A 45,382-nucleotide genomic window follows, 5' to 3' on the forward strand; every position below is an offset into this window, starting at 1 on the left:
TGATCGGCGTCGGCGCGACCGACAAGCAGGGCAGGAAGGCCACGTTCAGCAGCGACAACCTGTCGGTCCTCGTCGGCGCGCCCGGCGTGCAGGTGCCCGTGGTCAAGCGGCCCAGCGGGTACGAGCTGTCCGACGGCACCAGCTCGGCCGCCGCGCTCGTGGCCGGCGTGGCCGCGCTGGTCAAGTCGCGCTTTCCCGATCTGCCGCCCGAGCAGGTGGCCCAGGCGCTGGCCTCCAGCGCGCGGGGCCGTCCGGCCGCGGGCTACGACGACAACACCGGGTTCGGCGTGGTGGACGCCGGGGCCGCGCTCAACGCCGCCGAGCGCCTGACCGGTCAGCGGCGCAGCGTGACCGCGCCCGGAAAGGACCACTTCGGCCGGGGCGAGGACTCCCCGGTGCCGACCCGTCCGGGGGCCGATCCGTGGCGGTTGTGGCTGTACGGAGGGGGTGTGCTGGTCGCGCTGGTGACGTTCTGCGGAGCGATCATCGTTCTCAATCAGCGCAAGGAGTGATGAACCGCCCGTACTTCGCCCGCGTGGACGGTAAAGATCCGCTATGGTCGCGCGTCATGGGATACGAGCTGCGGGTGGTGCGCGAGTCGCCACTCGCCTTCGCGGAGCTCGCGAAGGCCATCGCGCCGGCCGGTTTCGAGCTGCGCGGATCTGAGGAGATCGTGGCCGGCCACGACGGCGGCCGGCACGCGGTGGCGCGCTGGCAGGGCCAGGTCGTGGGCGAGCCCGGCTCCGACTGGCAGGTGGCCCAGCTCCTGCGGCTGTCGGCCGCACTCGGCGCCCGCCTGGTGGGCGAGGACGGCGAGATCTACGCGCTGCGCGACGGCGTGATCGAGGTCCTGTCCGGCGGGACGGTGATGGAGATCGGCAAGTTCGACGAGATCATCGACGCGGGCCCGGCCGCATGGACCCCCTGAACCCCTTCGCCGAGCGGGTGCTCGACCTGGTCGAACGCATCCCGCCCGGCAAGGTCATGGCCTACGGCGACATCGCCGAATACCTGGGCGAGGGCGGCCCCCGTCAGGTGGGCAAGGTGATGTCCACCCTGGGCGGCGGCGTCCCGTGGTGGCGGGTCGTGCACGCCGACGGCAGCGGCGCCGCCCCCGACCACCTGCGACGATGCCTGGCCCACTGGCACGAGGAGGGCACCCCGCTGCGCGGCGAACGGGTCGACATGAGGCGGGCGCGCTGGGACGGGCGTTCAGCCGATTTTCAGTAAGGGGCCTGACCTGCGGTTTCGCTGTTGAGGCGATTCTGTGACATGTGACTCCCATTACCATGGGCTGAACACTGACAGGCCCGAAAGGCGGTGCCTCCACGATGGCCACCGGCGTCACAGCCCAGCGCCACAGCGGCGACACGCTCGCCGACCGCCTCAAGGCTGTCCAGGATCTCTGCGATCGTGGCGAGCCTCTTGAGGCGGTCATGCGTGCCGTCGGGCCCGGCGGCCGCGACGCGGCGTTCGACACCGAGGTGCTCAGCGGGCCTCTGGGGTCGCGCATCGACCTCGCGGTCAAGCGCGGCCCGGCCCGGCGCCGCGAGCTGCTCACCCTGATCCGCCCCTACCTGGCCGGCGTGTCCGCGGAGGTCAAGCGCGACCTGCCCGTCGCCCGCCGGGTGATCTGCCACCTGATCGAGCACCGTCCCGACGACGAGCTGGTCGACGGCGAGACGCTGGTCAAGGTCGTCACCGCAGCGGCCGAGCCGTCCAAGCGCATCCGCAAGGGCCTGAGCTGGTACGCCGACCTGCCCTTCCGCGACGAGCTGCCGCCCGACCTCTACCGGCTGCGCCGCGCCGACATGGTGCCGGTGACCCACATCGACGACATCGTGTGGGTCGACGGCAGGCTGCGCGTCACCGGCTTCGCGTACCTGGCCGGGTTGTCGGTCCGCAGCCGCAGGTTCAACTGGGCGACCGTGGTGCTGCGCGGGCCGCGCTGGCTGCCGCCGATCCGCATGCGCACCAAGCGGGTGCTCGCCCCCGAGGCCACCCACGGCGCGCGCGAGCCCGGCTGCAACTACGACTGGTCCGGCTTCACCGCCGAGCTGAGCCCGTGGCCGCTGCGCTGGCGCGGGGCCGTGCGCGGCATGGTGCACGCCGTGCGGCGGCGGTTGCGCCACCGTCCGGGGGTGCCCGACGCGACGACCTGGCGGGCCGAGATCGTCTTCTGGAGCCGTGGCGCGCGGGCGACCGGCCTGCTGCGCGGCTCGGCCATCGGCAGGCCCGAGCGCCCGGCCGGCCTCAAGCTGAAGCCCGGCTGGTGGGTGCGTCCGGTCTGGACGTCCGACCGCGCGCTGCAGGTCGTGCTCCAGCCCAACAGGGCCGAGCTGACCGGTGTGTCCGTCCAGGACGAACGCCTCGAACTCAAGATCTTCCTGCCCGGCCGCAGCGTGACCAAGGGCCACGCCAGGCTGGGCGGCCACCGCATCGCCGCCGACTTCACGCCGTCCGGCGGCGGCACCGAGGTGCTGATCGGGCTCGCCGTGCCCGCGCTGCTCCAGGAGAAGGACGGTCGGCGGCTGTGGGTCGAGCCCAAGGGCGACCCGGCGGCCTCCGTCATGCTCGCCGACCTGGTCGAGACGCGCACTCCGGTGGGCGACCGGGAGATCACCGTGCTCGGCGACCGGCGCGACCGCGTCGTGGTCTCCGCCCACCGCATCCGCCCGGTGATCACCTCCGCCGTCTGGGAGGGCTCCACGCTGGTCCTGCGCGGCGACTACCCCGACGCGCCCGGCCCCCGGGTGCTGACGTTGCGCCACCGGTCGGGGCTGTCGTACTCGCTGCCCATGGAGCGGTCGGGCGACGACTTCTCCGTCCGGGTGACGCCCTCGTCCATGGACCGCTTCGGCGAGTCCGTGCCGCTGGCCTCGGGCACCTGGAACATGTCCTTCCGGCACCCGTCGGGCGAGATCGTGCCGTTCCGGATGGACCACGCCGCCCTGCCGGGGCTCGACGAGGAGCCGCGTACGGTCGACAGCCGGGCGTACCGGATGATCTCCACCCGGTTCGACGTGCCGGTGATCACGGTCGAGGAGGGGCGTCCCAACGACGAGCGGGGCGTGGCGGGCACCCACGTGCTGCGCCGCGTCTTCTATCCGGCCCAGCGCACCGAGCCGCTGCACGACGCGACCGTCTACGTCGTCAACGACGGCCGGCTCTACGCCGACAGCGTGCGCGCCATCTACGAGGAGCGGCTGCGCAGGGGCGACGACCGCGAGCACATCTGGATCGTCAAGGACGCCGCGTTCGTGCCGCCGGGCGGCGCGCGGGCGGTGCGGGCGGGCAGCCGCGAGCACCACGCCGCGCTGGCCCGCGCCGGCCACATCGTCACCAACTCGTTCCTGCCCGCCTGGTTCCGCGCCCGCGAGGACCAGGTTGTGCTGCAGACCTGGCACGGCACCCCGGCCAAGCGCATCGGCAACGACCAGCCGCACATGGCCCGCGACCCCCGTCCGCCGATCTGGTACCGGCAGGCGGCCGAGGTGCGCGGCTGGGACCTGCTGCTGTCGCAGTCGCCGTGGGCCACCACGGTGCTGCGCCGGGCCTTCGGTTACAAGGGCGAGATCCTGGAGAGCGGCCTGCCCAGGAACGACGTGCTCAACTCGCCCGAGCGCGAGGTCAGGGCCGCCGCGGTCCGCGAGCGGCTCGGGCTGGCCGAGGGCAAGCGGGTGGTGCTCTACGCGCCGACCTGGCGCGACTACGACCGCAAGAACGCCATGGTCAAGCTCGACCTGGCCAAGGCCCGCGAGGCCCTGGGCGCCGACCACGAGATCCTGGTACGCGCCCATCCGATGCAGGCCATGCCCGCCGTCCCCGACATCGCCCACGACGTCACGACTTATCCGGACATGGCGGATCTGCTGCTGGTCGCCGACGTCCTCGTGACCGACTACTCCTCGGTCATGTTCGACTTCGCCGCCACCGGCCGGCCCATCGTCTTCTACGGCTACGACCTGGCGAAGTACTCCGCCAAGCGGGGGCTCTACCTCGACCTGGCCGAGCAGGCGCCCGGCCCGGTGCTGCCGACGTCGGCCGAGGTGATCGACGCGCTGCGCTCCATCGACGAGGTGGCCGCCGCGCACGCCGACCGCTACGAGGCCTTCCGGGCCACGTACGCGCCCAAGGACGACGGCAAGGCGACGGCCCGCGTGGTCGACCACCTGTTCTCCTGAGGGCGCGGCCTCAGAGGTCGATCGGCAGGTCCGAGAGCATGAAGGGCTTGCCGGGCTCGTACCCGAGGGGACGCGGCGCGGCCGGAAGGCGCTCGACGAGCAGGTAGAGCAGCGCCGACAGGGTCGTGGCGCACACGATCTCGCCGGCCTCGACCAGCCGCCGGACGCTCGACAGGTGCACCCACTCGATGCGCTCGGCCTCCCAGGGGTCGCTGGGCGGCCCGATGTGGGTGGCCGTGTCGGCCCGGTAGATGTGGTTGAGGCTGTCGGTGAAGCCGTTGGTGGGCTGGACCGACATCAACGGACGCAGCGGCCCCGGACGCCACCCGGTCTCCTCCTCGACCTCACGGGCGGCCGCGGCCATCGGCATCTCGCCCTCGTCGACCTGGCCGAGCGGGACCTCCCAGCCCCAGCTGTCGGTGATGAAGCGGTGGCGCCAGATCAGCAACACCCGGTCCTTGTCGTCGGTGACGACCGCGCCCGCGGCCGGCGCGGTGCGGACCAGCCGGTGATCGAGGTGCCGCCCGTCGGGCAGCTCCACATCCGCGATCCGGATGTCCAGCCACTGGTCGGCGTAGAGCGACGTTTCGGAGTGGACCTGCCAGCGCATGTGACCAACCCCCTAGCAGAGGCGCGGGTATCAACCCAACGTTACAAGAGACAACGCTGCGTGTGTGGGGCAATCGTGCGGATCGTCGCATCGCCCCAGGCAGCGCCACGCCCACGGCGAAACCGTGGCCTCGGCGTGTCGCACGATATTCGGATATTTGCCTCGATACGGTAGGCGGATCGAGGCGGGAGACCGGGTAAGTCGGCACGATCTGTCCGTGTGGTCTGGTGGAATCTAGTGCTGTGAGTGGTCAGACCTGGCGGTTGGTGCGGCGTGGCAGCGGAGGCCCTGTTGAGCCTCCTGCGCTGGATGAACATCAGCGTGCCGTGGTCGAGCACCGGAGCGGCCCGCTCCTCGTCCTCGCTGGGCCCGGCACGGGCAAGACGACGACGATCGTCGAGAGCGTGGTCGAGCGTATCGAACGGCGCGGGGCCGACCCCGAACGGGTGCTCATCCTCACCTTCAGCCGCAAGGCCGCCGAGGAGCTGCGCCGGCGCGTCACCGGGCGGCTGCGGCGCACCACCCGCTCACCCCTGGCACTGACCTTCCACTCCTACGCCTACGCGCTCCTGCGCCGCGAGTCCGTGCTGGAGGGCAAGGCGCCGCCGCGCCTGCTGACCGGCCCCGAGCAGCTTCTGGAGATCCGCCGGCTGCTCCACGGCGAGCTGGAGAACGGCGCGCTCGACTGGCCGCCGTCGCTGCGCGAGGCGCTCAAGACCCGCGGCTTCGCCGAGGAGGTGCGCGACTTCCTGTCCAGGGCCGCCGAGCGCGGCCTCGACGGCGAGCGGCTGGTCGCGCTCGGCCGGCTGCACGGCAGGAGCGACTGGATCGCCACCGGCCGGTTCTACGAGCGCTACCAGGACCGGTTCGACCTCGACCCCGAGGAGACCTACGACTACGCCGAGCTGATCGGGGCCGCCTCGGCGCTGCTGACCAGGCCCGAGGTGCGCGAGCGCGAGCGGGCCGCCCACGACGTCGTGTTCGTCGACGAGTACCAGGACACCGACCCGGCCCAGGAGTACCTGCTCGACCAGCTCGCCGGCGACGGGCGCGACCTCGTCGCGGTGGGCGACCCCGACCAGTCGATCTACGGGTTCCGGGGCGCCGACGTCCAGGGGATCATGAAGTTCCCCGAGCGGTTCAGGACGCTCGACGGGCGCGAGGCGCCGGTCGTGGCGCTGCGCGTGTGCCGCAGGAGCGGGGCCGACCTGCTGGAGGCCTCGCGCCGGGTCGCCGCCCGCCTGCCCATCGCCCCGGCCCCCGACCACGACCAGCGGCACGGCCACCGCGACCTGGTCCCGGCGGCCGGCGTCGAGCCCGGCGACGCGCGCGTCCTGCTGGCCGACAGCACCAGCCAGGAGGCCGCGATCGTCGCCGACACGCTGCGGCGGGCGCACCTGATCGAGGGAGTGCCCTGGCGCCGCATGGCGGTGCTGGTGCGCTCGGCCAAGCGCCAGGTGCCGCTGCTGCGGCGGGCGCTGGTCAACGCCGGGGTGCCGACGATGATCGCCGGCGACGAGGTGCCGATCGCTCAGGAGCCGGGCGTGCGGCCGCTGCTCACGATGCTGCGGGTGGCGCTCGACCCGGCGCAGCTCGACGAGGGGGTGGCCGAGGAGCTGCTGACGGGCCCGCTCGGCGGCACGGACATGATCGGCGTACGCCGCCTGCGCCGGGCGCTCAAGATAGCCGAGAACGAGGCCCTGGCCGCGGAGGAGGAGCCGGCCGCGGAGGAACTGGCCGCGGAGGAGGAGCCGGCCGCCGAGAAGGAGCCGGTCGCGGAGAGGCTGGTCGCGGAGGAGGACCCGGCCCCCGAGGAGGAGCCGGTCGCCGGGAAGGCCGGGGCGCGGTCGTCCGGCGAGCTGCTGGTGGCGGCGATCCTGGACGCCCGCGAGCTCACCCGCGTCGAGCCGCACGTCGCCCTCCCCGCCGAACGCGTCGCCAAGCTGCTCGCCGCCGCCCGCGAGGCCGCCGCGCAGGAGGGCACCGCAGAAGACCTCCTGTGGGCCGTGTGGCACGCCAGCGGCCTGGGCGGGCGCTGGACCGAGCAGAGCCTGTCCGGCGGCTCCCGCGGCGCGCAGGCCGACCGCGACCTCGACGCGGTGGTGGCGCTGTTCGACCACGCCGCCAAGTTCGTCGACCGCATGCCCAAGGCGGGCCCCGAGGTGTTCCTCGACAACCTGGCCGCCCAGGAGATCCCGGGCGACACGCTGGCCGACCGCGCCCCCGACGGCGACGCCGTGCGGGTGCTGACGGCCCACCGCTCCAAGGGCCTGGAATGGGACATCGTGGTCGTGGCGGGCGTCCAGGAGGGGGTCTGGCCGGACCTGCGGCTGCGCGGGTCGTTGCTGGGCGCCGACGACCTGGTGGAGGTGGTCGAGGGCGCCGAGCCGAGCGCCGCGTCGCTGGCCTCCAAGCTGCTGGCCGAGGAGCGGCGGCTGTTCTACGTCGCGGCCACGCGGGCCAGGCGGCGGCTGGTGGTCACGGCGGTCGGCGGCGAGGACACCGACGAGCGGCCCTCCCGGTTCCTGTCGGAACTGATGCCGGGCGCGGTCGAGTCGGCCACGGTCGACGACCGGGCGCGCTGGCTGACCATGTCGGCGCTGGTGGCCGACCTCCGCAGCGCGGTGACCGACCCCACCAAACCGGCCAAGGTCCGGCAGCGCGCCGCGCGGCAGCTCGCCCGCCTGGCCGCCGCCGGGGTCCAGGGCGCCCACCCCAACGACTGGTACGCCCTCACCCCCATCACCGACGACCGCCCGCTGAGCTGGCCGGACGACATCGTCAACATCTCCCCGTCCGCGGTCGAGAGCTTCACCAAGTGCGGCCTGCGCTGGCTCCTGGAGACGGCGGTCGGCGCCGCGGGCACCAGCACCGCCCAGGGCCTCGGCAACGTCATCCACGCGCTGGCCATGCTGGCCGCCACCGACCTGCCCGGCGAGGACGCCCTGGGCGACCGGCTCGACCAGGTCTGGAACGAGCTCGACTTCGGCGGCGTCTGGTACAACCGCAAGCAGCGCCAGGTCGCCGAGCAGATGATCGGCAAGTTCCTGCGCTGGCAGAAGGACAACCCGCGCGAGCTGGTCGCCATCGAGGAGTCGTTCGTCGCCATGGTCTCCGAGGGCGTGCAGATCAAGGGCCGGGTCGACCGGGTCGAGCGCGACGACGACGGCCGCGCGGTGATCATCGACCTGAAGACCGGCGGCTCCAAGCCCAAGGCGGGCGAGCTCGACCGGCATCCGCAGCTCGGCGTCTACCAGCTCGCCGCGCTGCTCGGCGCGTTCGCCCGGCACGGCATGACCGAGCCCGGCGGCGCCGCGCTGGTCCAGCTCGGCAAGGCGGCCGGCAAGAACGCCGCCACCGAGCAGCGGCAGGGCGCGCTGGCCGACGACAAGAACCCCGGCTGGGCCGGCGACCTGGTCGACACCGTCGCCACGGGCATGTCGGGCCCGTTCTTCCAGGCCAAGGTGAACGACGGCTGCCGCACGTGCGCGGCGCGGGCGAGCTGCCCGGTCAACGACAACGGGGGCCAGGTGTGCTGAACCCGGTCGAACTGGCCGACAAGCTCGGCATCCTGCCGCCGACGAGCGAGCAGGCGGCGGTCATCGAGGCGCCGCTCGAACCGATGGTCGTCATGGCGGGCGCGGGCTCGGGCAAGAGCGAGACGATGGCCGGGCGGGTGGTCTGGCTGGTGGCCAACGGCCTGGTCAAACCGGAGAACGTGCTGGGGCTGACGTTCACCCGCAAGGCCGCGGCCGAGCTGGCCGTCCGGGTCAGGGAGCGCCTGACCGGGCTCGCCGAGGCGGGCCTGGTCGCGCCCGGCGCGCTCGACAACGAGCCGACCGTCTCCACCTACCACGCCTACGCCGCCCGCCTGGTCACCGACCACGCCCTGCGCGAGGCGCTCGAACCCACCATGCGCCTGGTCACCCCGGCGGTGTCGTGGCAGCTCGCCTCGCGCGTGGTGGCCTTGTACGACGGGCCGATGGACAAGATCGAGCTGGGCCCGCCCTCGGTCACCGCCGCCCTCCTGGAACTCGCCGGCGAGCTGTCGGAGCACCTGCGCGGGCCCGCCGACGTGCGGCGGGTGGGGGAGTGGCTGGAGGCCCGGCTGGCCGCGCTGCCCGGCCGCACGACCGTGGCGCAGCGCAAGCCGGTCGGCGTGCACGCGGCCAGGGAGCAGCTGCTGCCGCTGGTGGAGGCGTACGAACGGCTCAAGCGCCGCCGCGAGGTCATCGACTACGGCGACCAGATGTCGCTGGCCGCCCGGATCGCCGCCAACCACAAGGAAGTGGGCGAGATCGAACGGTCCCGCTACTCCGTGGTCCTGCTCGACGAATACCAGGACACCAGCCACGCCCAGCTCGTCCTGCTGCGCTCGCTCTACGGCGGCGGCCATCCGGTCACCGCCGTCGGCGACCCCTGCCAGTCCATCTACGGCTGGCGCGGCGCCTCGGCGGGCAACCTGCGCCGCTTCCCCCGCGACTTCCGCACCGGCGCGGGCGAGGTGGCGCCGGTCCGCCAGCTCAGCGTCAGCTTCCGCAACGGCGACCGGGTGCTCGACGTCGCCGCCCGCGTCCAGCTCCCGCTGCGCATGGAGGCCCGCGAGGTGCCCGTGCTGGTGCCGGGGCCCAACCGGGTCGACCGGGGCCGCGTCACCTGCGCCTTCCACGAGACCGCCGAGGACGAGGCGAAGTGGATCGCCGACGGCGTGGCCCGGATCCTCGGCCAGGAGACCGCCCCCGACGGCCTGCCCTGGGGCGAGAGGGAACGCAAGAAGACCCTCGCCCTCCAGCCCCAGGACGTCGCGATCCTGGCCCGCAAGCGCTCGCAGTTCCCCGCGCTGCGCAAGGCGCTGGAGGACCGCGACATCCCGGTCGAGGTGGTCGGGCTGGGCGGCCTGCTGACCGTGCCCGAGGTCAGCGACATCGTGGCGACCCTGCGCGTGCTCTACGACGCCACCGCCGGCGACGCGCTGGCCAGGCTGCTGGCCGGGCCGCGCTGGCGGGTCGGGCCGGCCGACCTGCGGGTGCTGGGGGAGCACGCCAGGGAGCTGGCCCGCGAGCTGAGCGAGAGCCACCGCGCCGACGACCCGCTCGACCAGGTGGTCGCCGACCTGGCCGAGGAGCGCGGCAGCCTGGTCGACGCGCTCGACGAGCTGCCCGACCGGCCCGAGTGGCTGGAGTCGTTCTCGCCGCTGGCCCGCACCCGGCTGGTCGCGCTCGCCCAGGAGCTGCGCAGCCTGCGCGGCCACACCGCCCAGCCGCTGCCCGACCTGGTCACCGAGATCGAACGCCGGCTCGGCCTGGACATCGAGGTGGCCGCCCGCAGCGGCACGGCCGGGGCGTTCGCCGCGCGGGCCGACCTCGACGCCTTCATCGACGCGGCCGCCAGGTTCGCCGGCGACGCCGAGGACCCGACGCTGGGCGCGTTCCTGGCCTACCTCCAGGCGGCCGAGAGCGAGGAGTTCGGGCTGGAGGCGGGCCGGGTCGGCGAGAGCAACAGCGTCAAGCTGATGACCGTCCACGCGTCCAAGGGGCTGGAGTGGCCGGTCGTGGTCGTGCCCGGCCTGTCGCAGCTCCTCAGCTCGAAGGGCACGATCGCGACGGGCAGCGTGTTCCCGGCCACGCCGGTGATGAACAGCCGCTGGACCGACAACCCGCGCAAGCTGCCCTACCCGCTGCGCGGCGACGCCGCCGACCTGCCCCGGCTGGGCGGGCTGAGCAAGGAGGAGCTGGCCGCGTTCGACGAGCAGTGCCGGGAGCGCGATCTGATGGAGGAGCGGCGGCTGGCGTACGTCGCCGTCACCCGGGCCCACTACCACCTCATCGCCTCCGGCTACCGCTGGGGCAGCGCCACCAAGCCGCTGGAGCCGTCGGAGTTCCTGCTGGAGATCCGCGACACGGCCGACCGGGTGTCCTACTGGGCCGGCGACCTCGCCGAGGGCGCGACGAACCCGCTGCTCGCCGAGCCGGCCGAGGCCGTCTGGCCGGTCACCCCCGAGGGCCTGCGCTACGAGTCGGTGCTCGACGGCGCCCGGCTGGTCGAGGACGCCCTGGCCGGCAACCTGGCCGACGAGGACGACGAGCCGCTGCGCCCGTTCGAGGAGGAACGCCTGCGCGCCTGGGAGCGCGACACCGACCTGCTGCTGCGCGAGCGCGAGCTGAACCGGCGCAGGCCGGCGACCGTCGTCGAGCTGCCGGCCAAGCTGACCGTGTCGTCGCTGGTCACGCTGGCCACCGACCCGGCCGAACTGGCTCGCAGGATCCGCCGTCCGGTGCCGCGCAAGCCCGCGCCGCTGGCCCGCCGGGGCACGTCGTTCCACAAGTGGCTGGAGAGCCGGTGGGACCAGCAGCGGCTGATCGACGACTTCGACCTCGACCCGCTGGAGGAGCTGGAAGAGGCCGACGTGCGGCTGGCCGAGCTGCAGGAGCGGTTCGAGCAGAGCGAGTGGGCCGACCGGCGGCCGGTCGACCTGGAGGTGCCGTTCGAGACCATGATCGCCGACCGGCTGGTGCGCGGGCGGATGGACGCCGTCTTCGAGCTGCCCGACGGCGGCTACGAGGTGGTCGACTGGAAGACCGGCGTCCCGCCCAGGGGGAAGGCGGCCCGTACGGCCTCGGTGCAGCTCGCCGCGTACCGGCTGGCGTGGTCGCACCTGGCCGGGGTGCCGCTGGAGAAGGTGAGCGCGGCCTTCCACTACGTCCGGGCCAACAAGACCGTGCGGCCGGTCAACCTGCTCGACGCCGACGGGCTGGTCGCGCTCGTCGAGGCGGTCCCGGCGTCAGAGTCCTAGGTAATGGAAGGCGGGGCGGGGGTGCATGAGGAAGTCGTGGTGGGAGATGTTCCAGGCATAGGCCCCGGCCATGCCGAACACCACCCGGTCCCCTGCCCGCACCGAGGTCACCACGTTCCGGGCGAAGACGTCCTTGGGGGTGCACAGCTGGCCCGTGAACGTCACGGGCTCCCCGGCGACCCCGGGCCCGCCGCCTGTGGGCAGGACCGTGAACGGCTGGTCGTGGCCCTTGGTCACCGGCGTGCGCAGGTGGTGCGTCCCGCCCAGGACGATCGCGTACGCCTGGCCGCGCACCCGCTTCACGTCCACGACCTCGGTGACGTAGTGGCCGCAGTAGGCGGTGAGCGACCTGCCCGGCTCGACCCGCAGCCGCCGCCCGGCCCGCAGCGCGGCCAGGCCCGCGCCGTAGGCCGCCCAGTCGAAGCGTTCGCCCGACGTGTACGACACCGCCATGCCCCCGCCCAGGTTGACCTCCCGATGCCCGGTCTCCAGCAGGGCCCCCGCCAGCCGGAGGAGCTGGGCGGCGTTCAGGCCGCTGGCCAGGTGGGCGTGCAGGCCGCGCAGCCGTACGCGGCCGGTGAACAGCGGCAGGCACTCGGCCAGCCCCGCCTCGTCCATGCCGAAGGGGCCGTCCATCGTGAGCGCGGCCCCCTCGACCGGCAGGTCCGGGTTGGCCCGCAGCAGCACGTCGGCCTCCAGCCCGGTCGCGAGCAGGCGGCGCAGCTCGTACGGCGACTCGACGTGCAGGCGGTGGTGCGGCAGCCGCAGCTCGGCGTCGGTCTTGCCGGGCCCGCCGAGCGCCAGCCGCGCGCCCGGGAGCAGCGCGGAGACGTGCGCGTGCTCGCCCGCCGACGACACCTCGAACCCGTCCACGTGCCGGGCCAGCACCCGCAGCAGCTCGGCGTCGGGGTTGGCCTTGACCGCGTAGTACAGCTCCACCTCGCCCAGCGCCGCGCGCACCGACGCGGCGTGCTCGTCGAGCGCGGGCAGGTCGTAGAGGTAGGCGGGCAACGCGGGCAGCCGCGCGGCGGCCTCCAGCACGCCGCTCATGCGAGCGGGTTCGCGATCGGGACGTAGCCGGCGCTGCGGTCGGCCGCTCTGGCCCACCGCACGCGCAGGTTCGCCTTGGCGGGCAGCGGCGCTCCGGCCAGCAGGTCGCGCAGCGGGAGCGGTTGCCCGAGCTCGGCGGCCTGGCGGGCGAGCAGGTCGCGGGCGGCCCGCCACAACGCGCGCAGCAACTCGTCGTCGGGGCCCGCCAGGGTGGCGGCGATCTCGGTGAGATGGTTGACGAACAGGCAGTAGACGACGCGGGCCCAGCCCCGCGCCGGGTCGTGGGTGAGCGCGGCGGCCACGGCCGGGTGCAGCCCGCCCAGGTCGTGGCGGCCCGCGACGAGCTTGACGCCCTCCAGGTCGCGGAAGATTGCCTGGACGGGCCGGCCGGCGGCGTCCAGGCCGACGAGCACGTTCTGCAGGTGGGGTTCCAGGACGACGCCGTGGCTGACGTACAGGTCCAGGACCGGCAGCGCGACCGCCGACACGTACGCCGTCCACCAGGCCAGGGGGTCGGCCGGGGCGGCGTCCAGGGCGAGGGCGGCGGCGAGGACCGGGGTGACGCCGGGGTCGCAGGCCGTCCACGGGCTCGCCCGGACGATCACGCCCAGGCCCTCGCGCTGCCCGAGTGCCGTGCGGTAGCCGGGCTCGGGAAGCCAGCGGACGGCCGGGTGCCGCGCCGCGACCTCGGCGATCAGCGGGGCCAGCCGGGAGGTGAGCTCGACGGCCCCGGCCAGCTCGTACCAGGCGTTCTTGCGCACGCAGTTCGTGATCCGCACGTCCAGGGAGAACTTCAGGCACACCTCGGCGTCCGGCACGTACACGGTCCGCACCGACGAGGTCGGCACCGCGAGCGGCCCCGGCCCGAGATCGACCAGCTCGGAGCCGAGAGCGGGACGCAGCAGGGCGAGCTGCCACGGATGGGCGGGCAGCAGCCGGTGTCCGGCGGGCGCCGGGCCGAGCGCGTCCAGGGCCGTCAGGTCGCCCTCCTCGGCCAGCGCGTCGTCGCGTACCGCGAGCAGCCGCAGCGGGAAGGCGGCGTGGGCCTCGGGGGCGTAGCGCAGCCAGTCCGCGCCGTCGCGGGCCTTGGGGGTGGGGTGGAACGGGTGCCCGTACACGAGCGCCTGCTCCGAGGCCAGCCAGGGATCGGCGGGCGGCTCGGCCCGCGCCCGGGCCGCCAGGATCGCCGCGATGGCGTCCCTGCTGGCGGCCACCTGACCGGCGAACTCGCCGTTGGGTTCGACGTCGAGGTGCGCCGCTCCCCTGCCTGGGCGCGCAGGCTCGTCCGGCCGGTCGGCCAGGTCGGTCTCGGCCAGGTGGACCAGCTCGGCGACCGTCAGCGGCTGCCAGGAGCCGCCCTCCAGGCGTTCCGGAGGCCCGTCGAGGCGCAGCGCGGCCCCGCCGTGCGTACGGGCCCGCAGCAGCGTCCCGGCCACCCGCAGCAGCACGTACGGCGGCGCCGGCCAGACCAGCCCCCTGGGCCCGGCCACCTCGCGCACGCAGCACCGCAGCAGGGCCGCCAGCGTCGCCTCCTCGGCCGGCGCCCCGATGGCCAGGACGTCCATTCACGCTCTCCTCAGGTAGTTGGGCCCGCTGATGCCGTAGAACTTGTTCACGTCCCGCGCCCCGGACCGTTCCTTGGCCACGAGCGTCCCGGCGGTGACCATCGACTTGCCGGTGAGCCTGGCCGCGTCGAGCGTCCTGGCGCGCAGCAGCCGGGCCATGGGGTGGTCGCCGTGCTCGTCGAGCGCCTCGGCGAGCGTGCCGCGCACCAGGGCCGCCGCCCGCGCCGGCGGCAGCACCGCGAACGCCACCGCCGCGGCGGCCAGGTGCAGCGTGATCGTGACGAACACGTCGGCCAGCGCGTGCGGGTCGTCGGTGAGCATGCGCCCGTCGCAAAAGGCCGGCACGTCGATCCCGGCCGCCGCCAGCCTCGACGGCGAGGCCAGCAGGCCGTCGTTGTCCTTGACCAGCAGCCGCAGGTCGCCGTCCCGCAGGACGAGGGCCAGGTTCTGCTGGTGGGCCTCCAGCGCGACGCCGTACCGGACGAACAGCCGCACGTTCCAGCGCAGCAGCAGGCGCAGGTAGCGGGGCAGCACGTCCGGGCCGAGTTCGTCCAGCACGCCGGGCACCGCCAGCGCCGCGACCGGGACGATCCGCCCCTCCGGCAGCCGCCGGACCATCCATGCCAGGTACTCGTGGCCCGCGTGCGCGTAGGTCTGCTCGTCGGCCAGCAGCACGCCGGGATCGGCGAGCCGGCGCAGCAGCAGCTCGGCCCGCGCGCCGTCGTCCAGGGTGCCCGCCCTGATCGAGCGCCGGTTGCGCACGCCGAGCGTGCTCACCGGCAGCGGCAGCTTGAGGTGCGTACGCGGCCCCACCTCGACGGTCCGCATGGACAGGGTGGGCCGTACGGCGACCGCCTCCTCGTCCAGCACCCGGACCCCGTCGATCTTCCGCACCTCGCCGACGGCCATCGGGTGCACCGGGAACAGCACACCGTGGCCCACCGGCCGCGGCACGTCCGCGGGAAGCTCTATGGCCGCGTGGGGGACGATCGCCCACCGCAGCGCGAACGAGGGCGCGAACTCCGGCGCGTACGCCAGCAGGTCGCGGTCCGAGGCGCCGATCCTGGCCCGCGAGGTCGGGTAGACGGGATGGTCGGCGAAGGCCGCCAGCGACTCGTACGACGGCCCGCGCCGCAGCACCTCCTCGGCGTGCGCGTCGTGCAGCTCCAGCGCGGACAGGGCGGTCAGGCACTCGTCGAAGAAGGCCGCCACCCCTTCGGCGTCGGCCGCGTCGGACACCTCCACGAGCGTCTCCAGCACCTGCTCCAGCCCCAGCCGCTCGTCCGGCGCCACCACGAAGTCCTGGAACGGCGACCCGGGGACCATCCGGACCCACCGCCCGTCGGCCAGCAGCAGCCCGGCCCCGGACCTGGTCCGGTCGAGCCGGGCGGCCAGCCCGCCGTAGTCCTCGCGGACCAGCGCGTCCAGCACCCGGGCGGCCAGGTACGCCTCCCGCGACCTCACCCGACCGCCCACGGCCGGGCCGTCCGGTACCGCTCGACGGCGGCGTCCACGCGGGCCCGGTCCGGTCCCACGGCCCGGATGACGCCCAGGTAGTCCCGGTTCGTATGGGTCAGCTCTATGACGTCCCCGACGGCCCGCAGCGGCCGGTGCCACAGCCGTACGCCGCTGTCCTCGACGTCCTCCTCCGGCGGCCCGTCCTTGACGACGCCCGGCCGGTCGGCGACCACGCTGACCGCGCAGCCGTGCCCGGACGCGGGCGGCGGCTCGGGCGCCGGCTCCCCGAGGTGGGTGCGCAGGATCCACTCGAACAGCGGCACGCCCAGCACGTCGGCCAGCAGGAAGTCGCAGTGGTCGCCGATCGCCCGGTAGTTCACCTCGACGATCCGCGGCCCGGCGGGCGTCAGGACGTACTCGGTGTGGCAGGCGCCGAAGCCCACCCCGAGGGCCCGCAGGGCGGCCAGCACGTGGGCGTCGGCGGCGGGCGCCCAGTCGAGCCGCTCCTCCACGAAGTGCGGCAGCGGGCCCAGCGTGGTCGCGAAGCCGCCCAGCACCCGCGTCGTGGAGCCGTCCCCGAGGGTCTCCAGGGTCCGCAGCGGCCCTTCGAGGTACTCCTCCACGACCAGCGTCTCGCCCGGACGCCGCCGCCTGGCCGCGGCCACGGCGCGCGGGAGGTCGTCCTCGACCAGCACGACGTCCTCGCTGGCCACCCCCTCGCGGGGTTTCAGCACCACGGGCCGGGGCAGGCGCTCGGGCACCGGATCGGCGGGCGCGATCCGCAGCGAACACACCGTCTCGATGCCGGCCGCCGCGAGCCCGCGTCGCATCAGGAACTTGTTCTTGGCGGCCAGACAGGCCCGCCAGTCCTTGCCCGGAAGTCCGAAGTACGACGCCGCGAGGGCGGTCTCCGCCTGAAGGTGGTCGGAGTTGGAGAAGATCGCGTCGGGCCTGCCCAGGTGCTCGACCGCGTCGATCAGGGCGCGCGGGTCGCGTACGTCGCACCGCACCGAGCCGGGGTGCCGCTCCGGCCGGTCGGTCAGGACGGTCACCTCGCACCCGAGGGCCCGCGCCGCGGGCAGGAAGCCGTACGTCACCGAGTCCGTCGGCTTGAGCGCGGTCAGGTAGAGCCGCAACGCGAAGGCACCCCCGCAGGAATCAGGTAAGGCTAACCTAACTCGATGATCTTAGCCTGAGAATGATCGCTCCGGGGCCCGCACACCCTAATCGGCGGCTAACTGCGAGGTCATAGGATGACAAGCGACTTGGGGAGGGGCGGCCAGTGGAAAAGACCGCGGAAGAACAACTCATCGGCCCACTGCTCCTGGCACGGGGGACCATCGACAGATCGTCGGCGCTGCGTGCCGACGACAGATGGCTGGAGAAGGCGTGGGCCGACCCCGAGACCAGGGTGCTGGTGATCGACAACGGCCACACTCTCGTGCGGCGGGCCGGTGACGAGGTGCACGCGGTGCTCTACACCTCCGCCCAGGCGCCGCCGGGCGAGCGTTACCTGCTCGGCGTCGAGGGCGGCACCGCCTACTTCGCGGTGGCCGCGCCGCTGCCCGGCACGCCGGTCGGCGACCTCAACGGCCGGGTGACGATGCCGATGAGCCTGAACGACACACCTGAAGGCCATCCCGTTCCGGCGGGTCTGCGCCAGGTGGGCGGGCTGCTCGGCGACCGCGACGCGGGCCTGCTGGTCCACGCGGTGGCGCTGGAGGCCTGGCATGCCACCCACCAGTTCTGCCCCCGCTGCGGCGCCCGTACGTCGGTGCAGGCCGGCGGCCACGTCCGGGTGTGCCCGAAGGACGCCAGCCAGCACTTCCCGCGCGTCGACCCGGCGGTCATCATGCTGATCAGGGACGAGGACGACCGCTGCCTGCTGGCCCGCGGCCCCCAGTGGCCCGAGGGGCGCCTGTCGATCCTGGCGGGCTTCGTGGAGCCGGGCGAGTCCCTGGAGTACGCGGTGGTCCGCGAGGTCGCCGAAGAGGTCGGCGTTCACGTCGTCAACCCGCGCTACCTGGGCAGCCAGCCCTGGCCGTTCCCGCGCAGCCTCATGCTCGGCTTCTTCGCCGACGCCACCACGACCGCGCTGATCCCCGACGCCGACGAGATCGCCGAGGCGCGCTGGTTCACCCGTGACGAGCTGGTGGCCGCCCTCCGGTCGGGCGAGCTGCGCCTGCCGCCCCCGGTGTCGATAGCCCGCCGCCTGATCGAGACGTGGTACGGCGGCGAGCTCGTCGGCGACTGGTGATCAGCCCGCGCCGTGACCTTCCGAGCGGACTGGGGGAGTCCGAAGCAGGGCTCCCCCGTCCGCGTCCTAGGAGTCGAGCAGGCGCTTGACCTCGATGACGCTGGGGTTGGTCCTGACGTGTTCCACCCCTGAACGGGAAACCGCCACGACCGTCGGAACGGTCTGGTTGCCGTTGTTGACGCTCATGACGAATTCGGCGGCGGCCGGGTCGCGCTCGATGTCGACCTCCTTGAACGCGATGCCTTCGCGGGCGAGCTGAGACTTCAGCCGCTTGCAGGGGCCGCACCAGGTAGTGCTGTAGACCGTGAGCGCCATGTCGGGTTGTCCCTCCAAGGTCAGGAAAATCAGGCGCTCGGTGCAACAACGCGGAGGCGCCCGCTTAATCCCTACCCGGGGCCCTCTAGCCGATGCGCTCGGCGATCCAGGCCTGCACCCGCTCGGCCACGCCCGGCTCCCGGTACAGCGGAGCGCTGTGGTTGGTGCCCGGCGCCGTCATGATCGTCATCGGCACGCCCACCTGGCCGAGCATCTGCTTGAGCAGCTGGCTCTGCGTCGGCGGCACGAACTCGTCCTCGGAGTGCACCGTGAGCATGGGGGCGTCCTTGGCGCTGGCGTGCCAGGCCACCTCCATGCTCGCCCAGACGCGCGAGCACTTGCCCTTGGGCTCGCAGCCGCCGGCCAGCCGGATCGCCGCCTCGCGCAGCTTGCGCTTGTCGTGGTCGGCGGTCTTCTCGCCGTCGGCGTACGCGCGCAGCGGCGAGATGATCGGCGACAGCCCGACCACGCCCTTCAGCCCGGCGATGCCGTTGCCGTACGTGCCGACCGAGGCGGCGATGTGCCCGCCCGCCGAGAAGCCGACGACGACGTACTTGCTCGCGTCGAAGGCCCAGCGGTCGGCGTGCTTGCGCGCCAGGGCGATGGCGGCCAGCGCGTCGGTGCGCTGCGCCGGCCAGGCGGCCTCGCCGGAGAGTCGGTAGTTCAGGTTGAAGACCGTGTATCCGAGGTCGGCGTAGCTACGGGTGATCTCCTTCATGTACTTCTTGTCGCCGCCGGACCACCAGCCGCCGTGGATCAGGAAGACGCCGGGACGCTTCTGGCCGTCGGGCGTCCACCACACGTCCATGTCCTGGTTGCGCTGGCGGCCGTAGGAAAGGGTCTCCGTGGCCAGCCCGCCGAGGCCGTCGGGGTCTGTGGGATTGGTCACCACGGGGACGGGCGGCTCGGCCGCGAACGCGACGGCAGGTGTGAGCGCCACGGCAGCGAGCACCAGCGCGCCCGCGAAAACCGCTGTTCGCACGGCCTTCCTTTCCCCCATGCGGCATGGTCGGCCCCATTGTGGGGGAAGCAACCATTCCTTTGCATCTCGGTGACTATGAACATACGTCGGGCCGCATGTTGCCAGAATAAAGTGCTTCGGCGCCACTTGCGGGGAGGAAGATCGGGTGAACAGCGTGGATGACGTCCTCAGCGGCCTCGACCCGGAACAGCGGGAGGTCGCCGAGGCGGTGCGCGGCCCGGTGTGCGTGCTCGCCGGCGCCGGCACGGGCAAGACCAGGGCGATCACCCATCGCATCGCCCACGCCGTGCGCAGCGGGGTGGTCGACGCGCCCAGCGTGCTCGCGGTGACGTTCACCACCCGGGCGGCGGGGGAGTTGCGGCAGCGGCTGCGGGCGCTGGGGGCGCCGGGCGTCCAGGCCCGTACGTTCCACGCGGCCGCCCTGCGCCAGCTCACCTATTTCTGGCCGCGGGTGATCGGCGGCGAGGCCCCTTCGGTCATCGAGTCGAAGTTGCCGGTGCTGGTCGAAGCCTGCCGCCAGATCCGGAAAAATCCCGACCGGTCCGAGCTGCGGGACATCGCGGCCGAGGTCGAATGGGCCAAGGTCTCCCAGATCGGCCCCGAAGACTACGTGGCCGCCGCCGCCAAGCACCACCGCACGCCGCCCGGCTCGCCGGAGGAGGTGGCCCGGCTCTACGAGTCGTACGAGCGCATCCGCCGCGAACGCCACCTGGTCGACTTCGAGACCATCCTCGAACTGACCGCGGCCGTGATGACCGAGCACCAGGAGGTCGCGGCCCAGATCCGCCAGCAGTACCGCTACTTCGTCGTGGACGAGTTCCAGGACGTCAACCCGCTCCAGAAACTCCTGCTCGACACCTGGCTCGGCGGCCGGGACGACATCTGCGTGGTCGGCGACCCCAACCAGACCATCTATTCGTTCACCGGCGCCAGCCCCCGCTACCTCACCAACTTCGCCGTCGAGCACCCGAAGGCCGCCGTCATCAGGCTGGTCCGTGACTACCGTTCCACCCCGCAGGTCGTGAACCTGGCCAACCTGGTCATCGCCAAGTCCAAGACCCCCAACCGCCTCGAACTCATCGCCCAGCGCCCCGACGGCCCCAAACCGGTCTTCTCCGACTACGACGACGAGCCCGCCGAGGCCGCCGGCGTCGCGCGGGCCATCAGGAAGCTGCTGGACAAGGGGGTGCCCTCGCGCGAGATCGCCGTGCTGTTCCGGGTCAACTCCCAGTCGGAGTCCTACGAGGAGGCCCTGTCCAAGGCCGAGATCCCGTACGTGCTGCGCGGTGCCGAGCGCTTCTTCGAGCGTCCCGAGGTGCGGCAGGCGGTCGTGCTGCTGCGCGGCGCCGCGCGGTCGGCCGCGGGCGAGCCGCTGGCCTCGGAGGTGCACCACATCCTGACCGGGGTCGGCCTGACCCCGTCCCCGCCCGGCGGCGGCAAGGCCAGGGAGAAGTGGGAGTCGCTGAAGGCGCTGGCCGACCTGGCCGAGGACATGGCCGCCGAGGGCGCCGACCTGCCCGCGTACGTCGCCGAGCTGGAACGCCGCGCCTCCGAGCAGCACGCGCCGCCGGTGGAGGGCGTCACGCTCGCCTCGCTGCACGCCGCCAAGGGCCTGGAGTGGGACGCGGTCTTCCTGGTCGGCGTCACCGACGGCATGCTGCCGATCATCTACGCCGAGACCCCCGAGCAGATCGAGGAGGAGCGGCGGCTGCTCTACGTCGGCGTCACCCGTGCCCGTGAGCACCTGTCGCTCTCCTGGGCGCTGGCCCGCGCGCCCGGCGGGCGCAAGAGCCGCCGCCCCTCCCGCTTCCTCGACGGGCTCACCGGCCGCGCCTCGACGCCGCCCCGCATGACGACTCCGGCCGGCGAACGCCGCACGGTCGCCGCGCCGGTGAGCTGCCGGGTGTGCGCCAAGACGCTGGTGGCAGCGGCCGAGCAGAAGCTCGGCCGCTGCGCGACCTGTCCCGCCGACTACGACGAGGCCCTGCTCGAACGCCTCAAGGTCTGGCGCACGGCCACCGCCAAGGAGGCCAAGATCCCGCCGTACGTCGTCTTCACCGACGTCACCCTCCAGGCCATCGCCGAACGCGCGCCGGCCACCGAGCAGGAGCTGCTGTCGATCGCCGGCATCGGCCGGGTCAAGGTCGACCGCTACGGCGAGGCCGTCCTCGGCCTGTGCCGCGGGTGAGATCCCTCACGTACGGCCGGCCCCCTCGCGCGTGAGCCCCTTCCCCACCGGGCGAAACGGTGGGACGGGAGCATTCCGGCAAGGCAGGGCGGGTTTGGGGGAACCGGCGTGGCACGTCAGACTTGTCCATGGAAGGTTCGTCTGTGAGGGGGCCCTGTGAACGAGGCGCTGAAGGAGCTGCTCGACCTGCTCGACCTTGAGCAGATCGAGCTGGACATCTTCCGGGGCAGAAGCCCGGAGGAGCGCATCCAGCGCGTCTTCGGCGGCCAGGTGGCCGCGCAGGCCCTCGTGGCGGCCGGCCGTACCGTGCCCAAGGACCGGCACGTCCACTCGCTGCACGCCTACTTCATCAGGCCGGGCGACCCGTCCATCCCCATCGTCTACAACGTCGAGCGCCTGCGCGACGGCCGGTCGTTCACCACCCGCCGGATCGTCGCCGTCCAGCACGGCAAGGCGATCTTCACGATGTCGGCCTCGTTCCACATCTTCGAGGAGGGCGTGGAGCACCAGGCGTCGGTGGCGCCCGTCGTGCCCGCCCCCGAGACGCTGCCGACGTTCCAGGACAGGATGTCGGAGGTGCTGGGCGATCACCCCGAGCTGCGGGAGTGGCTCTCGCGCCCGCGCCCCGTGGACGCCCGCTACGTCTCTCCCCTGACGTGGGAGGCGCACCTGAACCCCGAGCTGCGCAGCGCCCAGACCAACGTGTGGTTCCGCTACGACGCCGACCTGCCCGACGACCCGCTGCTGCACGTCGTGCTGGCCGCGTACGCCTCGGACTTCACGCTCGTGGACACGATCCTGCTGGCCCACGGCATGGCCTGGGGAGCCTCGAATGTGATCGGCGCGTCCCTGGACCACGCGATGTGGTTCCACCGCCCGTTCCGCGCCGACGACTGGCTCCTGTACGCCCAGGAAGCCCCCTGGTCGGCGGGGGCTCGGGGGCTCGCGCGCGGCGAGATGTTCACCGCGTCGGGCGAGCTCGTGGTCTCCGTCGTCCAGGAGGCGATGATCCGCGTGGCGAAGTAGTCGGTTCGCAGCACGTTGTGACACCGTGGTTGTGTCACAAAATCGCAGGTAGAAAATATGTTGCCCCTTCCCGGCTTCCCGGTTTAGGGTCATGGACAAGCAAGTCGGACACTCCTGTTTCCGACGATCTGATGAGTGGAGGTGAGCCCCGGTGATGAGCATCCAGATGTCGGCCACGCAGTGGCTCGCTTCCGCGTGCCGTGACTCGGTGAGGCTCGCCGATGGGCCGGCCAAGCTGCGGCAGGAGAAGTCTGCCCGTAGCCAGGCCCCCGCCGTCCGTGCGAGGGCTCACGCGGGTGTCGCCGCTCCGCAAGGCGTTCCTGTCTATGGCGCAGGTATCGCTGCCCCGACCAACCAGCTCACCAAGGGTGGACTGTGCGGTCCGCAACCCTGGAGGGATGCTCCGGTCATAACCTGACCGGCACATAGCAGCCCCCAGGCCGCGGATCCGCACACAGGATCCGCGGCCTCTTTGTTTTCCGCGATCCCCGACCACCTCCGAGGTGCCCGACCAAGATCAAAAAGCTCGATCAAAAGGAGAAGCAGATGGGGGCCAAGACGATCATGGACCTGATCGACGAAGCCAAGATCCCCTGTCGTACCGACCCTGACCTGTGGTTCGCAGAGTCACCCGAGGACGTCGAGTTCGCCAAGGCTCTCTGCGGCGGCTGCCCGATCCAGCAGGCCTGCCTGGCCCGCGCGCTGGAGCGCGAGGAGCCCTGGGGAGTCTGGGGCGGCGAACTGATCCTCAGGGGAACGGTTGTTCCCCGCAAGCGTCCGCGCGGGCGTCCCCGCAAGCACCCGGTCGCTGCCTGACCATCCACCAGCCCGACGAGCGAGAGAGAACAAGAACACCGATGAGCACTTCTTCCACCAGGAGCCTGGCCGTGCCGTATCTGTTTCATGACTTGGTCAACGACCGAATACAAACTCTCCACCGCGAAGCGGAGGAGCAGCGTCTCATCCTGCGCGTAAGCCGCGTACAGCGGGCGCGACGCGAGGTCAAGCGGGCGAACGACCGCTTGCGGAAGGCGCTGAGCCAGCAGGTGTGATCAAGGAGGTCCTGCCGCCGGCGCAGGATCTCCTGATCCCCACCTGCCTCTGAAGAGCCGGGCGCACCCAGCGCCCGGCTCTTTCCATGCCCAGACGTCTGCGTTCTGCCGGGTGAGCCGCGGGCCTCTGTGCTCCGTCGGTTGAGCTGCGGGACGTCTGCGCCAGGTCGGGAGTGCCGGGAACCGGGACCTCTGCGCTCTGTCGGATGAGCTGTGGTCCGGTCGCCTGGGAGCACGGCGCAGCCTGTAATCGAGGGCCTTGGCCTGTCTGTCTCCTTCCGAGATTCGCGATCCGGCCCTCAGGTGGTCTTCTTGCGCGGCCGGGAACCTGGCCTTCCAGCCTTTGTCTTCGATGCCTTGCTCTTTCCGGCATGTCGGACTCGTGTCGAGGGCGTTCGTAGGGCGGAGAGTGCGCTGTGAACTGGGTGGCCGGCGGCCCCGGCCGACCTCGGGCCGACGTACGATGGCGCATGTGACCAGCAGACCCGCCGAAGCGCAGCACCTGCGTGACCTCGCCCTGCTGCGCCGCGTCCGCGACCGCATCGATCGCGACTACGCCCAGCCGCTCGACGTCGAGGCCCTGGCCCGCGGCGTGAACATGTCAGCCGGCCACCTCAGCCGCGAGTTCCGCCGCGCGTACGGCGAGGCCCCGTACGGCTACCTGATGACCCGCCGCATCGAACGCGCGATGGCGCTCCTGCGCCGCGGCGACATGAGCGTCACCGAGGTCTGCTTCGCGGTCGGCTGTTCCTCGCTGGGCAGCTTCAGCACCCGCTTCACCGAGTTGGTCGGCGTGCCACCCAGCGTCTACCGTCGCCGCGCGGCGAGCGCGACCGCGGGGATGCCGTCGTGCGTGGCGAAACAGGTGACCAGACCCATCAGGAACCGAGAGACCGCGCTTACCTGACCCCAATTAGCGTGACTTCCATGGACATCACCATCCACTCCAGCTTCCTCCCGCACACCGACCCGGAAGCCTCCCTGGCCTTCTACCGTGACGCCCTCGGCTTCGAGGTACGCAACGACGTCGGCTACAAGGGGATGCGCTGGCTCACGGTGGGCCCCGCCGGTCAGCCGGACACCTCCATCGTCCTGCAACCACCGGTCGCGAACGGCTACGGCATCACCGACGACGAACGCCGCACCATCACCGAAATGATGGCCAAGGGCACCTACGCCGGCGTGAACCTGGCCACCACCGACCTCGACGGCACTTTCGAACGCCTTAAGGCCAGCGGCGCCGAAATCGTCCAGGAGCCGATGGACCAGCCGTACGGCGTCCGCGACTGCGCCGTCCGCGACCCTTCCGGCAACCTGATCCGCATCCAGGAACGCCACCCCTGACCGGCCCCCGGCACCATCACCCTGGACGCGTCCTTTGGGGGCGTCCCTGACCCACATTCAGGAACATCATCCGTGGTCCATACTCGGTTCCATCGCCCTGGATGCGTGCTTCTGCGTCGTCCCCCTGCCCCACGCGCAGGAACGTCATCCCTGGTCGGCGCTCGGTTTCGCCCTGGGCGTGTCCTTTGGGGGCGTCCCCCTGTCTCACGTTCAAGAACGTCATCCCCGATCCGCAGTCAGCACCATCACACCTGACACGTCCTTGGGCCGCCCCTCTTGATCGGTGATCAGGAAGGTCACCCTTGCCCCGCCGGCCCGGCGACGACCTTGCTGTGCGCAACCCTCAAGCGCCACCACTGCGACCTCCGACAACACCCCTTCGAGACTCCGCCTGCGACCGATACGACGGGTGTGCTGCGCGGATGCGCGGATGCGGGCATGCTCCCCGACGCCCAAGCGTCCAGGCACGGCGTCTCAAGGGGATCCGCCCCAACGACCTCACCGCTGGGATCTCACAAGGACCAATCCGGGCCGGACGAACGGCCATCCCAGCCTGCGCCCTGCCGCCCATGCCCAATCTCGATCGACACTTGGCTGTGCCCCACGCCGGAGCACTTTCGCGCTGATGAAAGGCCCATGGCACGATGGCGACATGATCGCGATCCGAAGGGACGATGCCGCGTAGGGCGCCAGGCGTCGTACGCGCCCTGCATCGATCAGGGGGTCAGGCCCCAAAGCCCAGCGGCCACCTTGACACCACCCGGTCCGGCACCGGAGACGTCCGGAGGCGATGGTCTCCATCGACCGCCCAGGCGCTTGAGCATTATGAAGAGTTCCTGCGCAAGCCGGGTAGGAGGTTGCTACTTCCTCGGCCAGACTGCCCATGTTGTGATCTGGTCTACTCCCGCGACCTCCTGCAGTCGGAGATCGACCGTTTACCGGCACTCGCGCGTACCGAACTGCGCCGCATCGTGAGCAGGCTTGATCGACAATTACGCCGTCGCACTCTGCCCGATCCGGACCTCGAACCAACAGAGCGGCACCTGGACGCCTGGTGGCGACGAAGGCTGCACGAACGGACCTGAACGTCAGATCACAGACGGCCTACCGCGGAGCCGTACCCTCCTGCCGAAGCCCGAAGCCCGAAGCCCGAAGCCCGAAGCCCGAAGCCCGAAGCCCGAAGCCCGAAGCCCGAAGCCCGATCTCCTGTGCCGCCGTGGGTCTCCTGCGCCGGTCGTGCATGTCCACAAGCAAGGCGTCGCCTCCGCCCACGGAGCGCAGGCGGCGCCTGATCATCCGATCGCCAGTGCCTCGCCGTTCGGGTCGTCGGCGAAGCCCGGAACCCAGCGGATCACCTCGTCACGGAAGCGCGCCGTGGTGCCGAGCTGGCAGAGGACCCCGACACCGGCCGCATGCACCCGATGGATGAGCACGTACGACGGCGGCAGGTTGAGCTGGCGAACCACGTTCGTCGGGCGGAGGTCGGTGACACTGGCCGCCTGGGCCTGCAACCACTCCCGGCTGAAGGTGAACTCCTCCACGGCCGTCGGCTCCACGTACGGCGCCAGGAAAGCGCGCAGGGCGTCGGGGTCGATGTCGATGTCCTGACGGATGAAGCCCTCGTCACGGAGACCCGTCATCACGGTGTCCATGTCGCCCTGGTTGAAGATGCGCGTGAGCTGCCCGAAGACCTTCGGATAGCCGCCGGGCAGACGGTTGACCGCGCCGAAGTCGAGGACGCCGAGCTTGCCGTTGGCCAGCACGCGGAAGTTGCCCGGATGGGGATCGGCATGCAGCATGCCGACCCGGGCAGGCGAGCTGAACAGGAACCGGACGAACAGCAGCCCCGCGTGATCACGCTCCTCCTTGCTGCCCTCGGTGATCACCCGCGACAGGGGAGTGCCGTCCATCCACTCGCTGACCAGCACCATCTCGTTGGCCGCCACCACATCCGGGACGTGGAAGTCGGGATCGCCGTTGAACTCCAGCGCGAAGGCGTGCTGTGCCTCGGCCTCGCGCAGGTAGTCGAGCTCCTCGGCGATCCGTTCGCGCAGCTCGGCCAGCAGCGCCTTCATGTCGAGGCCGGGCAGCAGCGCCCCGAACATCTTTCCCAGCCGGGCCAGCTGTGTGAAGTCGCCGAGCAGCGCCTTGCCGGCCCCCGGGTACTGGATCTTGACGGCCACCTCGCGCCCGTCGTTCCAGACGGCCTTGTGCACCTGGCCGATCGAGGCGGCGGCCGTGGGCCGGTCGTCGAACGAGAGGAAGTGCTTGCGCCAATCGTCCCCCAGCTGCTCGGTGAGCACCTTGTGGACGGTGGCGACCGGTAGCGGAGGAGCGGCGTCCTGGAGTTTCGTCAAGGTGGCCCGGTAAGGGCCGACGATCTCCGGCGGAAGCGCCGCCTCGAAGATCGACAGTGCCTGGCCGAGCTTCATCGCCCCGCCCTTGAGCTCGCCGAGCACCTTGAAGATCTGCTCGGCGGTGCGCTGCTGAACCTCCTGGGCCACGATTTCTGCTGATTTGCCGCCGATGCGCTTGCCGAGGCCGAGGGCGGCCCGCCCGGCGAACCCGAGCGGAAGGGTGGCCAACTTGGCTGAGCGGGTGACTGCCCGGCGCGGAAGATCGCTCACACTCATGCGCGGAACCTCGCCCGAGATGCCGCTTCCCCCCTTCGTGGTCGTCCCCTGAGCACGTCAGTCGCTGGTAGGTGACATGTCCATTGTTAGCGAATAAGGATTGTTTCGCATACAACGACATTGCGGATGACCGCTCCACGACCGTCTTTTCCAGCACCAATCAGGCATTACGTCCATTGTGCCGTTCGTCACAGAGGACGCCCGGCCTTCGAGATGAGCAAGCGCCTGGCCGGTCGCCGCGGCCGCGACGAGCGTGGCGAGGGTCGTGTCGCAGGCGATCTCGCCGGGCGGATAGCCGCCCAGCCTGGCAGTGACGATAGGCCAGGCGGGATCGTGGTCGCGGCGCGTCAGGTCGAGACAGTGCAGGCACGTCGTCTCACCGGGAAGCACCAGCGGGCCGACGGACCCGTGCCCCTCGAAGGCCGACACCAGCAGATGCGGGATGCCGAAGTCGGCCAGCTCGTTGACCAGCACCCCGTCCAGAGGCCCCACGGGCGCGAGGATGGCGAGGTCGGGACGCGCCGTGCCGTCCCCCAGATGCGGAGCTCGGGCCAGGACGTTGGACGACGGAACGGCGTCCTGACTCACCTCCGCACAAGTGGATGGCACAGCAGGAGAGACCCGCGCAGCGGCCGTGCCGGACGGCGTGACACCCGTCCGCCTGGGTCGTGCGGTCGTGCCGTCGGGCGGCGACGGCGCCCCGCGTGCGGGCCGGCCGGTGGCGTCACCGGCGGGTGTCACCTTCCGGCCTGTGGAGCGAGGGGCTGGGGTGCGATCGCGCGGAGGCGGAACGGTCGGCGTGTTCTTCGGCGGGGGAGCAAGCAGCCGCCGGGCGACCGCCGCCGCGCCCTCCTCCCGGGACAGCCCCACCTCGGCCCACGTCAGCCCGCCCGGCGTGATGTCCCCAGGCCGGACCGGCCCGGGATCGATCACCCGGATGTCGCCGACCCCGCCGGCCGCGAGCAAGGCGACGATCTGCGCCCCCACGCGCCCGGCCCCGTAGACCCTGACCTTCGCCTCCCGCCGACGCCGAAGCAGCTCGACGCCGCCCTCAGGGCCGTTGGAGGCCAGGTCGAGCGCGTCGAGGTCGGGTTTCAGCCGATCCCTCTCGGCGAGGGAGAGCTTCCGCAACGGCGCCGGGAACGGGCCGGCGTCGTGCAGGGCGCCCCGCGTGGCGAGGTAGTCGAGCAGAGCCTGGGCGCACGGCTCGTCGAGGCCGGCCGCCGCCGCGTCGCGCATCACCCGGCGCAGGTCGCGGGTGCCGTCGAGCCCCTCGATCCACTGACGCACCGATCTCGTCAGGCCGGTCAGCGTGATGGCCCGGAGGGGATGCACGCCGTACTGCAGGGTGTGCTCGTCGCGGAGGATTCGCCGGAGGGCCGGCTTCACACGTGGCCTCATGGCCGGAAGGTTCGCACGTCCGGCCAAGATCCCGAGCGGGTTCCGCGCCCCCTGTGGACAACCTCCGGCCGCGACGCCCGCCCTGTGGATAACGTCCGACCGCGGAGTACACCCGCGACGGGCCGCCGATCACATCCGCACCTGAGGCAAGCCCAGCGCGGTGGCCAGGAACCACATCCGCACCTGAGGCAAGCCGGGGACCACCGCGGCTGGCTCAGGAACACATCCGCATCCGCGCCCCCCGGAGCGTTACGCTTCGCCGCATGAGCGAGATCTTGGTCGACCGCACAGACGACGGAGTAGTCGTCCTCACCCTCAACCGCCCGGAACTGCGCAACGCCATGACCGACACCATGACGGCCGAATGGCGCGAAACCATGACCACCCTGGCCGCCGACCGCGACCTGCGCTGCGTCGTCGTCACCGGAGCGGGCAGCGCGTTCTCTTCAGGCGGTGACCTGTCATGGATCGGCGAGCGGGGCGCCGAGGCCGTGCCGCCGCTGCGCGACCGCATGCTCGCCTTCTACCGCACCTGGCTGATGATCGCCGACCTGGAGGTGCCCACCGTCGCCGCGGTCAACGGCCCCGCCGTCGGCGCGGGCCTGTGCGTGGCCCTGGCCTGCGACCTCGTCTACGCCGCCGACGATGCCAAACTCCTGGCCCCTTTCACCCGGCTCGGGCTGCACCCAGGCATGGCCGCCACCTACCTGCTGCCCAGAAGAGCCGGTACGGCACTGGCCCGCGAGATGCTCCTGACCGGCCGTCTCCTTACGGGTACGGAAGCGGCAGATAAAGGCTTGGTAAATCAATCTTTCCCGAAGAATGACCTTCTCTCCGAGGTTTCGGTCATCGCCAAGAAGATCGCAGAGATGGCTCCAGTCGCCACCCGCCTCACAAAGGTCGCGCTGAACCAAGACCATCAAGACCTGGAAGCCGCTCTGAGGTGGGAATCCTTGGCCCAGCCCGTGACCATGGCATCATCCGACCTGCTGGAGGGCCTGGCGGCGCATCGGGAAAGGCGCATGCCCAAATTCACCGGCTCTTAATCATCTGACCAGCGAAAACAACGTCCACCCTCTGTGGAATTTCGCCAGTCTCGGCTAACGTGCTTATGTGCCCCCCGAGACAGTCGAGGTCCGTCGCAGTTCTCGTCGCCGGCGTACGGTCTCCGCCTACCGCGACGGCGACAAGACGATCGTGCTCCTGCCCGCCTGGCTGAGCGGCGAAGACGCGGATGAATGGGTGAGCCGGATGCTCGACCGGCTGGCCGCCAAGGAAGAACGACGAAGGCCGACCGACGAGGCCCTGCTCGAACGGGCGAGGGAGCTGTCGGTGAAGTACCTCGACGGCCGGCCCGACCCCGTGAGCGTTCGATGGGTCGACAACCAGCAGCATCGCTGGGGCTCCTGCACCCCGGAGAACGGCACCATAAGGATCTCGACCCGGCTCAAGGGCCTGCCCGAGTGGGTCATCAACTACGTCATCATCCACGAGCTCGCGCACCTGATCGTGCCGAGCCATGGCCCGGGGTTCTGGGCGCTGGTAGAACAGTATCCGAAGGCGGAGCGGGCGCGCGGGTTCCTCGAAGGATTCTCCGCGGCGGCCCACACGGCACCGGAGGAGTGTTGACGCGCATCGTCGCCGTCCTGGTACGCGGCCGCATGGCCGAAGCGGCGCCCCCCGGCGTCGACCCACGGCAGTTCCTGGCGGCCGTGGCCGAGGACACCTACGAGATGGTCGCCGGCCTGGAGTTCGTCACCCCGGTCCTGATCACGGCCGTACCCGGCCTCGACGACATCGTGTGGCCCGGCACGGAGATCATCACCATCGACGAGGACGAGCCGCTGCGCGCGGTCCTCGGCCGTCTGTCCGGCGACCAGGCCGCGGTGATCAACGCCGACGCGCCCGATCTGCCCTCGCTGCTGGTCGGCAAGCTGTTCAGGGAACTGGGCCGGGCCGAGATCACGATCTGCCCCGCGGCGGACGGCGGCGCGGTGGCGCTGGCCTCCTCGCTGCCGCTGCCGACCTGGGCCGACCCCGACCTCGACGACCCTGACGTCGTCGCCGTCCTCCGGGAGCAGGCGCCGGGCCCGCGCAGGGTCGCCACCATCTCCGGATGGCACCGCCTGCGCACGCTCGACGACGTCGCACGCCTCGACCCGGGTCTCGAAGGCTGGGACAACACCCGCGCCCTGATCGCCGGCCGCTGACCCCGCGTCAGGGAACGGTGAGCTCGGCCAGCACGGCCCGGTGGTCGGTGCCCGGCACGTCGCGCACGCTGACCTCCCTGACGCCCACCCGCTCGTCCACCAGCACGTGGTCGATGGTGATGATCGGCGGCACCCGCTTGTTGGCCGGCCACGTGGGGATCAGCCCCGCGCCCACCTGGTCGGCCGCGTCTTTGTACCCCCGGGCCAGCAACCTGCGCAGCGAGGCGTGGTCGAGCGAGGCGTTGAAGTCGCCGGCGAGGATCCGCACGGTTTCGCCGCCGGCGGAAGGAAGGCCGGCGAGCGCCTCGTTCCAGTTGACCACGTTGGGGCCGAGCGGCGGGTAGGGGTGGACGTCGACGAACTCGATCGGCTTCCCGCCCGGCAGCGCCACCATGGCGGCGGGCATCTTGTGCCCCACCGGGGGCACCACGTCGTCGAGCGGCTGGAGCGGGTGCCTGGAGTAGAGGCCGCTTCCGCCGGCGTCCCATTCGTCCTCGAGCACGCGGTGGGGCATGAGGTCCTTCAGGCCGGCCGCGTCCATGTCGGCCACGGCGCCGGGGGTCAGCTCCTGCGTGCTCAGCACGTCGGGCCGGAACTCGCGCACCAGGTTCACGATCACCTGCGCGTCGGCCCTGCCGAACAACATGTTGATGGTCATGACCTTGAACGGCCTGCCGGTCGTGGCCTCGGCCGTGCCCAGCGCGCGCGGCAGGACGCTGAACCCGAGCGCGGTCGTGGTGAGCAGCGCGACGGCCGTCGCGGCCCGCCTGCGCCCGAGCGCGGCGATCAGGAGGGGGACCAGGGACCCGGCCGCCGCGTACGGCGTCGCCGTCATCAGCTGCGTGGGCAGCGAACCTCGTTCCAGCCCGGCCACCCTGGCCACGGCCCAGGCCGCGAAAGGTGTCACGGCCAGCCAGGTCAGGACGTTGCCGGGCAACTTCCGCGGCTTGCGGGCAGGCGTCACGATCGTGCCGCCAACGGCAGAAGTCTCCACGCGGCCCCCCTTGGAACGATGCGAAGGACTCTAGCCCAGCGAACGCGAGCGCGAGCTGAGCGCGGCGCGTCCGCGTGCGGCCAGCCGGCGCGTGGCCTCGTCGGACAGCTCGGGGATCTCGTCGACGGGGAACCAGCGCAGGTCGAGCGACTCGTCGCTCATGACGGCCTCGGCGCCGGGAGGTGCCACGGCCGCGTACTCGACGTCGAGGTGCCAGCTGCGCGGCGGATGGCACCAGACCTCGTGCTTGTCCACGGCCAGCGGGCCGAGCAGCAGCTCAAGTCCGGAGATTCCCGACTCCTCGGTGGCCTCGCGCAGCGCCACCGCCTCCAGCGTGGCGTCCAAGTCCTCGCAGTGGCCGCCCATGGGCAACCACTTCCCGGCCTTCGGATGCAACGTGAGCAGCACCCGGGCGCCGTCGTGGCTGAGCACGGCGGTGGTGGCCGTCAGGTGGCCGGGTGCGCACGCGCGCCACATGGCGTCGTCGTACGTCCGCAGATGGCCGAGGAACTCGGCGCGCAGCGCCTCCTCCTCGGGGGTCGGCGCGGTCCAGGAGGACAGCACCGCCACCGCGTCGTCGTGCAGGGTCACCGGCCGCCGTCCTGGCCGCCGTCCTCGCCGTTCTCGTCGCCGGGCTTGGCCTCCAGCTGGGAGATGTCCCAGGCGGCCTCGCCGCGGACGAACGCGTCGGGGTCGTCGAGGTCCTCGGCCGTCGGCATGAGGTCGGGGTGACCCCACAGGGCGTCGCGCCCGTCGACGCCGCGCTCGGTCTCCAGCGCCCGCCACAGCGCCGCGGCCTCGCGCAGCCGCCGGGGCCGCAGCTCCAGCCCGACCAGCGTGCCGAACGTCAGCTCCGCGGGCCCACCGGTCGCCCGGCGCCTGCGTACGGTCTCGGCCAGCGCGACCGCCGAGGGCAACTTGCCGTCGGCGGCCCGGTCGACCACCGTGGCCACCCACCCCTCGACCAGGGCGAGCATCGTCTCCAGGCGAGCCAGGGCGGCCTTCTGCCGCTCGGTCTCCTCGGGCTTGAGCAGCGCGCCGCCGCTCAGCGCCTCCTGGATCGCCTCGGGGTTGTTGATGTCGAGCCCGCGGATCTGCTCCTCCAGCGCGGAGGTGTCCACGGTGATGCCCCTGGCGTATTCCTCGACGGCCCCGAGCAGGTGCGAGCGCAGCCACGGGACGTGCTGGAAGAGCCGGTGGTGCGCGGCCTCGCGCAGCGCCAGATAGAGCCGGATCTCGTCGGCGGGGATCTCGAGGCCCTCGCTGAAGGACGCGATGCCGCCGGGCAGCAGCGCCGCGGTGCCGGACAGCGGCAGGCCGATGTCGGTCGTGCCGATGACCTCGCGCGCCAGCGAGCCGAGCGCCTGGCCGATCTGCTGACCGACCATCATGCCGCCCATCTGCTTGAGCATGCCCATCAGCGGCCCGGCCATCTGCTGGGCCTCGGGCGGCAGCCCGGAGCCGCCGAGCGCGCCGCCCATGGTCTCGACCATGCGTTCGGCAACGGGCTCGCAAAGCTTGCGCCAGACCGGGACCGTGTTCTCGATCCACTCGGACCGGCTCCAGGCCTGCGGGTTGGACACGCCGCTCGGCAGCGTCGTCGCCTCGTTCAGCCACAGGTCGGCCAGGCTCAGCGCCTCGACGATCTGGCGGCGCTCGCCTTCCATGACGCTCGGATCGCCCTGGGCGACCACGGCGTGTCGTGCGATGTTCTTGGCCATGTCCCAGTTGACAGGGCCTGAACCCTGGGGCGCCGACAACATGTCGGCGAACTGGCGCATCGCCTGAGCCATTTGCTCAGGGTTGCCGAACATGGCGAACGGGTTCTCGTTAGGGTCGTTTTCGCGACCTGGCAGGTCAGTCACCGCTCTACCTCGTGCAGGATGGAGGGGTCCACATCCGCCACGTTAGTCGTCCTACGGCGGATCAGTGCAAAGTGAGGACCTGGTGCCTACCTCGAAACGCCCGCGTCAACCCGTCGTCGCCGTCACCGGCGCGGCCTCCGGCATCGGCCGCGAGTTGCTCGTGAGGCTCGCATCCGCCGCGGATTTCCGCAGAGTGGTGGCCATCGACGAGGAGCGTGGCGACGTTCAGGAAGCCACGTGGAGAGTGATCGACGTACGGGATCCGCTCTTGGCGAACCGGATCTCCGACATCGACGTCCTGGTCCATCTGGCCGGTGACTACGCCGTCGACTCCGACCCGGGGGAGCGGCGCGCGTACAACCTCAGAGCCGCGCAGACGGTGCTCACCGCCTGCGCCGCCGCCCGCGTGCGGCGGGTGATCCTGGTCACCAGCGCCATGGTGTACGGCGCCGCGCCCGACAACGAGGTCCCCCTGCCGGAGGACTCCCCGGTGGCCGCCGAGCCCGACACCGGCGTGGTGGGCGACTATCTGGAGATCGAGTCGCTGGTCCGCAGGTCGCTGCGCAGCCACCCGGGCCTGGACGTCACGGTGCTGCGCCCGGCGGCGGTCGTCGGTCCGGGCGTCGACACGGTCATCACTCGGCACTTCGAGTCGCCGAGGCTGCTCACGGTCAAGGGCTGCAACCCCAACTGGCAGTTCTGCCACATCGACGACCTCATCTCGGCGCTGGAGCTGGCCGCCAAGGGGGCCGTCACCGGCGTGGTGGCCGTGGGCTCCGACGGCTGGCTGGAGCAGGAGCAGGTCGAGGAGCTGTCCGGGATCCGGCGGTTCGAGCTGCCGGCCGGGCTCACGTTCGGCACCGCGCAGCGCCTGCACCGGCTCGGCATCACCCCGGCCCCCGCCACCGACCTGCACTATGTCGTCTATCCGTGGGTGGTCGACTGCTCGGCGCTGCGCGAGGCGGGCTGGAAGCCCACGTGGACCAACGAGGCCGCCTTCCGGCAGCTCCTCGAACTCCGCGAGAACAGGACCACCGTGGTCGGCAGGCGGCTGCCGGTCAAGGAGGCCACGCTCACCGCGGCCGGCGCGACGGTGGCCGTCATCGGCACCGCGGCGATCGTCCGGCAGGTCCGCAAAAAGCGTCGCCAGTAGGAACGTGAGGTTAGGCTCTTTCCGTGGACGTCATCCGGTTGCTCGGCATTCGTGACACCCCGTTGTCCGTTGACGAGGTGCTGGCCGCGGTGGGAGACCACGCGGCGGGCGGCACCGCGATCTTCATCGGCACCGTGCGCGAACAGGACCACGGCAAACCCGTGACCCGGCTCTCCTACTTCGCCCATCCCTCGGCGCCCGACGAGCTGCGCCGGGTCGCCGAGAAGGTCGCGGCCGACTTCCCCGTCACCGCGATGGCCGCCGTCCACCGGGTCGGCGACCTGGGGCTCGGCGACACGGCGGTGATCGTCGCCGTGGCCGCGCCACACCGCGACGAGGCCTTCAAGGCCTCGCGCAGGCTCATCGACGACCTCAAGGCCGAAGTTCCCATCTGGAAACACCAGGTGTTCGCCGATGGCGAGACCGAGTGGGTCGGCGCCTGCGAATAAGCTCATCACCATGTCACGACGCGTCCTCACCCTGCTGCTCGCGGGGTTCTTCGTGCTCGCGCTGGGCGTCCTGGGCGCGTTCCGGCCGGTCCCGTACGTCGTGCTGAGCCCCGGCCCCACCGAGAACACCATCGGCGAGATCGACAAGAAGCCGGTGATCTCGATCAGTGGCCGGCAGACCTACCCCACCAGCGGCGCGCTGAGCCTGGTCACGGTGGCCTACCAGGGCGGCCCGGCCGCCCAGATCGACCTGCTGACCGCGTTGCGCGGCTGGCTCGACCCGACCGTCGCGGTGGTCCCGCAGGAGACGATCTTCCCGCCCGGCCGCGACGCGAAGAAGGTCGACGAGGAGAACGCGGTCGAGATGACCAACTCCCAGGACTCCGCCAAGGCCGCCGCGCTCAACGAGCTCAAGATCCATTACGACCGGGTCGTCACGGTGCTGTCCACCGAGAAGGGCAAGCCCGCCGACGGCAAGCTGCAGAAGGGCGACCAGATCAACGCGGTCGACGGCAAACCGGCCACCGACTCGCAGTTCGTCGGCGACACCGTCAAGGCGCACAAGCCAGGCGAGACCGTGACCTTCAACGTGACCAGGGGCGGCCAGAAGCTCGACGTGTCGCTGCAGCCGATCGCCAGCAAGGACGGCAAACCCCTCGTCGGCGTGCTCATGCAGGAGAAGTTCAAGTTCCCCTTCGACGTCGAGATCAACGTGGGCGACGTCGGCGGCCCGAGCGCCGGGCTGATGTTCTCGCTCGGCATACTCGACAAGCTGACCCCCGGCGAGATCACCGGCGGCAAGCGCATCGCCGGCACCGGCACCATCGACACCGAGGGCCAGGTCGGGCCCATCGGCGGCATCGCCCAGAAGATGGTGGGCGCCCGCGACTCCGGCGCGACCGTCTTCCTCACCCCCGCGGACAACTGCGCGGAGGCCATGAAGGCCGTGCCCGACGGCTTGCGGCTGGTCAAGGCCGACACGTTGCACGACGCGGTGCTCGCGCTCGACGCGCTGCGCACCGGAAAGGGCAATGTGCCCGCTTGTGAGGCCGGATGAAACTTCCGGCGAGCGCCGTGCGTTAGCCGTACGGCTGGCACTGCGGTGTAAGTTGCCAGACACGGACCGTTTCTTCATCACGACGAGGGGTTGGCCTTGAGCTTCCGGACCCCAGGGGCCGGCAGGGCGATGCGCTTGCCACGCCGGCCGCGGCTGCTTCTGCCTGTGGCCATCGCGCTGGTCGCGATCGTGGCCCTGTTTTTTCTCTTTTCTGGGATTTATACCGACTACCTGTGGTTTGACACGACCAACTACACGTCGGTCTTCTCCGGGGTGCTGCTGACCGAGATCGTGCTGTTCCTCGTCGGAGCGGTGCTCATGGTCGGCATCACGGGCGGCAACATGCTGCTGGCCTTCCGCACCCGGCCGATGTTCGGCCCCGCCGTGTTCGGCGGCGGCAGCGGAGCCGACCGCTATCGCATGGCGCTCGACCCCCACCGCAAGCTGATCTTCATCGTCGGCATGGGCCTGCTCGCGCTCTTCTCCGGCTCCTCGTTCGCGGGGCAGTGGAAGACGTGGCTGCAGTTCGTGAACGGAGCCTCCTTCGACAAGAAGGACGAGCTGTTCGGCATGGACATCTCGTTCTTCATGTTCGACTACCCGTTCATCAGGATGGTGCTGAACTTCCTGTTCACCGCCGTGATCATCTCGATCATCCTGGCCACGATCACCCACTACCTCTACGGCGGTTTCCGGCTGCAGTCGCCGGGCGTGCACGCCTCCAGGGCCGCGCGGATCCACCTTTCCGTGCTGCTCGGCGTGTTCGTCCTGCTCAAGGCCGTCGCCTACTACATCGACCGGTTCGGTCTGGTCTTCTCCGACCGCGGCTACGTGCACGGCGCGTCCTACACCGACGTCAACGCGGTGCTCCCGGCCAAGAACATCCTCGCGATCATCGCGCTGATCTGCGCCGCGCTGTTCTTCGCCGGCGTCGTGCGCCCCGGCGGCATGCTGCCCGGCGTCTCGTTCGGCCTGCTCGTGCTCTCGGCCATCCTGATCGGCGGCGTCTACCCGGCGCTGGTCGAGCAGTTCCAGGTCAAGCCCAATCAGCAGGGCAAGGAAGCCCTCTACATCGACCGGAACATCCAAGCCACCAGATCAGCCTACGACGTGCAGAACGCCGAAGTGATCGACTACAACGCCCAGGCCGACCCGACCAAGGTCAGCGCCGGCGGCGACGAGTCGGTGACCGGCGTGCGCCTGCTCGACCCGGCGCTGGTGTCGTCCACGTTCGAGCAGACCCAACGCATCCGCGGCTTCTACGGCTTCCCCGACCAGCTCGACGTCGACCGCTACCCCGGCAAGGACGGCAAGCTGGTCGACCACGTGGTCGGCGTCCGCGAGCTGCTCGGCCCGCCCGCGCCCCAGAACAACTGGATCAACCGCGCGCTGGTCTACACCCACGGCTACGGCTTCGTCGCCGCGCCGGGCAACGAGGTCGACGCGGGCGGCCTGCCCGCCTACGACAGCAAGGACATGCCGGTCACCGGCGACCTCGCGGCCTCGACCGGGCTCAAGGAGTCGCGCGTCTACTTCGGCGAGAACCCCGGCTCCACCGAGTACGTCATCGCCGGCGGCAACCCCAAGACCCCGCAGGAGCTCGACTACCCGGTCTCCGGCGGCCAGACCGGCCAGCAGAACACCACCTACACCGGCAAGGGCGGCGTGCCGATCGGCTCGGCCCTCAACCGGCTGGTCTACGCCGCCAAGTACGGCGAGATGAACATCCTGCTGTCGGGCGACATCAACGACAACTCCAAGATCCTCTACGTGCGCAACCCGCGGGAGCGGGTGGAGAAGGTCGCGCCGTTCCTGACCCTCGACGGCAACGCCTACCCGGCGATCGTCGACGGCCGGATCACCTGGATCATCGACGGGTACACCACGTCCAACGCGTACCCGTACTCGCAGAGCGAGAGCCTCGGCGACATGACCCGCGACCTGGCCACCGACCGCCGCGTGGTCGCCCAGCAGCCGCAGGACGAGATCAACTACATCCGCAACTCGGTCAAGGCCACGGTCGACGCCTACGACGGCACGGTCACGCTCTACGCCTGGGACGGCAACGACCCGGTGCTGAAGACGTGGTCCAACGCCTTCCCCGGCACGATCAAGCCCGCCTCGCAGATGAGCCCCGACCTCCAGGCGCACATCCGCTACCCGGAAGACCTGTTCAAGGTGCAGCGCTACATGCTGTCGCGCTACCACGTCACCAACGCGGCCGCCTTCTACAGCGCCCAGGACTTCTGGAACATCCCCAGCGACCCCTCGCAGGGCAACCAGTCGGTCAAGCAGCCGCCGTACTACCTGACGGCGACGATGCCCGACGAGTCCGAGCCGTCGTTCTCGCTGACCACGACCTTCGTCCCGAGGGAGGGCCCCAACCTGGCGGCCTTCATGGCGGCGGGCTCCACGGTGGGCAAGGACTACGGCAAGCTGCGCATCCTGCGCATGCCGTCCAACACCACGGTCCCCGGTCCGGGTCAGGCCCAGAACAACTTCCAGAACAAGTTCTCGGGCGAGCTGGGCCCCCTCGGCCTCGGCCAGGCCAACGTCAGGTACGGCAACCTGCTGACCCTGCCCTACGCGAACGGCCTGATCTACATCGAGCCCGTCTACGTGCAGACCAAGGCCGGCACCGGCCAGGAGCCGTACCCGATCCTGCGGCGGGTGCTGGTGGCGTTCGGCAACAAGGTCGGCTCGGGTGACACCCTCGACCAGGCGCTGGAGCAGGTCTTCGGCGGCGAGCAGCAACAGCCGAACACCCAGCCCCAGCAGACCACGCCCAACCAGACGAACACGTCGGCGATGAACACCGCCATCTCCAACGCCCAGAAGGCCTACGAGGACGCCCAGAAGGCCCTCCAGGCCAGCCCTCCGAACTGGGACGAGTACGGCAAGGCGCAGAAGCGGCTGGAGGAGGCGCTGAAGCAGATCGAGAGCGCCAACGCCAAGCCGGCGGCCACCCCGTCGCCCTCGGCCTCGCCGTCCGCCTCCCCGTCGGCGACGCCGTCCGCCTCGCCGCCGGCCACGTCCACACCGACGCCGACACCCTCGGGCACACAGGCGGGAGGCACCACCTAGCCCCTTCGGTTTGCGCCCGCACCCCTTCGCCGATAGTCTTGAAAAGCAAGACAGCGACGCGGGGTGGAGCAGTTCGGTAGCTCGCTGGGCTCATAACCCAGAGGTCGCAGGTTCAAATCCTGCCCCCGCTACCAAGATTCGAGGTCCTGGCCGATGGCCAGGACCTCGTTGCTTTTCAGCGGCACCGCAGGTCCCATCCGGCATCGTCGGTCTCCAGGACCTCGACCACCGCGGACGCGGGATCGCCGTCCTGGAAGTACACCCTGCCGTTGATCCGGTCGTAGTAGCTCGTGAGCTCGGCCTCGGACAAGCTGGTGAGCAGCGAGAACCTGACCAGGAAGTCACAGTGGTCGCCGTTGCCCTCCTGCACGCCCACCGAGCCCTGGGCGCCGGCGGCGTTGAACGAGGTCTCGGGCGGCAGCGGATGGGCCAGGAGCCGATCCTTCCTGTCCGCCAAGCGCAGGTCATCGGCCCATATGGGCACCATGACGAGCAGGGCCAGCGCGACGGGCGACGCCAGGAGGAACATCCGCCGCCAGCGAAGCCGGCGGGGTGGTGGCAGGGGTTCGAGCAGCATGAGGTCCATGGTCATAGCCGTCGACGCGCCCGGACAAGCGCGGCCGGGTCGGAGGAGTCCAGAAGGGCGGTATAGTTGATAACAACACACCGACGCGGGGTGGAGCAGTTCGGTAGCTCGCTGGGCTCATAACCCAGAGGTCGCAGGTTCAAATCCTGTCCCCGCTACCAATCCGAAGTCCCCGGTCGCCACACGGCGACCGGGGACTTCGTCGTTTCCGGACCTCGTCGGGCCGGGTCTTGTCCTACGACTCACGTGCTGATTACATGATTACATGACGGAAAAAGACGTCCCGACCATCTACGAGTGGGCGGGCGGGACCGAGGCGTTCGAACGGCTGACCGCGACGTTCTACCGGACCGTCCTCAAGGACGACCTCATCGGGCCGCTGTTCGCCCACATGGACCCCGACCACCCCAAATACGTCGCCATGTGGCTCAGCGAGGTCTTCGGCGGTCCCGACCGGTACACCCACGAACGCGGCGGATATTCCCACATGCTCGCCCACCACCTGGGCCGAGCCATCACCGAACCGCAGCGCCGCCGCTGGGTGAACCTCCTCATGGACGCCGCCGACGAGGTCGGTCTGCCCGACGACCCCGAGTTCAGGGCCGCGTTCGCCGGCTACATCGAATGGGGCACCCGGCTGGCCGTGCACAACTCCCAGCCCGGCGCGACGCCGCCCCCGGAGGCGCCGGTTCCGCACTGGGGCTGGGGAGTCGCTCCTCCATACCAGCCGTAACCTGGAGAAATGGGAAGCACGTCGCGCGGGCGGCTGCGGGTCTACCTGGGTGCGGCGCCCGGCGTCGGCAAGACGTACGCCATGCTCAGCGAGGCGCGACGGGCCAAGGAACGCGGACGTGACGTGGTCGTGGGCCATGTCGAGACCCACGGCCGCGACCAGGTCGCCCGCCTGCTCGACGGGCTGGAGACCGTGCCGGGCCGCACCGTCGTCCATCGCGGCGCCACGTTCACCGAGCTCGACGCCGACGCGATCATCGCCCGCCGCCCCAAGGCCGTGCTGGTCGACGAGCTCGCCCACACCAACACGCCCGGCTCCCGGCACGCCAAACGCTGGCAGGACGTCCAGGACATCCTGGACGCCGGCATCGACGTCATCTCCACCCTCAACATCCAGCACCTGGAGTCCCTGCGCGACGTGGCCGAGCAGATCACCGGCCTGCCGCAGCGCGAGACCGTCCCCGACGACCTCGTCCGGCGGGCCGACCGGCTCGAACTCGTCGACATGTCACCCGAGGCCCTGCGCCGCCGCCTCGCCCACGGCAACGTCTATCCGCCGGAACGCGTCGACGCCGCCCTCGCCAACTACTTCCGCGTCGGCAACCTGTCCGCTCTGCGGGAGCTCGCCCTGCTCTGGGTGGCGGACCGGGTCGACCGGCAGCTCATCGCGTACCGGGCCGACCACGACATCGCGGGCACCTGGGAGGCCCGCGAACGCGTCGTCGTCGCCCTCACCGGTGGCCCCGAGGGCGACACCCTCGTCCGCCGCGCCGCCCGCATTGCGGCCAGGACCAAGGGCGCCGACCTGCTCGCCGTGCACGTCACCCGGGCCGACGCCCTGTCCACCGCGAGCGACCCGGCCAACCTGGCACGCCAGCGAAGACTCGTCGAGGACCTCGGCGGCACCTACCACCAGGTCGTGGGCGACGACATCCCGCGCGCGCTGATCGCGTTCGCCGACGGAGTGAACGCCTCGCAACTCGTCCTCGGCGCCTCCCGGCGAGGACGGCTCGCGCAGTTGCTCACCCGTGGCGTGGGCATGACGACGGCCACGCTGTCCGGCTCGATCGACGTGCACATGGTCCCGCACGAGGCCGTCAGCGGCGGCTCCGGTCGGCCGCAGCCCGGGGGAGCGCTGACGCGTCGCCGCAAGTCGGCCGGCTGGGCCCTGACCCTGGCCGCCATGCCGGCGCTCACCGCCGTGATCGCGCCGCTCGACCTGAGCCTGCCCAGCGAGATCCTGCTCTTCCTGCTGCTGGTCGTCGGCGTCGCGCTGGTGGGCGGGATGTGGCCGGCGCTCACGGCGGCGGTGCTCGCGTTCGGGCTGCTCAACTGGTTCTTCACGCCGCCGGTGCACACCCTGACCATCGCCGAACCGGAGAACGTGCTCTCGCTGGCCATCTTCGTCCTGGTCGCCGCCATGGTGAGCACGGTCGTGGACCTGGCCGCCCGGCGCAGCAGGGAAGCGGCCCGGTCCAGGGCGGACGCCGAAGTCCTCGCCACACTGGCCGGACACGTGTTGCGCGGGGAGTCCGCGGTTGCCTCGCTGCTCGGACGGTTGCGCGAGACGTTCGCGCTGACCGCGGTGACGCTGCTCGAAAGGGACGATCCATCGGATGACTGGCGCATCGTCGCCACGTCCGGCGGCCCCCCGATCACCACCCCGAACCACACCCGACCGCACGGCGGGAGCGACGTGGTCACTATCGACAACCGGCTGGTGCTCGCGACCCGCGGCCGGCTGCTCGACGCCAGCGACCGCCGCGTCCTGGAGGCGTTCGCCGCCGAGGCCGCCGTCGCCCTGCGCCAGGAACGCCTGCGCGAGGCGGCCGAGCGCGCCGAGCCGCTGGCCGAGGCCGACCGCATGCGCACCGCGCTGCTGGCCGCCGTCGGCCACGATCTGCGCACCCCCCTCGCCTCGGCCATGGCCTCCGTGGAGAGCCTGCGCAACACCGACATCATCTGGTCCGACGACGACCGCGCCGAACTGCTGGCCACCGCCGGCGAGTCCCTGATCAAACTGAACCGTCTCGTGTCGAACCTGCTGGACATGAGCCGCCTCCAGGCCGGGGTCCTGGGCGTCACCTTGCGGCCCGTCGCCGTCGAGGACGTGCTGCCACGCGCCATCGACGACCTCGGCCCGCTGCGCGACCGGGTCAGAAGTGACGTCCTGGCCGACCTGCCGGAGTTCCAGGCCGACCCGGCGCTGCTCGAACGCGTCCTGGTGAATCTGATGGCCAACGCCGTCCGCTACAGCCCCGAAGCCGAGCCCGTGCTCGTCACCGCGAGCTGGCACGGCGAACGGGTCGAACTGCGCGTCATCGACAGGGGACCAGGAATCCCCACGGAAGCGCATGAAAGGGTGTTCATGCCCTTCCAACGACTCGGCGACCGCGACAATCACACCGGTGTGGGCCTCGGCCTCGCACTCTCGCGCGGCCTCACCGAGGCGATGGGCGGCACGCTGCTCCCTGAGGACACCCCCGGAGGAGGGCTCACCATGACGGTCTCACTGAGGAGGGCCCTGTGACCCGCGTGCTCGTCGTCGACGATGAGCCCCAGATCCTGCGTGCTCTGCGCATCAACCTGGCGGCCAGGCACTACGAGGTCGCGGTCGCCCCCGACGGCGCATCGGCGCTGCGCCAGGCCGCCGACTGGCATCCCGACCTGGTCGTCCTCGACCTCGGCCTGCCCGATCTCGACGGCGTCGAGGTGATCCAGGGGCTGCGAGGCTGGACGAAGGTTCCGATCATCGTGCTGTCAGGACGTACCGACAGCACGGACAAGGTGGACGCCCTCGACGCCGGAGCCGACGACTACGTCACCAAGCCGTTCGGCATCGACGAGCTGCTGGCCCGCATCCGCGCGGTGACCCGCCGCACGAACCAGCACGAAGAGGAACCCGCGACGGTGCGGCTGGGCGATCACGTGATCGACCTCGCGGGTAAGACGATCTCAGGTGGCGTACGGCTGACCCCGACGGAGTGGCACTTCCTGGAGATCCTGCTTCGCAATCCCGGCAAACTGATCAGCCAGCGGCAGCTGCTGACGGAGGTGTGGGGCGCCGGCTACCTGAAGGAGACGCACTACCTGCGCCAGTACATGGCCCAACTACGCCGCAAGCTTGAACGCGACCCCGCCCACCCCGTGCACCTGCTGACCGAGCCCGGAATGGGATACCGGTTTCAGCCCTCCTGATTCCTCACCAGGACGACCGCCTTGAGCACGGCCCACCCGAGCAGCAAGGCCCCGAAGAGCACCTGAGCGGCACGCACCCACAGGGAAGACGTCTGATCCGCATAGATCACAACACCGATCCACATCAGACCAAATATCCCGACCAGGATGATTGCCGACCAGTTCAGCCCACGTTGCCACATACGCGCAGTCTTACAGCCGGGTGGCCAAGACCGGGTATGGCCACAGTCCTCATCCGGTCGAAGCCTGAGCCCCTGGCGGATCAGCGTTGAGCGATCAGCGGCTGGGCCGGCCGGCTCAACGGGGGAGCGTCCGGTGCGCACCGACGCACCGCCGCAGACGCATCCCGCGCATCCGCACTACCGGCGGCTGTTGCTGCTGCTCCTCGTGCATGCAGGCGAGCAGCGCCTCAGCCGTACGGGCGTCGGACAGGATCTGTTGCACGGCGTCCTCGTCCTCGGGCAGCTGACCGCGCTCGGCCAGCTCGCGCGTGAGGAAGGCGAGCGGGTCGGGCGCGCCGACCATGTCCGCGGCCACGGTCGTCCGCGCCGCCGTGAGCAGCCGCAGGTAATGGGTACGCAGGAAGGCCTCGCGCACGCGTGCCTGCTCGAGGTCGTCGATCAGCGTCCGGGCGATGCGCAGGAGGTCTCCCGCATGGGTCGCCGGGTCGGCGAGGAAAGCACGGATGTCGTCGAACTCCGAGCGGGTCATGGCGGGCACCTCCGAGAGCGCAGTCTGCTCGTGGCTACCTTCGTACCGAGGCACGATTGCGGATGACTTGCTGACCGCTTGACTTCGGGTGTCGTACGGACGGCGATGACCAAGGTTTGACGATCTTGTGACGAGGGAAGGACCCTACGATTACCTGTGTGGCGCGAAGTACGCCCGGGAGACTGCTAGAGTTGCTTCGCGCAGGGCGGCCGAGGGGCTCGCAAGAGCCTCAACAGAAGCCCGGCAAATCCCACTTCCTTCTGGTTCATTCAAGACGGTTCAGAGCGGTCTGAATGAGCTGGTAAGTTAGAGGGGTTGTCCCGGAAGCGGGGCGCGACTTAATTCCAGCAGGTCGAGCAAGTCCGGTCAATTTGACAGAGACTTGAACGGCTGAAAGAATTAAGACACAACGAAAGAACGCAAGACGAAATGAACGCCTCTGAGCGGGGATCCGGGAACGGGTTCTGGTGAGGAAGTACGCGTCC

38 protein-coding genes and 2 tRNA genes (1 of these 40 only partly in view) are annotated in these 45,382 nt (G+C 71.1%); 25 read left to right on the forward strand and 15 right to left on the reverse strand.

Translation table 11 applies throughout. From position 1 onward, the window contains the following. The 4 genes from AB0J46_RS31745 to AB0J46_RS31760 all read left to right on the forward strand — a co-directional run. Positions 1–512: the end of a S8 family serine peptidase gene (locus AB0J46_RS31745; protein ID WP_364337874.1), read on the forward strand. Its footprint begins 658 nt before the window's first position; only the last 512 of its 1,170 coding nucleotides appear in the window; its start codon lies beyond the left edge, outside the window; its stop codon occupies positions 510–512. 56 nt (positions 513–568) lie between these two features. Continuing rightward, complete coding sequence (locus AB0J46_RS31750; RefSeq protein WP_358294348.1) at positions 569–928, forward strand: hypothetical protein; 360 nt, start codon at positions 569–571, stop codon at positions 926–928. Continuing rightward, positions 916–1,230: an MGMT family protein gene (locus AB0J46_RS31755; RefSeq protein WP_364337875.1), complete on the forward strand. Its 315-nt coding sequence runs from the start codon at positions 916–918 to the stop codon at positions 1,228–1,230. Before AB0J46_RS31750 ends, AB0J46_RS31755 begins: the two co-directional genes overlap by 13 nt. Positions 1,231–1,331: 101 nt before the next feature. Beyond that, positions 1,332–4,184, forward strand: coding sequence for a CDP-glycerol glycerophosphotransferase family protein (locus AB0J46_RS31760; protein ID WP_364337876.1), 2,853 nt, complete (start codon positions 1,332–1,334; stop codon positions 4,182–4,184). A 10-nt stretch (positions 4,185–4,194) separates the two neighbouring features. Here AB0J46_RS31760 and AB0J46_RS31765 read toward each other — a convergent pair whose 3' ends face one another. Next, positions 4,195–4,794, reverse strand: coding sequence for an NUDIX hydrolase (locus AB0J46_RS31765; RefSeq protein WP_358294344.1), 600 nt, complete (start codon positions 4,792–4,794; stop codon positions 4,195–4,197). A gap of 242 nt (positions 4,795–5,036) precedes the next feature. Between AB0J46_RS31765 and AB0J46_RS31770 the strand changes: the two genes are divergently transcribed. Continuing rightward, the gene (locus tag AB0J46_RS31770; RefSeq protein WP_364337877.1) at positions 5,037–8,333 is read left to right on the forward strand and encodes an ATP-dependent DNA helicase; all 3,297 of its coding nucleotides are present in this window, start codon (positions 5,037–5,039) and stop codon (positions 8,331–8,333) included. After that, complete coding sequence (locus AB0J46_RS31775) at positions 8,327–11,587, forward strand: ATP-dependent DNA helicase (RefSeq protein WP_364337878.1); 3,261 nt, start codon at positions 8,327–8,329, stop codon at positions 11,585–11,587. Before AB0J46_RS31770 ends, AB0J46_RS31775 begins: the two co-directional genes overlap by 7 nt. Here AB0J46_RS31775 and AB0J46_RS31780 read toward each other — a convergent pair. The 4 genes from AB0J46_RS31780 to AB0J46_RS31795 are packed head-to-tail and all read right to left on the reverse strand — an operon-like array spanning position 11,576 to position 16,796. Next, a complete protein-coding gene (locus AB0J46_RS31780; protein ID WP_364337879.1) occupies positions 11,576–12,637 on the reverse strand; it encodes a type III PLP-dependent enzyme in 1,062 nt (353 codons plus the stop codon). The two genes, AB0J46_RS31775 and AB0J46_RS31780, sit on opposite strands and share 12 nt — an antisense overlap. Next, positions 12,634–14,202, reverse strand: coding sequence for an IucA/IucC family protein (locus AB0J46_RS31785; protein ID WP_364337880.1), 1,569 nt, complete (start codon positions 14,200–14,202; stop codon positions 12,634–12,636). The genes AB0J46_RS31780 and AB0J46_RS31785 overlap by 4 nt, the downstream gene beginning before the upstream one ends. After that, on the reverse strand, positions 14,203–15,678 hold the full coding sequence (locus AB0J46_RS31790; RefSeq protein WP_364337881.1) for an IucA/IucC family protein: 1,476 nt from the start codon (positions 15,676–15,678) through the stop codon (positions 14,203–14,205). Next, positions 15,663–16,796 carry a siderophore biosynthesis protein gene (locus AB0J46_RS31795; RefSeq protein ID WP_364337882.1) on the reverse strand — a complete coding sequence of 378 codons (1,134 nt, stop codon included), beginning with the start codon at positions 16,794–16,796 and terminating at the stop codon, positions 15,663–15,665. The genes AB0J46_RS31790 and AB0J46_RS31795 overlap by 16 nt, the downstream gene beginning before the upstream one ends. Positions 16,797–16,942: 146 nt before the next feature. On the opposite strand from AB0J46_RS31795, the gene nudC reads away from it, so the two are divergent. Continuing rightward, the gene (gene nudC / locus AB0J46_RS31800; protein ID WP_364337883.1) at positions 16,943–17,917 is read left to right on the forward strand and encodes an NAD(+) diphosphatase; all 975 of its coding nucleotides are present in this window, start codon (positions 16,943–16,945) and stop codon (positions 17,915–17,917) included. A gap of 66 nt (positions 17,918–17,983) precedes the next feature. Here nudC and AB0J46_RS31805 read toward each other — a convergent pair whose 3' ends face one another. Continuing rightward, complete coding sequence (locus AB0J46_RS31805) at positions 17,984–18,232, reverse strand: glutaredoxin domain-containing protein (protein WP_358294331.1); 249 nt, start codon at positions 18,230–18,232, stop codon at positions 17,984–17,986. Between the two features lie 85 nt (positions 18,233–18,317). Next, on the reverse strand, positions 18,318–19,214 hold the full coding sequence (locus AB0J46_RS31810; RefSeq protein WP_364337884.1) for an alpha/beta hydrolase: 897 nt from the start codon (positions 19,212–19,214) through the stop codon (positions 18,318–18,320). Between the two features lie 154 nt (positions 19,215–19,368). Here AB0J46_RS31810 and AB0J46_RS31815 point away from each other — a divergent pair, with 154 nt between their 5' ends. From AB0J46_RS31815 to AB0J46_RS31840, 6 genes are all read left to right on the forward strand, one after another. Beyond that, complete coding sequence (locus tag AB0J46_RS31815; RefSeq protein WP_364337903.1) at positions 19,369–21,402, forward strand: ATP-dependent DNA helicase UvrD2; 2,034 nt, start codon at positions 19,369–19,371, stop codon at positions 21,400–21,402. 156 nt (positions 21,403–21,558) lie between these two features. Then, entirely contained in the window at positions 21,559–22,428 is an 870-nt protein-coding gene (locus tag AB0J46_RS31820; RefSeq protein ID WP_352352821.1) for an acyl-CoA thioesterase II, read from the forward strand. Positions 22,429–22,974: 546 nt separating this feature from the next. Next, positions 22,975–23,244: a WhiB family transcriptional regulator gene (locus AB0J46_RS31825; RefSeq protein ID WP_125636897.1), complete on the forward strand. Its 270-nt coding sequence runs from the start codon at positions 22,975–22,977 to the stop codon at positions 23,242–23,244. A 41-nt stretch (positions 23,245–23,285) separates the two neighbouring features. Further along, positions 23,286–23,480 (forward strand): hypothetical protein, encoded by a 195-nt coding sequence (locus AB0J46_RS31830; RefSeq protein WP_357987333.1) that lies wholly within the window; start codon positions 23,286–23,288, stop codon positions 23,478–23,480. Positions 23,481–23,943: 463 nt separating this feature from the next. Beyond that, positions 23,944–24,387, forward strand: coding sequence for a helix-turn-helix transcriptional regulator (locus AB0J46_RS31835; protein WP_357987330.1), 444 nt, complete (start codon positions 23,944–23,946; stop codon positions 24,385–24,387). Between the two features lie 20 nt (positions 24,388–24,407). Further along, positions 24,408–24,824 (forward strand): VOC family protein, encoded by a 417-nt coding sequence (locus AB0J46_RS31840; protein WP_364337885.1) that lies wholly within the window; start codon positions 24,408–24,410, stop codon positions 24,822–24,824. Positions 24,825–26,116: 1,292 nt separating this feature from the next. On the opposite strand, the gene AB0J46_RS31845 is transcribed toward AB0J46_RS31840, so the two are convergent. Further along, complete coding sequence (locus tag AB0J46_RS31845; protein WP_364337904.1) at positions 26,117–27,451, reverse strand: AarF/UbiB family protein; 1,335 nt, start codon at positions 27,449–27,451, stop codon at positions 26,117–26,119. 63 nt (positions 27,452–27,514) lie between these two features. Beyond that, positions 27,515–28,858: a thiamine biosynthesis protein ThiF gene (locus tag AB0J46_RS31850; RefSeq protein ID WP_364337886.1), complete on the reverse strand. Its 1,344-nt coding sequence runs from the start codon at positions 28,856–28,858 to the stop codon at positions 27,515–27,517. Between the two features lie 263 nt (positions 28,859–29,121). On the opposite strand from AB0J46_RS31850, the gene AB0J46_RS31855 reads away from it, so the two are divergent. The 3 genes from AB0J46_RS31855 (at position 29,122) to AB0J46_RS31865 (ending at position 31,068) form a co-directional block, all read left to right on the forward strand. Continuing rightward, complete coding sequence (locus AB0J46_RS31855; RefSeq protein WP_358294325.1) at positions 29,122–29,904, forward strand: enoyl-CoA hydratase-related protein; 783 nt, start codon at positions 29,122–29,124, stop codon at positions 29,902–29,904. A gap of 67 nt (positions 29,905–29,971) precedes the next feature. Continuing rightward, a complete protein-coding gene (locus AB0J46_RS31860) occupies positions 29,972–30,487 on the forward strand; it encodes a M48 family metallopeptidase (RefSeq protein ID WP_352319320.1) in 516 nt (171 codons plus the stop codon). Further along, on the forward strand, positions 30,484–31,068 hold the full coding sequence (locus AB0J46_RS31865) for a DUF2064 domain-containing protein (RefSeq protein ID WP_364337887.1): 585 nt from the start codon (positions 30,484–30,486) through the stop codon (positions 31,066–31,068). Before AB0J46_RS31860 ends, AB0J46_RS31865 begins: the two co-directional genes overlap by 4 nt. Before the next feature lie 7 nt (positions 31,069–31,075). Here AB0J46_RS31865 and AB0J46_RS31870 read toward each other — a convergent pair whose 3' ends face one another. From AB0J46_RS31870 to AB0J46_RS31880, 3 genes are read right to left on the reverse strand one after another with little or no spacing between them, the layout of a single operon-like run. Continuing rightward, entirely contained in the window at positions 31,076–32,062 is a 987-nt protein-coding gene (locus AB0J46_RS31870; RefSeq protein ID WP_364337888.1) for an endonuclease/exonuclease/phosphatase family protein, read from the reverse strand. A 30-nt stretch (positions 32,063–32,092) separates the two neighbouring features. After that, positions 32,093–32,653, reverse strand: a complete 561-nt coding sequence (locus tag AB0J46_RS31875) for an NUDIX domain-containing protein (protein ID WP_364337889.1) — start codon at positions 32,651–32,653, stop codon at positions 32,093–32,095. After that, positions 32,650–33,876 (reverse strand): zinc-dependent metalloprotease, encoded by a 1,227-nt coding sequence (locus AB0J46_RS31880; protein WP_364337890.1) that lies wholly within the window; start codon positions 33,874–33,876, stop codon positions 32,650–32,652. The genes AB0J46_RS31875 and AB0J46_RS31880 overlap by 4 nt, the downstream gene beginning before the upstream one ends. Before the next feature lie 130 nt (positions 33,877–34,006). On the opposite strand from AB0J46_RS31880, the gene AB0J46_RS31885 reads away from it, so the two are divergent. The 5 genes from AB0J46_RS31885 to AB0J46_RS31905 all read left to right on the forward strand — a co-directional run bounded on the left by AB0J46_RS31885 (position 34,007) and on the right by AB0J46_RS31905 (position 39,804). After that, positions 34,007–35,080 carry an NAD-dependent epimerase/dehydratase family protein gene (locus tag AB0J46_RS31885; protein WP_358294603.1) on the forward strand — a complete coding sequence of 358 codons (1,074 nt, stop codon included), beginning with the start codon at positions 34,007–34,009 and terminating at the stop codon, positions 35,078–35,080. A 23-nt stretch (positions 35,081–35,103) separates the two neighbouring features. Beyond that, on the forward strand, positions 35,104–35,529 hold the full coding sequence (locus AB0J46_RS31890; RefSeq protein WP_364337891.1) for a molybdenum cofactor biosynthesis protein MoaE: 426 nt from the start codon (positions 35,104–35,106) through the stop codon (positions 35,527–35,529). A gap of 10 nt (positions 35,530–35,539) precedes the next feature. After that, a complete protein-coding gene (locus tag AB0J46_RS31895; protein ID WP_364337892.1) occupies positions 35,540–36,586 on the forward strand; it encodes a PDZ domain-containing protein in 1,047 nt (348 codons plus the stop codon). 129 nt (positions 36,587–36,715) lie between these two features. Continuing rightward, entirely contained in the window at positions 36,716–39,670 is a 2,955-nt protein-coding gene (locus AB0J46_RS31900) for a UPF0182 family protein (RefSeq protein WP_364337893.1), read from the forward strand. A 57-nt stretch (positions 39,671–39,727) separates the two neighbouring features. Further along, positions 39,728–39,804 (forward strand) — tRNA-Met (locus AB0J46_RS31905). A 41-nt stretch (positions 39,805–39,845) separates the two neighbouring features. On the opposite strand, the gene AB0J46_RS31910 is transcribed toward AB0J46_RS31905, so the two are convergent. Further along, on the reverse strand, positions 39,846–40,247 hold the full coding sequence (locus tag AB0J46_RS31910; RefSeq protein WP_364337894.1) for a hypothetical protein: 402 nt from the start codon (positions 40,245–40,247) through the stop codon (positions 39,846–39,848). A gap of 93 nt (positions 40,248–40,340) precedes the next feature. Here AB0J46_RS31910 and AB0J46_RS31915 point away from each other — a divergent pair. The 4 genes from AB0J46_RS31915 to AB0J46_RS31930 all read left to right on the forward strand — a co-directional run bounded on the left by AB0J46_RS31915 (position 40,341) and on the right by AB0J46_RS31930 (position 44,186). Further along, positions 40,341–40,417 (forward strand) — tRNA-Met (locus AB0J46_RS31915). A gap of 104 nt (positions 40,418–40,521) precedes the next feature. Continuing rightward, positions 40,522–40,989, forward strand: coding sequence for a group II truncated hemoglobin (locus tag AB0J46_RS31920; RefSeq protein ID WP_358303093.1), 468 nt, complete (start codon positions 40,522–40,524; stop codon positions 40,987–40,989). Between the two features lie 9 nt (positions 40,990–40,998). Continuing rightward, positions 40,999–43,518 (forward strand): DUF4118 domain-containing protein, encoded by a 2,520-nt coding sequence (locus AB0J46_RS31925; protein WP_364337895.1) that lies wholly within the window; start codon positions 40,999–41,001, stop codon positions 43,516–43,518. Then, positions 43,515–44,186: a response regulator gene (locus tag AB0J46_RS31930; protein ID WP_352330137.1), complete on the forward strand. Its 672-nt coding sequence runs from the start codon at positions 43,515–43,517 to the stop codon at positions 44,184–44,186. Before AB0J46_RS31925 ends, AB0J46_RS31930 begins: the two co-directional genes overlap by 4 nt. On the opposite strand, the gene AB0J46_RS31935 is transcribed toward AB0J46_RS31930, so the two are convergent. Both AB0J46_RS31935 and AB0J46_RS31940 read right to left on the reverse strand, forming a co-directional pair. Further along, on the reverse strand, positions 44,174–44,368 hold the full coding sequence (locus AB0J46_RS31935) for a hypothetical protein (RefSeq protein ID WP_364337896.1): 195 nt from the start codon (positions 44,366–44,368) through the stop codon (positions 44,174–44,176). The two genes, AB0J46_RS31930 and AB0J46_RS31935, sit on opposite strands and share 13 nt — an antisense overlap. Positions 44,369–44,483: 115 nt before the next feature. After that, on the reverse strand, positions 44,484–44,897 hold the full coding sequence (locus AB0J46_RS31940; protein WP_364337897.1) for a hypothetical protein: 414 nt from the start codon (positions 44,895–44,897) through the stop codon (positions 44,484–44,486). Positions 44,898–45,382: the final 485 nt, after the last annotated feature.

It is taken from the genome of Nonomuraea sp. NPDC049758 (assembly GCF_040674635.1).
Taxonomy (GTDB): Bacteria; Actinomycetota; Actinomycetes; order Streptosporangiales; family Streptosporangiaceae; genus Nonomuraea.

What these genes read in the sequence shown, in the direction of transcription:
- AB0J46_RS31750 (WP_358294348.1), top strand. Translation starts at nt 569, where the DNA reads ATGGGATACGAGCTGCGGGTGGTGCGCGAGTCGCCACTCGCCTTCGCG.
- AB0J46_RS31755 (WP_364337875.1), top strand. Translation starts at nt 916, where the DNA reads ATGGACCCCCTGAACCCCTTCGCCGAGCGGGTGCTCGACCTGGTCGAA.
- AB0J46_RS31760 (WP_364337876.1), top strand. Translation starts at nt 1,332, where the DNA reads ATGGCCACCGGCGTCACAGCCCAGCGCCACAGCGGCGACACGCTCGCC.
- AB0J46_RS31765 (WP_358294344.1), bottom strand. Translation starts at nt 4,794, where the DNA reads ATGCGCTGGCAGGTCCACTCCGAAACGTCGCTCTACGCCGACCAGTGG.
- AB0J46_RS31780 (WP_364337879.1), bottom strand. Translation starts at nt 12,637, where the DNA reads ATGAGCGGCGTGCTGGAGGCCGCCGCGCGGCTGCCCGCGTTGCCCGCC.
- AB0J46_RS31785 (WP_364337880.1), bottom strand. Translation starts at nt 14,202, where the DNA reads ATGGACGTCCTGGCCATCGGGGCGCCGGCCGAGGAGGCGACGCTGGCG.
- AB0J46_RS31805 (WP_358294331.1), bottom strand. Translation starts at nt 18,232, where the DNA reads ATGGCGCTCACGGTCTACAGCACTACCTGGTGCGGCCCCTGCAAGCGG.
- AB0J46_RS31825 (WP_125636897.1), top strand. Translation starts at nt 22,975, where the DNA reads ATGGGGGCCAAGACGATCATGGACCTGATCGACGAAGCCAAGATCCCC.
- AB0J46_RS31830 (WP_357987333.1), top strand. Translation starts at nt 23,286, where the DNA reads ATGAGCACTTCTTCCACCAGGAGCCTGGCCGTGCCGTATCTGTTTCAT.
- AB0J46_RS31835 (WP_357987330.1), top strand. Translation starts at nt 23,944, where the DNA reads ATGGCGCATGTGACCAGCAGACCCGCCGAAGCGCAGCACCTGCGTGAC.
- AB0J46_RS31840 (WP_364337885.1), top strand. Translation starts at nt 24,408, where the DNA reads ATGGACATCACCATCCACTCCAGCTTCCTCCCGCACACCGACCCGGAA.
- AB0J46_RS31850 (WP_364337886.1), bottom strand. Translation starts at nt 28,858, where the DNA reads ATGAGGCCACGTGTGAAGCCGGCCCTCCGGCGAATCCTCCGCGACGAG.
- AB0J46_RS31855 (WP_358294325.1), top strand. Translation starts at nt 29,122, where the DNA reads ATGAGCGAGATCTTGGTCGACCGCACAGACGACGGAGTAGTCGTCCTC.
- AB0J46_RS31880 (WP_364337890.1), bottom strand. Translation starts at nt 33,876, where the DNA reads ATGTTCGGCAACCCTGAGCAAATGGCTCAGGCGATGCGCCAGTTCGCC.
- AB0J46_RS31895 (WP_364337892.1), top strand. Translation starts at nt 35,540, where the DNA reads ATGTCACGACGCGTCCTCACCCTGCTGCTCGCGGGGTTCTTCGTGCTC.
- AB0J46_RS31900 (WP_364337893.1), top strand. Translation starts at nt 36,716, where the DNA reads ATGCGCTTGCCACGCCGGCCGCGGCTGCTTCTGCCTGTGGCCATCGCG.
- AB0J46_RS31910 (WP_364337894.1), bottom strand. Translation starts at nt 40,247, where the DNA reads ATGCTGCTCGAACCCCTGCCACCACCCCGCCGGCTTCGCTGGCGGCGG.
- AB0J46_RS31920 (WP_358303093.1), top strand. Translation starts at nt 40,522, where the DNA reads ATGACGGAAAAAGACGTCCCGACCATCTACGAGTGGGCGGGCGGGACC.
- AB0J46_RS31925 (WP_364337895.1), top strand. Translation starts at nt 40,999, where the DNA reads ATGGGAAGCACGTCGCGCGGGCGGCTGCGGGTCTACCTGGGTGCGGCG.
- AB0J46_RS31935 (WP_364337896.1), bottom strand. Translation starts at nt 44,368, where the DNA reads ATGTGGCAACGTGGGCTGAACTGGTCGGCAATCATCCTGGTCGGGATA.
- AB0J46_RS31940 (WP_364337897.1), bottom strand. Translation starts at nt 44,897, where the DNA reads ATGACCCGCTCGGAGTTCGACGACATCCGTGCTTTCCTCGCCGACCCG.